The organism is Sphingomonas sp. F9_3S_D5_B_2 (genome assembly GCF_054263715.1).
In genome coordinates this window covers 1124556-1177947 of sequence record NZ_JBSZFB010000001.1, presented here as the reverse complement: position 1 = coordinate 1177947, position 53392 = coordinate 1124556, and the positions used below count along the sequence as shown (strand labels likewise).

Sequence of the window (53392 nt, the reverse complement as noted above, 5' to 3'; positions counted from 1 at the left end):
GCGGACGCAACGCAACCGACAAACCCTGCTCTCAACCGTGGCGGGCGGAGGCTGCGTTAGCAGTTCGGTGGGTCCAAGTCGCGCATCCGTGATTGTCCGTTTTCGACCCATGCCTGCCGTTGGCGAGCTAAAGTCTGCTTTCGACCCATTGCCGACATTGCCGACCACACAATACAATTTCGGCATGAGCCGATTAGGAAGTTGTCACTGCGGAGAGGTCCGGATCGAGGTGCCAAGTGATCCGGAGTGGGTCGCCGACTGCAAGCGATGGGCTTCGAGGGAACGATCCGGCTCTCCGCAAGGCGTATGCAAGTCTGCTCATCGATGAGGTGATCGTCGAGGCTCACCAGGTGCAGATCCGAGGATCCCGCAAAGCTCTAGAGCGTGCGGCGATTGACAGTCCAGCGATCGCTCGCGGCAAGCTGCCCAGCTTTGCACGGGAGTGGCGCACCCGACAGGATTCGAACCTGTGGCCTCTGCCTTCGGAGGGCAGCGCTCTATCCAGCTGAGCTACGGGTGCGTGCCGGCGCTCGTTAGCGGGAGGCGGGATTAGCGGCAAGCGGGCGCGAGTATCCCGGCGAGCTGCTTGTGGAGTTCGGACCGGATCGAGCCGACCACCATCCCGACATGCCCGGCGGCGATCGTCCGGGCCTCTCCGGCCGGTGCGGTCTGTGGAGGCGCGATAACGTCGCGGCCCGCGAGCAGGTGGACGGCAGGAACGGAAAGGCGATCGCTGATGATGCGGCCTGCAACCGACCACTCGCTGCGGCCAGGGCCGTCCGTGGCGAACATGCCTTCGAGCAGCTCGACGGCAGCAGGGTAGGGCAGGGGCTCACCAGCGTTCGCCCAGTCCTCGAGCGCGACGAAGCGGCGCGCCTTTGGACTTCCGGCGTCCAGGCGTCCGAACTCGGCGAACTTGGTAACCGTGCGCTCGGGGTCGAGCGACCAGAAGGCGCCTTGCAAGACCTCCATCGGCAACGCGCCGAGGCTTTCTGCCGCCCCGCGGGAGCTTGCCCAGATCTCGCCCAGGCAATCGCGGGAGCGCTGCGGGTAGCGGCTGAAATGCCAGGGTGCGGCAAGCGTGACGACCTGCTCGCACGGAGCGAGATTGGCGGCGGCGATCGCCATCGTGCCGCCGAGGCAATAGCCGACGAGCGCCGCAGGCTCTCCCACCGCGGCAAGCAGCGGCAGGAGCACTTGCTCGACATGAGCGCCGATGTTGAGGTCGCGCCGTTCGGCCGCTTCGCCCCAGTCGAGCAGGAGGACGCGGTGGCCCATTCCCCCGATCGCGCTCGCAAGCGACACGTCCTCGTCGAGGTCGAGGATCTGCGGCGGGTTGATCAGCGACGGGATGAGCACGGTGAGCGGCCCCTCGCCGCCATGATCGCGCAGTGTCGCGCCGCGAACGCGCGCTACCTCCGGCCTCGGCGGCGGCGTATCGGCGCGTTCCGCTTCGGCATAGGCGCGCAAGCCCGCGAGCGCGTCACTCGCGACGTTCGGTTCCTTTTCCGAGACACGGCGTACCAATTCGAGAAACAGCGGGAGTGGGCGGGGCGCGTGCCGTCCTGCGCGTTCATGTTGCAGCGCACTATCAACCGGTAGTAAGCCGTCTGCTGCGTACTGGGAGCGGTTCATGTCCAAATCCACGGCCAAGGTGACAATCAAGAAGTACGCGAACCGGCGGCTCTATGACACCGAAAGCTCGGCTTACATTACCTTGGACCGGCTTGCGCAGATGGTTCGTGAAGGTCGTGAATTCGAAGTGGTCGACGCCAAGAGCGGGGAAGACATCACGCGGCAGGTGCTGACGCAGATCATCGTCGACGAGGAAGCGAGGGGCGGCACGACGATGCTGCCGATTAATTTCCTCAAGCAGCTGATCGGCCTCTACGGCAACTCGATGCAGACCTTCGTGCCGCAATATCTCGAGGCCGCAATGGAGGCGTTCCAGCGCAACCAGACGGCGGCGCGCGACGCGTTCGGTGGGACGATCCTCACGGATCTCGCCAAAAAGAACATGGAGATGTTCCAGGGTGCGAGCCGTGCGTTCACCGGCAAGGCGACGACCGCTGCGAGTGGCAAGAGTGAAGCGGATCCGGGCGGCACCGACGTCGACGATCTTCGCGCCGAGCTTGCAGCGTTGCAGGCCAAAGTCGACAAGCTGAGCCGCTAAGCCCTCATGTTCTGCAGGATTGCAGCGGCACTGGCCGCGTTTTCGTTCGCTGCTCCGGTCGTCGCCCAGACCCCAATCGATCTGGCCGGGGCAACACCGCTACCGGGCCGGTGGACGAGCAGCGTCACTGCCGACGGAAGTGAAGCGACATTCGTCGACTCGGCAGGACGACCGCAGTTGACCCTTCACTGCAGACGCGCGGCGCGGACCGTGACAATCGCGCGGCCGGCAGGCGCTCCTGCGGCCTCGTTGATGGTCTGGACCAGCGCGACCGCCCGCAATCTGCCGTCGTCGTTCAACCCGGCAACGGGCCGCGTCAACGCGCAGATCAGCGCTTACGACAGCATCCTCGACGCGCTCGCCTTCAGCCGCGGACGGGTTGCGGTTGCGCTCGGCTCCTTGCCTGCGCTGGTCGCGCCGGCCTGGCCGGAAATCGCGCATCTGGTGGAGGATTGCCGCGCCTGATCTCGGCACGAAGCAATGAAGATTGCCGAATCTTCACCCCATTACAAGTCTTGCATGAACCCCCTGAAAGACTCATCATCGCCCCAGCTTCAACGCAGCGAAAGGAGGTGATCCGATGTCTCATGGTTCAGCACAGAGGTCGGAGAGGGGTGTTCTGAAAGCTTAGCTGGACGAACGGCCGTCACTTCCGGCCGCTGACCATGTCGAAGGGCACCGTCGCTTGACTGCGGCGGTGCCCTTTACATTTGTGCAAAATGGCCCGCTTCCGCCATCATTTGGGAACCGTTACGGCCGTTGATTGTCTTTCTGTCGCACAGGAGGGATTCACGATGGCGAAATCTGCAAGCAAAGGTTCTTCCGGGAAGCGTTCTTCCGGCTCATCGTCGAGCGGCAGCGACAGCACCGTCGACAAGCTCGCCAAGGCAGCGATGAGCAAGGAAATGCTCGCCGCCGGCCTGGCCGCGGCGGCGGCGGCAATCAGCGCGAGCCCCAGCGCACGGCGCAAGATTCGCGACGCAGGCCTCGACGCGGCGGACACCGCTTCGCAAGCTGCGACCAGCATGATGTCGAGCGCAACCAAGCTCGGCAGCATCATCGCCGAAGCGGTTGCCGATGCAGCGCAGCGCGTGATGTCCGGCAAATGGCCGACCGAAGAAGCATCTTCGTCCGGTTCCGGATCGTCGAGCAACTCGGGCGGCCGTAGCTCCAGCGCCGCGGGCTCTCGCGCGAAATCGAGCACGTCACGTTCGAGCGGCACGCGCGCCAGCAGCGCCAAGTCCAGCGCATCACCGTCGACCGGGTCGACCGGTTCGGGCCGCAGCTCAGCGGGTGCGGCCAAGAGCACTGGCGCGAAGGCAACGCGCGCCAAGTCCGCAGGCACGGGTACCCGCGCGACGCGGTCTGCAGCTGCCGGCACTGCCTCGCGGTCCGGCGCCGGGCGCTCGGCAGGGACCCGCTCGCGGAGCACTTCGACCACTCGTCGTGGTGGCCGGCCCAAGGGCGGCGGCTCGTCGGGCGGCGGCTCCGGCGGCGAGGGCGGCAGCCAGAGCTGAGCGTTTCCGGCGCTAAGCGGCCTTGTCTTCGAACTGCAGGCGCGCGAGCCGGGCGTAGAGCCCGCCGCGCGCCGTCAGTGTCGCGTGGGTGCCTTCCTCGACGATGCACCCCTGGTCCATCACCACGATCCGGTCGGCCGCACGAACCGTCGCCAGCCGGTGCGCAATGACGATCGTCGTTCTGTCCTCCATCAGGCGATCGAGCGCATCCTGCACGAGCCGCTCGCTCTCGGCATCCAGCGCCGAGGTCGCCTCGTCGAGCAATAGCAGCGGCGCGTCGCGGAGCAGCGCGCGGGCAATGGCCAGCCGCTGACGCTGGCCGCCCGAGAGCCGGGCGCCGCCTTCGCCCATGAAAGTGTCGAGGCCGTCGGGAAGCGCGCGCAGGAACTCCTCGGCGTTCGCCTGGCGCGCAGCGTGCCAGAGCTGCTCATCGTCCGCGCTCCAATTGCCGTAGCGCAGATTGTCGCGGGCGCTAGCAGCGAACAGCACCGTCTCCTGCGGGACCATCGCGATGCGCTGGCGGACGTCGGCAGGGTCTGCATCCCTGAGGTCGACGCCATCGAGCAGGACATGTCCCTGCTGCGGGTCGTAAAAGCGCTCGGCGAGCTGGAAGAGGGTGGTCTTTCCTGCCCCCGACGGTCCAACCACCGCCAGCCGCTCGCGCGGCCGCACGGCCAGGCTGAACCCGTTGAGCGCCGATGTCTCACGCCGGGTCGGGTACTGAAAGGTGACCCGTTCGAAGGTCAGTTCGCCGCGTGCGGGCTCCGGTAGACGCGTCGGCTGCGCGGGAGTGCGGATGTCAGGCTCGGCATCGAGCAACTCCGACAGGCGCTCCGAGGCGCCGGCAGCGCGCAGGAGGTCGCCGTAGACTTCCGAAAGGGCGCCGAATGCTCCGGCAAGCAGCGCGCCGTACAGGACAAACGCGGCGATGGTGCCGCCGCTGATGCGTCCGGTGGCAACGCCGATCGCGCCCTGCCAGATCACCATCGTGATCGCGCCGAAGATCATGAAGATGACGATCGCCGTCATCAGCGCGCGCAAGAAAATGCGGCGTTTGGCAGTCGCGAAGACGCGCTCGACGGCGTCGGCAAAGCGGGAGGCCTCGCGGCTCTGCTGGTTGAAGGCATGGACGATCTTGATCGCGCCAAGCACTTCGCTGGTGACCGTGCCGACGCTGGCGATCCGGTCCTGGCTGGTCGTTGAGATCGCGCGCACGCGCCGCCCGAGGATGCTGATCGGGAGGACGACCAGAAGGGCGCCGACGAGGATCTGAAGCGCAAGCTTTGGCGCAAGTGCAACCAGGATGACGAGGCAGCCGATCCCCATCACGATGTTGCGCAGCGCGACGGATACCGTGGTTCCGACGACCTGCTCGATGATCGTCGTGTCGACCGTCAGCCGGGACGTGATCTCCGCCGGGCGGTTCTCCTCGAAAAAGCCTGGCGAGAGCCGCAGCAGGTTGCGGTGCACGGCAAGGCGGATGTCAGCGACGGTGCGCTCACCGAGCCACGAGACGAAGAAGTAGCGGGTGGCGGTGGCAAGAGCCATGACTCCGACCAGGAGCAGCAGATACTCGAACCAGCGAGCGATATCGCGCGTGCTTCCCGCGCCCTGCGCAAACCCTTTGTCGATGATCAGCTTGAACGCGTAGGGCACCGCGGAGGTCGCGGCCGCCGCCAGCAGCAGGGCCACGGATGCGGCAGCGATGTGCAGTGGATAAGCGGAAGCGAAGCTCCAGATCATCCGCAGGCTGCGGAGGGAGCGGCCCTTAGGGCGATTGGGGGCGGAGGCCATTCCGGCTCCCTAACAGTGTGCCCTTCGCGCCTCAATTGCGCACTGCAGCGGTTGCGGCGCAGCATTACCTTGCCAGTGGAGCAAACCGGGGCCACATCGCGTTGGACGGAGAGGCCGCCAGACGAGGTTGAATGCTTTACGACGCCTATGAAATGCAGCGCTCGTTTCTTGCGGGAGCGAGCAAGCTTGCAGGACTAGGCGCCGGATGGCTCCACAACCCTGCCAATCCTTTCGCCTACAGCTCCATGGGGCCGGTGGTCGCCGCCGGGCTCGAAGTGTTCGCCCATGCCTCCGCCCCGCGCGGCAAGCCGGAGTTCGGGTTTACCTCGACCACCGTCGCCGGCAAGCGGGTCGCGGTCAGCGAGGAAATCCTCGTTCGCAAGCCGTTCGGCCAGCTCAAGCACTTCGTACGCGAAGGTGTCGAGACTGGTCCCAGGCTGCTGATCGTCGCACCGATGTCGGGCCACTATGCGACCCTTCTGCGCGGCACGGTCGAGCGGATGCTCCCCGGCTTCGACGTCTACATCACAGATTGGCGCGACGCCAAGCTGGTGCCCCTGTCCGATGGCAGCTTCGATCTCGACGACTACATCGATTACCTGATCGAGTTCATGGAAGCGATCGGCGAGCGCACGGGTGACCGACCGAACGTCCTCGCCGTCTGTCAGCCTTCGGTTCCCGCATTCGCGGCTACCGCGCTGATGAACCAGCACAAGAACCGCTGGCGTCCGCGGACGCTCACGATGATGGGCGGGCCGGTCGACACGCGTGAGGCGCCGACCGCGGTGAACACGCTGGCGACGCAGCGTCCGTTCAGCTGGTTCGAGCACAACGTCGTAGCCACCGTCCCGATGATCTACCCCGGCGCCGGGCGGAAGGTTTACCCCGGCTTCCTGCAGCTTGCCGGCTTCATGACCATGAACCTCGGCTCGCACCTCGTCAGCCACTGGGAGATGTTCAAGCATCTCGTCGTGGGCGACGACGAGAGCGCGGAGCCGACGCAGCAATTCTACGGTGAATACCGCGCGGTCTGTGACATGACGGCCGAATTCTACCTGCAGACGGTCGACGTCGTGTTCCAGCGGCACCTGCTGCCCAAGGGCGAGCTCCGCCACCGGGGGCGCCTCGTTGATCCGGCCGCGATCCGCGACACGGCGCTCCTGGCGATCGAGGGCGAGCGCGACGACATCTCCGGCATCGGCCAGACCCGGGCTGCGCTCGACATCGCAACCAAGCTGCCAAAGGCGAAGAAGCAGTACTTCCTCGCCCGCGACGTCGGTCATTATGGCATCTTCAACGGCCGCAAGTGGCGCGAGCGGATTGCTCCTGTCGTCGAGGACTTCATCGCTGCAAATTCCGGCCGGCCTAAGTCCTTGAAACGCCACTAGAACGTCCCATCTTCCTGCCAGTCGAAAACAACTGAAAGGAGGTGGTCTGATGTCTCATTGTCATACGCCGTGTGCGGCCAACGAAGTGAGCGCAGCCTCCACTGGAGTCCGCGTCTAACGTCAGGCCGCATCCGGCACGACAATGGAAAGGCCGTTCGGGAAACCGGGCGGCCTTTCACATATTCGCAGCTGTCGATTTCTCATCCTGGGTGCCGCCGAGCATCGTGAACGCGACCGCGCCGGCCAGCACCACAACTCCCGCCGAGACAAACATCGCCGCGTGAAAGGCCGGAAACAGCGCCGCCCCACTCAGCCCGAGAACCGAGCCAAGAAGCGCCGTGGCTATCAGTCCGCCGAGCCGCGCCACGGCGCTGTTGAGGCCCGATGCCATGGCGACATGCCGTTCCTCGACCGACCCGAGCACGGCAGACGTCAAAGGAGCCACGGCGATGGTCATGCCGACCGACATGACCACGATCGCAGGGAACGCACTCAACCAATAGCTGCTGTCTGGCGTCAGCAGGCGCAACAGGACCAGCCCGACGGCAATGACCAATGGTCCGGCGGTCAGCGGAAGCCGAGGCCCGAGCCGCGCGGCGAGGCTCCCCATGATCGGCGACGCGAAGGTCATGATGATCGGCAATGGCAGCAGTGCGAGACCGGCCTGCACAGGCGAATAGCCGCCGGATGCGATCAGCACGAAGGGCACCAGCAATATCGCAGCGCCGAAAGCACCGTAGAGCAGGAAGGTGAGCAGGTTCAGTCCCGAGAAGCGGCGACTGCGGAACATACCCAGCGGCAGCATTGCGCGCTGGCTTCGGCGATGCTCGACGACGATGAAGGCCGCGAGCAGCAGCACGCCCGCTCCGAGTGCAATTGCGGCGTCACTCGTAAAGCGCGAGAGTGCCGACCACAGGGTCAGCGCGTAGGTGACGCCGCCCAGCCCCGCCGTGACGAGCAGCGCGCCCGCATAGTCGGTTCGTCCCGCGCCCGCCTCCCGGCTTTCTCCGACGAACCGGAGCGCCAGCAGGATCGCTCCGAGCGCGAGCGGCAGGTTGATGTAGAAGATGGCGGGCCACCCGGCGTTGTCGACCAGCCAGCCGCCCAGAAGCGGAGCGAACGCCGCAGTCGCCGCTCCGGCTGAGGCCCAGATCCCGACGGCCCGGCCGCGCTTCTCGCCCGAGAAGGCCGCGTTGAGCAGGGCGAGGCTGTTCGGAAGCAGCAGCGCCGCCCCGATGCCCTGGAGCGCGCGGGCTGCCAGCAGGAGCGGCAATCCGGACGCAAGTGCGCACAGAAGGGACGCAACCGCAAACAGGCTCGTGCCGACCACCAGCAGGCGCCTGCGCCCGAAGTGGTCGCCCAACGCTCCGCCGAGAAGCAGCAGCGCCGACAAAGGAAGCAGGTAGGCGTTGACGACCCACTGCACGTCCTGCGCACCAGCTCCGAAGCTGGCGCGGATCGCTGGCAATGCGACGTTGAGGACCGAGCCGTCGACGAAGGACAGGCTCGACGCCAGGATGCACGCGACGAGCGTCCAGTTCGGACTTGCCCCAGGCTTACTCCGATCGGGTTCGGGTGGCTTCAATCGACCCGTTGAGCGATCGCGGCTTCAACCATCTTGCTCCACACTTCGGCGTCGCCGGCGGCCGCCATCGCCTCGTCGGGTTCGCGCGCGGTGTGCAGGACTGCCAGCGCCTGGTTGAGATGCTCGTGCCAGACGAGATCCACTTTCTCACCGGCCGACGGGTCGCTGCCCTCGGCATTGCTGCTGTGCGCGGCGCCGGCGAGAACTCGGGCAATGCGTTCGACGAGCGGGCGATTGGATTCGGGCATTTGGTTTATCCTCCCTTTGTCCGCATCTAACCCGTCTGCTGCCGTTTGGGTTCAAGCATGCGGTCCTAAGCGGTCTTTGGACAACTCGCCATGCGTTCGAGGGTCCGCTGGACGAGCGGATGAACCTGCGCCGGGCTCAATGCAGCCAACTGTTTCAAGCTGTGAGTGCGCGCTGTTTCCTTCACGACCAGCAGTCCGACATAATATCCGAAACGCTGCGGCAGGTCGGCCGATACTGCACTGCCGCCGCCCATGAACAAGGGCGCATAGTCCTTGGCGCTGGTCCCCTCCAGCCGCTGCCGAACTGCGCAGATCGCTTCCTGCCGGTGGGCATCCACGGCTGGGCGAAGCGGACGCGGACTGGTCAGACCGAGGGCGTAGTCGTCCGCTCCGGGATTGAGCGTCGAGGCGACGTAGGTGGCCAGTCCCTCCTCCCACAGGTTGCACCACACGGGTTCGCATTCGGGAAAATGCCGGTGGTGCATCAGGTGGAATAACTCATGCTCGATAAACGGCTTGATCGGCTTGCCATCGTATATCCGGGCAATCACGTCGGCGCCGAACATCAGCCGATTTCCCTCGGGCAAATCGCGAGTGCCGCCATCGAACTCGCCGAAGCTGTTGACCAGATAGATCGGCGGGTAGCCGCGCATCGGGCCGAATACGGACTCGAACTGGCGCTTGGCCGGCGCGACCAAGGATTGGAACTGGCTGCTGGTGTGGAGAACGGCAGCGCGCTTGTTCGGGTAGTCCTTGAGTCCTGCAAGCAGCCACGCGCGATACTGCTCCGGCGTCTTGTAGTCCTTGACGCGATCGGCGGAGTAGAAGCCGGGGAGGACCTTTCCGAATTGCGTCTCGAACGCGTCGACGCGCTGCTCGTCGGGGAGCGTGCGCGTTGCCTCCCAGATCCGGTCGAAATCACGAGTGAGATCGACGAAACGCAACGGCGACCGGTCGGTCTTAGGAGCTGGCGCGGCGGCTATCAGCGATATCGCGAGTGCTGCAAGTGCGACAAGCTTCATGAGGCCCCCCTGATCTCTGTGTCAAAAAGCTACGGCTGCGGCCGTGGTGGTCGACCGCTTTTCGACAAGCGGCCGCTCAAAGCACCTCGAACAGGCCGGCCGCGCCCATGCCACCGCCGACGCACATGGTGACCACTACGTGGCGCACCCCGCGGCGCTTGCCCTCGATCAGCGCGTGGCCAACCAGCCGCGCTCCCGACATGCCGTACGGGTGCCCGACCGAAATGGCGCCGCCGTCGACGTTGAGCTTGTCGTCGGGGATGCCGAGCTTGTCCTTGCAGTAGAGCACCTGGACGGCGAAGGCTTCATTGAGCTCCCACAGGCCGATGTCGTCGACAGTCAGCCCGAACCGTTTGAGCAGCTTGGGAACGGCAAACACCGGGCCGATCCCCATCTCATCCGGCTCGGTGCCGGCGACTGCCATTCCGACGTAGCGGCCGAGCGGCTCCAGCCCGCGCTGGACGGCAAGCTCGCCACTCATGATCACGCAGGCTGATGCTCCGTCGCTGAGCTGGCTGGCGTTGCCGGCCGTGATCAGCCGGTCGGGCCCGCGGACGGGCTCGAGTTTCGCGAGCCCCTCCAGCGTGGTGTCGGGACGATTGCCTTCGTCCTTCTCGAGCGTGACCTCGCGCATCGACACTTCGCCGGTCGCCTTGTCCTTGACGGCCATCGTCGCAGTGACCGGAATGATCTCGTCGCCGAAGCGGCCCTCGGCCTGCGCGGCGGCGGTGCGCTGCTGCGACCGAAGAGCATATTCGTCGCAGCGTTCGCGGCTGATGCTGTAGCGCGAGCCGACCACTTCGGCGGTGTCGATCATCGGCATGTAGACGCCGTTGTGCATGCTCAGCAGCTCCGGGTCCGGCCCGAGCCGCATCTCGCCGGTCTGGACCAGGCTGATGCTCTCGACACCGCCTGCCACGACGACATCCATGCGGTCGACGATGACCTGCTTGGCGCCGGTCGCGATCGCCATCAGTCCGCTCGCGCACTGACGGTCGATCGACATTCCGGCGACCGTGACGGGTAGCCCCGCTCGCAACGCCGCAGTCCGGCCGATCGTAGTCTGTACGCCCTGCTGCAGCGCGGCACCCATGATGACGTCGTCGATCTCGGCCGGGTCGAGCTCCGCTCGCTCCACCACCTCCCGGATCGCGTGCGCGGCAAGCGTCGGGGAAGGCGTCGCATTGAAAGCCCCGCGATAGGCCTTGCCGATCGGCGTGCGGGCGGTCGAAACGATCACGGCGTCACGCATCAGCATCTCCTTGAACGAACATCAGGCACAGCCATTGCGCAGTCAGCGCCGGCTTCTCCTCACCCTCAATCTCGACCGTCACGGTGTGGCGCAACAGCAGCTGGCCGGGCGCTTTCTCCTCCGCCGAGTCAAGGCTGAAGCGCCCACGAACCCGCTTGCCGGAGCGCACCGGCGCAAGGAAGCGAACGCGTTCGAGGCCGTAGTTCACCGCCATCGACAGACCAGTCGGCAGCAGCATCGCCTCGGCGCCCATCCGTGTGAGCAGCGAGAGCGAGAGGAAGCCGTGAGCGATGGTGCCGCCGAACGGCGACGCGGCCGCTGCCGCCGGATCGATATGGATGAACTGGCGGTCTTCGGTGGCCTCGGCGAACGCGTCGATCCGCTCCTGGTCGACAGTGATCCAGCCCGAAACTCCGGTCTCGCTTCCAACGCGGCTGCGGATATCTACAAGGCCGGCCACCGGCATCAGCCTTTGCTGTCTCCATCCTGCACCTGCTCGCCGACGGCGACGACCGGCTGCACTTGCGGGTAGGGGAGGATCATCTTCCCGTCGGGGGCTGCAGTGAAGCTCGTCTGGGTTGGATAGGCGAACTCGAGCTCATGCTCGTTGAAAGCGCGCAGGATCGCCAGCGCGACCGCCGTTCGGTCCGCCGCGACCTTGTTGGCGTCCGTGCTCCGGCTGTCGAAGATCAGCTCGAAATCGATGCTGGAGGCTCCGAACCCGAGGATCGCGCAACGGACGAAGCTGCAGCCCTTGCGGGACTCGACCGCGCCTTTGGCGAGGGACGTCACTTTGTCGAGCTTGTCGGGCGCAGTCTGGTAGATGAGCCCGAACGGCAGGGACGAGCGCCTGGTGCGGCCGCCGGCGAAGTTGCGGATTTCCTGCTCGAGCAGCTTGGTGTTGGCCATTACAACTTGTTCGCCGTTGATCGAGCGCAGCCGCGTCGTCTTGAGGCCAATGCGGTCGACGGTGCCCGTGGTCTGCGCGAACTGGATAACGTCGCCGCGCCGGAACGGCTTGTCGAACAGGATGGAAAGGGCGGCGAACAGGTCCGCGAAGATGCCTTGGGCGGCGAGACCGATGGCAATGCCGCCAATGCCGAGGCCGGCAATCAGTGCAGTGACGTTGACCCCGAGATTGTCGAGGATGACGATGACAGCAATCGCAAACAGCGCCACGCTGACCAGAACGCGGATTACCGACAGCGCATTGCCGACCGCCGTCTCGGAAGGGTCTTCGCCTGCGCGTCGGCTGATGAGGCCGAGAACCAGCTCGCGCGCCCAGATCGCCCCCTGAAGCGCGAACGCGATGGTGAAGAGAATGCCGGCAAGTCGCTCCACCCGCAGCGGCACGGCAGCATAGGTGGCGACGATATCTAGCGCGGCTGCGAACATGAAGAGGACGGTCGTCTTCTCAAGCACGCGCCCGATGACCCCGCGCCACCGGCTGCACTCCGGGTCGCCCTCAACCAGCCAGGTGCCCGCCCGCCGCAGACCCAGCATGACGAGGACGATGACCGCCGCGACCGCGATCCCGATCGGAAGCTCGGCGGCGTTCGCCACGAACCAGTCGATCACCGACTGGATGCTCTCACGCCCGCTGGTGATCGCATTGGCCGGGTTCGCGTGGATTTGCATGAAGGGCTAATTGCCCGCGGCGAGCCTCCAATCAAGCCGCGGCTTCGCTCGCCTGGTCCTGTGCTGCGGCTTGCTGCCGGACTGCAGCAGCGCTGGCGGGCTGCTCTTCCTTGGTCGGACGGCGCCGGCGGGCGCGCTTGCCCCCACGGGCGAGAAATTCGAGCAAGGCCACTTCCGAACTCGACAGACGCTTGCGTCCGCGTGGCCGTTCCATGCCGTTCAGCGGGTCGCGGGAATCCTGTTTCACCGCCTCCAGAAGTCCGGGATGAACGTATGACTTCCGGCTGATCGCCGGGGTGTTGCCGAGCGCCTCGGCGACCGGCTCGACCACCGTCTTCACGGTGATGCGCGCGTTTTCCGCTTTTTTCAGCAGTTGCTCCAGCGCAATGACGCTCGCGCTCCACGTGCGGAAGTGCTTCGCCGTGAAGTCCCCCCCGGTCGCGTTCTTGATGTACTCGTTGACGTCCCCCGAAGAGATCGGCTTCGGCTCGCCGTCGCCGTTCACATACTGAAACAGCATCTGACCGGGCAGCTCCTGGCAGCGCTTGCAGATGCGCTTGAGGTTGCCGTCGCTGATGCTGACCTCGTGGACGATGCCGTGCTTGCCCGTGAAGCGCATGGTCATCTTGGCGCCCTTGCGGCGCAGGTGGCGAGTGCGCAGCGTCGTTGCGCCGAAGCTCTTGTTATCCCGGGCATATTGCTCGTTGCCGATGCGGATATGCTCGCTGTCGAGCAACCGCACGACCGCAGCAAGGACCGTGTCGCGGCCGAGGTTGCGGCGCTTGAGGTCCTGCTCCACTCGCCGCCGGAGGCGGGGGAGGGCTTTTCCGAATTCCAGCAGGCCCTCGTACTTCGCGGTATCGCGCTTCTGGCGGAAGTCGGGATGATAGCGGTATTGCTTGCGGCCCCGGGCATCGATCCCCGTAGCCTGCATGTGGCCGTTGGGATCGGCGCAGAACCACTCCTGCGTGTAGGCGGGCGGAAGGCCGATCGCGTTGAGCCGGTCGATCTCGTCGCGATCGGTGATGCGGTTGCCCTCGGAGTCGAAATAGCCCCAGCCAGTGCCCATCCGCTTGCGCGTGATCCCCGGCTCGTTGTCGCTGCTGTGCCTCAGCACGACGCGTTCTTCTTTTCTGCAGTCATCAGCAGGCTTAAGCGAGCGGCGGGAGGGCGGGTTCCTGCTGATTGAAGAGGAGATCGGCCATGCCGCGAATTTCGGAATCGAAAGTCCTGATCGTCGCCACGGACGGCTTCGAGGAATGGGAGCTGTTCGGCCCGCGTGAGATCCTGATGAAGGCGGGCGCCAAGGTCGTGCTTGCATCGCCCAAGCTCGACCCGATCCAGGCCACCGTCCACGACGATCCGGGCAAGACCATCCGTCCAGATCTCACCGTCGAGCAGGCCAGTGCCGACGACTTCGACGCACTCATCCTCCCCGGCGGCGTGCGAAACCCGGACCAGCTACGGATGAACCCGTCGGTCATCTCGCTCGTCCAGGCGTTTGGCCGAGCGGGGAAGCCGATCGCCGCGATTTGTCACGGACCGTGGCTGCTCGTCGAAGCGGACCTGGTGCGCGGCCGGCGGGTGACCAGTTGGCCATCAATTCGGACGGATCTGCGTAATGCGGGCGGCAATGTCGTTGACGAGGCTGCGGTCACCGACGGCAACATTGTCACCAGCCGCAATCCGCAGGATGTCGAGGCTTTCACCGACGCATTGAGCGCCCTCATCGACAGCGCGGTGGCCCGGACCACGGCCGAAGATCGCGTGCCGGCCTAACCGGCTGGAAAGATTTGCCTGCTAGGCCTGCGCTCATGAGCAGGACGCGCGCAGATCGAATCGAGCATTGGATGGACGCCGCTGCGGCGTTGCTATTCGCGTTGGCTGCTGCCGGTTGCTGCCGTATTCTGTCCGGAAGCACTGTCAAGGCGGCGATCGTCGCTCTCGCCGGACTTTGCGCCTGCTACCTGCTGCTGCGGCGGGTGCGGCCGGAGCAGCGCAAGTTCCAGGTCGCCGATTTCCCGGTCGGAATCGTACTTCGCACGGCAGTCGACGAGCTTCTGCTTACCGAAGAATATCGCTCGCCACCCACCTACCAGGTCCCGGCGCTCTACCACTCTCCCGCGCAGTACGAGACTCCAAAGACGGAGGCAGCTCGAAAGGTCGACGCGGCGCCAGCAATGGTTCCGGTCGCGGCCGAGGAACTGGTCCTGGACGACGTTCTTGCCGAGATGGGCGAGGATTCGCGCGTGGTGCGGCTGTTCGATCGGGCCGCAATGCCAACGCCTGGCGAATTGCAGGCCCGGATCGCCCGGCACATCGACAGCAGCGAGCAGCCAGGATTGCCCGACGCCTCGAACGCACTGCACGAAGCTCTGAACGAGCTTCGGCGCGCGCTCCGCTAGTCACTCCTCAACAGTAAGCGCTTCGATGCGAAGGGTGGTCGAGCCATCGCTCGCCGGCTGTGGGCCGTCATCGCACGTGATGTCGGCGACAATCTGCCCCGGGACCTTCAATTCGGCGTCGCGGAGGCCGGCGCTAATCTGCGCGGCGATGGTCATCGAATCTGGCCCGGCAATTCGCAGCTCCAGCTGGTGGCGTTCGCCGACGAAAGTCAGCGATTGAACGCGTTAATGACGATGGATCCGCGTCTTGTCCTGGAGCGCCTTTGTGCCGAGCGCGGCGAGGACTTCGCGAGCCTGTCGCGGATGCTCGGGCGCAATCCCGCTTACATCCAGCAATTCGTCCGCCGCGGCGTTCCCAAGCGATTGAAGGAAGAGGAGCGGCGCAAGCTCGCACGTTATTTCTCGATTACCGAAGCAGCACTTGGCGGACCCGAGGAGAGGCCGGATCCGATGGCCGGGCTCGTCAGCATCAGTCGCCATGCGGTGGCTGCCTCTGCCGGCCCCGGAGCATTGGTGAGCAACGAGGTCGGGCGGCCATACCTCGCGTTCGACGAACGATGGCTCAAGTCGTTGACCGCAACGCGCGCCGAACGGCTCTCCGTAGTTCGGGTCGAGGGCGACTCAATGGCGCCTACTCTCAATCCCGGGGACGACATCCTCATCGATCTCGACGACTGCGCCGAGCGCCTCCGCGACGGCATCTACGTGCTGCGTGCCGAGGACTCGCTGGTCGTGAAGCGGCTCGCCTTGAATCCGATTGCCCGCCGCGTGACGGTTCAGTCGGACAACCCCGCCTATGCCGACTGGCCGGATTGCGGGATGGAGACCATCAATTGCATCGGCCGAGTAATCTGGACAGGCCGGCGGATCGCCTGACCCTAGCGCCTGCGGTCGACCAGCCAGATCAGCAGAGCCAGAGCGGCCCCGATGCCGGTTCCGATCAGCACGCCCTTCATCGGGTTGGCTATGCTGAGTCCGAACACGAACCCGGCAAGGATGAAAATGGTGAGGAAGCATCCTCCCGCTTGCGTCGATCGCCTCGCCATGGGCGGCGCCATGGCAGAGTGCCCGCCAGTGCGGAAGGCACTGAATGATGGTCAACGCCGCGTTGATGATGGTTGTCGGCAATCCCGCAACGGCTGTTGGCCTAGGGCAGCGGGCATGGACAATCTCTTCATCCACGGCCGAGCAGCGCTTTCCGACGCCGCCGACCTCATGCAGCGGTTTGGAGACGATGCCGCGAGAGAAGCCGCGGCTCGCGCCCGGCGCTTTCGCGACGATGGGAACGTGGTGCGCTTCTGCCACTGGCGGCAGATCCAGCGCGTCATCGCTTCGCTCAGCAACCGGACGGTTCGCGGGACAGTCCACTAAAGCAGCGCGATTCCAGCAACATCGCGCCTGACCGGCAGGCGCAGCGCCTCTTGGCTTCATACTGGCGCCGTTCAGGGCCGCTGTCTAAGGCTAGGCCCGGATGAGTGGGTGGGATCGAGCGCGGACTTCCGCGCGGCTAATGTGCGCGGCGGCGCTTTGCGTCGTTCCGGCGGCGCAGGGGCTTGCCCAGGCTGCGCCGCCTCAGGCGCAGCCCGTTCCTTCTACCGAGCTCGACCCTTCCGCGCCGCTCGACCCCTTGCCGGACCTTGGCGTCGACTGGCCAGATCTCAATACGCGCGAACCTTCGCCCACGGCGCCAACGCCGGCCGACGAAAGCACTCAGGCCGCGTCGGCCAGGCGCTACAGCCTCACCATCGAAGGGCTCGCCAGCTTGCCGGCGGCCGAGGACCTGCTCGTCGCGTTCCACCAGCAGTCGGCACTTGCGGCCGACCGCAAGGATGCGGCGAACGCTGCCCAGATCGACCGCCGGTCACGAGCGGACGCAGACCTGCTAGAGCAACTGCTCCGTAGCCAGGGTTACTACGACGCCAATGTCGAGGCGCGCACCGCCCTCGCCGGTGGAATCGTCCAGGTCGTGCTCGAAGCCGTGGCCGGGGAGCAGTACCGGTTCGCATCCGTCGAGCTGCCCGGGATCGAAGCTGCGGGCCCCGAAGCGGAGCGCCTGCGCAACGCGTTCGGCGTGAAAGCGGGGGACCCGGTCGTCGCAACGGATGTGATTGCCGGCGGCGTCGCACTCAAGACGGCTCTCGGCCGCGAGGGGTTCGCCGGAGCTACGATCGGCGAGCAGGACATCGAAGTCGATCACGCGACGCACCTCGCCAGCCTCAGGTTGCCCGTGAACCCGGGGCCGGTCGCCCGCTTCGGCACGATCCGCGTCAGTGGCCGCCCGCCGTTTAGCGCCTCGCACATATGGACCATCGCCCGCTTCCATCGCGGCGAGCGGTTCGACCGCGCCATGCTCGACGATCTCAGGCGCGCGCTGATCGCGACGACGCTCGTTGCCGTCGCCGACATTACCGTCGTGCCAACCAATGGTGGCCAGGTCGTCGACCTCGACGTCCGCCTGCAGCCCGCGCCACGCCACACCATTGCTGGTGCTATCGGCTACGACACGGGGCAGGGCGCCCAGGTCGAGGCGAGCTGGCAGGACCGCAACTTCCTCAACCCCGAAGGTGCGCTGACGCTTCGCGGCGTGCTCGGCACCAGCGAGCAGCTTGCGGCGGTCGAGCTTCGGCGCAACAACTTCCGGCGCCGCGACCAGGTCCTGGACCTTCAGGCGCTCGCTTCGCACCAGAAGTACGACGCCTACGAAGCCCGCACCGTCCTGCTTTCCGGCGAGATTCAGCGGCAGAGCAACTTCATCTGGCAGAAGAAGTGGACGTGGACCTACGGGGCGGCCGTCCTTGCCACCGACGAGCACGGCGTCTTCGACTCCTCCGGCCTGAAGGACACCCGCACCTTCCTGATCGCCGCTCTTCCGCTCAGCCTCGGCTACGATGGCAGCGACAGCCTGCTCGACCCGACGCGCGGCTTTCGCCTCAGCGCGCGGATCAGCCCGGAAGGATCGCTGCACAGCGGTCATCTGACCTATGCCCGCACCCAGCTGGACGCGAGCGCCTATCGGCCGATCTCAGACAGTATCGTCGCCGCCGGCCGGATCCGGCTTGGGACGATCATCGGCGCCGGTGTCTACGATATGGCGCCGTCGCGCCGCTTCTACTCGGGAGGCGGCGGCTCCGTTCGCGGCTATGGATACCAGCAGCTTGGGCCGAAGGACGTGGACGGCGACCCGATCGGCGGACGCGGCCTCGCCGAGTTCGCGCTGGAGGCCCGCATCCGTCTCAAGCAGTTCGGCGGCAACCTCGGCGTCGTTCCGTTCATCGACGGGGGTTCCTTGAGCACCGGCATCCTGCCGGGCATTCACGACCTGCGCTTCGCAGCAGGGCTCGGTGCCCGCTATTATTCAAGCTTCGGTCCCATCCGCATCGACGTTGGCGTGCCGCTCAACCGGCAAAAGGGCGACGGTCCGGTCGCCGTCACCGTGTCGCTCGGGCAGGCATTCTAGCGCGTGGCCGACTCCGCAATCGAACTGCGGACACCTCCTTCCGGAGCGCGCCTGCGCTCGGACTGGGCGCGGCGCCTGCTCGACGAGCTGCTGGCGCTCTTCATCGCGCTGCTCATCATCTTCGCGGGCGCCTTGATCCTGCTTGATACGGCGCCGGGCCACCGCTTCATCATCGACCGCATCGGCAAGTTCGAGACGGCGTCCGGCCTGAAGATCCGGATCGGCCGCATTGACGGTTCGATTTTCGGCAAGTCACAGCTGCGCAACGTTGCGGTTGCCGACAACGGCGGCACCTTCCTGACTTCGCCCGAGATCGACCTCGACTGGACGCCCGGAGCCTGGCTCACGAACAAGCTCCACGTCGATAGCGTCACCGCGAACCGGGTGACGCTGGTCCGATTGCCCAAGCTGAAACCGTCGGCGAAGCCGGGCCCGATCCTGCCGGGGTTCGATATCCACATCGGCGAGCTCAGCATCCGGCAGCTGGATGTCGGACCACAGGTCGCCGGGCGCGCCTGGAGAGGTCGCGTCTCTGGCAAGGCGGACGTGCGGTCCGGCCGCGCACTGGTCGAGCTTGCGGCGATCCTCGACGCCGACGGCGACCGCATCAACTTGAAGCTCGACGCGGAGCCCGACCGCGACCGCTTCGATCTCGACGCCCGTGCAGTTTCGCCGGCGAACGGTGTCTTGCCGGCACTGGTGGGCACCCGCCGCGCCATCAACCTGGTCATCGGCGGCGACGGCAGCTGGAGCCACTGGCGCGGCAAGGCCGACCTCGACCTGTCCGGCCGCCCGACAGCACGCCTGGCGCTCGGCCTCGACAAGGGGCTCTACCGCATCGCGGGCCAGCTCAAACCGGCACAGTTCCTGACCGGCAGGCTGATGCGGCTCACTGCGCCGGTCGTGAACGTCCGCGGCTCCGCGACATTCGTCGACCGGGTCATCGATGGTCAGCTCGTGCTTGCCTCGCCGGCGCTGCGCTCGATCGCGAAGGGCGGCATCGACCTTGGCACACGCCGCTTCCGGCGCATGCGGATCGGCGTCGACCTGCTCAAGCCGCCGGCGCTTTTCCCGAATCTGACCGGCCGCAACGTTCGCCTGATCACCACGCTCGATGGCCCGTTCGGAACCGCCAACTACGCGTACCGGCTGACGTCGCCGGGGGTGAAGTTCGATGCGACGGGGTTCCTGGACGTGCGAGCCGAAGGGCGGGGGCGCCTCAGTCCATGGCCGATGCGGGTCCCGTTGCGGCTGCAGGCGCGGGGGATCACCGGTGTCGGCGATGTGGCCGGCGCAATCCTCGCCAACCCGAAGCTCGAAGGCTGGCTGACGATTACACCGAAGCTCGTTCGCGGGCAGGACCTCCGGCTGACGAGCGCCAAGCTGAATGGCAAGCTGTCGCTCCTCATCGATCTCGTCACGGGCCGCTTCGAAGTCCTGCTGTCGGGCGGGTTGACCCGCTATCAGATCCCGGGCCTCGGCATCGTCGACGTGCTCACCGACCTGCGCGTCGTGCCGGACCCGAGCGGACGCGGCTCGCGCATTCTCGGCACCGGCAAGGCCTGGGTGCGGCGGCTCGACAACGGCTTCTTCCGCGATCTGACCGGCGGATTGCCGCGCATCGAGACCAATCTCGAGCGCGGCCCGGATGGCGTGCTGCGCCTGACCAACCTGCAATTCTACTCGCCGAAGCTGCGGCTGTCCGGGTCGGGCCAGCGCCTGCAGGACGGGACCTTTCACATCGTCGCGTCAGGCCGCCAGGCCAAATACGGGCCGCTGAAGATGATCCTGGACGGCGATATCGCCCGTCCCCGCGTCGACTTGCTGCTCGACCGCCCCAATCAATCGCTGGGCATCACCGGGCTTCACCTGCTGCTCGCCCCCACCGCCGGCGGTTTCGACTATCGCGCCAGCGGCGGCTCGAAGCTGGGGCCGTTCACCAGCAACGGCCGGATCCTGATGCCGAGCGGCGGCGCGACGGAGATCGCCATCGCCGCCCTCGACGTGGGCGGTGCGCACGCGAGCGGCAGCCTTCGCTCCGACCCCGGCGGGTTCAACGGGCGCCTGACCCTCGCGAACGGCACGCTCGGCGGAACGCTCGACTTTGCGCCGTCAGGCGGAGCGCAGCGGATAGACGCGCACCTGACCGCCGCCGGCGCTCGCTTCCCGGGGCTCCTTGCAGTCCACAGCGGTCGCATCGACGGCACCATCATCCTCGCCGACGAGCGGACCACCATCGAGGGCGTCGTTGATGCACGCGGCGTGGAGGCGGGCGGTCTGACGCTGGCTCGCCTCACCGCCAATGCCAAGCTCGTCAACGGCTCGGGTCAGGTGCGCGCCGCCTTCGCCGGCAGCGGCGGCGCGGCCTTCGCCTTCTCGACACTCGCGGATGTCTCGCCCGACACCATCCGCCTAACGGGAAGCGGCCGGATCGAGAAGCAGCCGCTCGTCCTGCGGCAGGCTGCAGTACTGACTCGTTCCGGCGACGGGTGGGAGCTTGCGCCGACCAGCATCGGCTTCGGCGGCGGCAGCGCAATCGTGTCCGGCCGCAGCGGCTCGCGGCCCGAGGTGCATGCGCAACTCGCCGGCATGCCGCTCCAGCTGCTCGATCTCGTGTCACCCGGCCTTGGTCTCTCCGGCTCAGCCAATGGCCTCGTGGACTATGCGTGGAAGGGCAATCGCAACGGCCGCCTCAACCTGACCGTGCGCGGGCTTGGCCGCGCCGGGCTGGTGCTTGCTTCCAAGCCGATCGACCTTGGCATTGCCGCAGTGATCGACGGCAACAAGGCCGCATTGCGAGCCGTCGCAGCAAGCAACGGCGCGGTCATCGGCCGGGCACAGGCGCGTTTCGCTCCGATCGGCGGCGGCCCTCTAGCGGCGGAGTTGCTAAACGCGCCGCTGTTCGCGCAGCTTCGCTACGTCGGGCCGGCGGACACCTTGTGGCGCCTCTCAGGCTCCGAGATCCTCGACCTCTCCGGCCCGATCGCCATCGGCGCCGACATCGGCGGACGGTGGAGCAATCCCGTAATCCGCGGCTCTCTCAAAACGCAGAATGCGCGGCTCGAAAGCGCCGTAACCGGAATGGTGATCGACCAGCTCGCGACCCAGGCGCGCTTCTCCGGACCGCAGCTCGTCTTCTCCCAGCTCACCGGCCGCACGGAGGGCGGGGGCTCGATTACCGGCGGCGGCTCGGTGACCTTCTCCGGCGGGCGCACCGGCCTCAACCTCTCGTTCAACGCAAGCCAAGCCCTGCTGCTCAACCGTGACGACGTCGCGGCGCGGGTCACTGGGCCGTTGCGGATCCGCTCGGACGGGCAGGGCGGCACGATCTCGGGCAACCTCCACCTCGACAAGGGGCGCTTCCAGCTCGGTCGCGCGAGCAGCGCCGCCGCCGTTCCCCAGCTCCAGGTGCGCGAGCGAGGACGCGACCAGGACGACGTGATCTCGACCGTCGCACTCAACCCGTGGAAATTGGACGTGAGGCTCGCCGGCAGCAACCTCGGCGTTACGGGCTTGGGCATCAGCAGCGTCTGGCGCACCAACCTCGACATCGGCGGCGCCGTCGATGCGCCGCGCTTCACCGGCCGCGCGAACCTCGTGCGCGGCGACTATGATTTTGCCGGCCGCAACTTCAAGCTCGATCGCGGCGTCATCCGCTTCCAGGGCGAGAGCCCGCCCGACCCGCAGCTCGACATCCACGCGCAGGCGCAGATGCAGGGCATGGACGCCAGCGTCATCGTCGGCGGCACCGGCCTCAAGCCCGAGATCACGTTCGCAAGCTCGCCGCCGCTGCCGCAGGACGAGCTCCTGTCGCGCATCCTCTTCGGCACCTCGATCACCAACCTTTCGGCGCCTGAAGCACTGCAGCTCGCGTCTGCAGTTGCCGCGCTGCAGAGCGGTTCGGGCAGCCTCGATCCGATCAACGCGCTACGCCGCGCCGTCGGCCTCGACCGGCTGCGGATTGTCCCGGCCGACATTGCCACCGGCCAGAAGACGGCGATCGGCGCCGGCAAATACGTAACTCGCAAATTGTTCGTGGAAGTCGTGACCGACGGCCAGGGCTATTCCGCGACGCGCGTCGAATATCAGATCACCCGCTGGCTCTCGATCCTGTCGACGATCTCGACGGTGGGCCGATCGAGCGCCGGCGTCCGCGTCAGCAAGGATTATTGAGTTTTGGCGCGTCTGGGGGAGCGTCCGGGTCTGTGAGCCGCGAACGTCGCTGAAGCCATGACCAGCACCGCCAACTTCGTTTCCCTCGAAACTGTGCTAAGCGGATGAAGCCTCCGGATGAACCACGTCATTCGCGCTGGATAGCGCTGTCCTACACGCCGAAAGCTGTGCTTCATCGCTCCGCCCGTCCTGGCGCAGGAGACGCGTCCATAGCGAGCCGGCCGCGATTTTCTCCGTGGGGAAGCAGGATCGCAGTTGCGCGATCTATGCTCGTCAGTGCGAACATTGGGAACATTCGCTCCGCACTCCCCCGGTTGCCCGCTGCCGTACCTGTTCGCTAGGCTCCGATCAGCGACGGGGGATCAGCGCGATGAAGAACTGGAATTACAGGAAGACCGTCGTTGCGCGGCACGAGATGCCCGAGGAGCACCGCCTCAAGCAGTCGCTGTCCTGGCCGCACCTCGTGGCGCTCGGCGTTGGGGCGATCGTCGGGACCGGCATACTCACGCTGATCGGCGTCGGTGCAGGGAAGGCAGGTCCAGCCGTCATCCTGTCATTCGCCATCGCCGGCGTGATCTGCGCCTGCGCGGCGCTCGCCTATGCCGAGGTCGCGACCATGATCCCGGCGTCCGGGTCGGCCTACACCTACTCCTATGTCGTGTTCGGAGAGATGATCGCCTGGATGATCGGGGTCGCGCTGATCCTCGAATATACCCTGGTCGTCAGCGCCGTCGCGGTCGGCTGGTCCGGCTACGCTGCCGGGTTCCTGCAATCTATCGGCCTCGGCCTTCCGGACGCGTTGATCGAGGGGCCGGAGCTCGGCGGGGTCATCAACGTGCCTGCGATCTTCATCATCGTCGTGGTCGCCGGTTTGCTGATGGCCGGAACGCGCGAGAGCGCGACCCTCAACGCCATTCTCGTCCTCATCAAGATGGCGGCGCTGGCGCTGTTCGTGGCCGTAGCGCTGCCCGTGTTCGACCCGTCGCACTTCCATCCGTTCATGCCGCTTGGCTTCCCCCGCACCGGCCCGCCCGGCAGCGAGGTCGGAGTGATGGCCGGTGCCGCAATCATCTTCTTCGCATTCTACGGTTTCGATGCGATCGCCACCGCTGCCGAGGAAGCGAAGAACCCGAGCCGCGACCTGGCGATCGGCATCGTCGGCTCGATGATCGTGTGCGTTCTCATCTATATGGCCGTTGCCGCGGCAGCGATCGGCGCCGTCGCCTACACCGGTTTCGCGGACAGCCCCGAGCCGCTGGCGCTGATCCTGCGCCAAATCCACCAGACCTGGGCCGCGCGCGTGCTTGGCGCTTCGGCGGTGATCGCGCTTCCCACCGTCATCCTCGCATTCTTCTATGGGCAAAGCCGCATTTTCTTCACCGTCGCCCGCGACGGGCTGCTGCCCCGCAGCCTGGCGCGCGTGTCGAGCCGCGGAACGCCAGTGCGGATCACCATTTTCACGGCGATCGTGACCTCTATCTTCGCGGGCCTGGTTCCACTCACGGCGATCGCCGCATTGGCCAATGCGGGGACTCTCGCGGCGTTCATCGCAGTGTGTGCCGCAATGCTCGTGCTGCGCCGGCGCGAACCGGACCGGGAGCGGCGCTTCCGCGCTCCCGCCGCCACAGTGGTCGGCGTCGCTGGCATCCTCGGCTGCATTTACCTGTTCATCAGCCTGCCGAACCGCACTCAGATCTTCTTCTTCGTCGCCCAGGCGATCGGTATTGCGCTCTACTTCGTCTACGGCAGCCGCGCCGCCGACCGCGCGAGGTCTGCACCGGGTGGCTGACGCAGCCGCCCACCACAGCCGGCTCCGCAACATCCTCGGCGGCTCGGCGGGCAATCTCGTCGAGTGGTTCGACTGGTACGTCTATTCCGCGTTCGCGCTCTACTTCGCGAGCGCCTTTTTCCCGAAGGGTGATCCGACCGCGCAGCTTCTGAATACGGCGGCGATCTTCGCGGTCGGCTTCGTGATGCGGCCGATCGGCGCCTGGATCATGGGCATCTACGCCGACCACCGCGGCCGCAAGGCGGGGCTTACGCTGTCGGTCACCCTGATGTGCTTCGGATCGCTGATGATTGCGCTGGCGCCGTCCTATGCCAGCGCCGGACTGCTTTCGCCCGCGATCCTGCTGCTCGCGCGCATCATCCAGGGGCTCAGCCTCGGCGGTGAGTACGGCTCGAGCGCCACCTACCTCAGCGAGATCGCCGACCGCGAGCGGCGGGGATTCTGGTCGAGCTTTCAGTACGTGACGATCATCGGCGGCCAGCTGATCGCATTGGCGCTGCTCGTCGTGCTTCAGGCGAGCCTCGGCGACGCGGCGATGCAGGCGTGGGGCTGGCGCATTGGCTTTGCGGCCGGCGCAGTGCTCGCCGTCATCGTCTTCTTTATCCGCCGCCGCCTCGACGAGACCTTGAGCTACACGAAAGCGGCTGCCCGTCCGGACCGAATGCGTTCGACCATCGGCAACCTGGTCGTGCACCACCGCCGCGAGGCGCTGCTGGTGATGGCCCTGACCGCGGGCGGGACCGGCGCGTTCTACGCCTACACGATCTACCTGCAGAAGTTCCTGGCCAACACCAGCGGCTTCGATCGCGTCACCGCGTCACGCATCATGACTGTCGCGCTCACCGTCATGCTGTTTCTGCAGCCGCTCGCCGGACGCCTTTCCGACCGCATCGGCCGCAAGCCGATCATGATCGCCTTCGGCATCGGGGGAACGCTGCTGACGTACCCGATCTTCGTCGCACTCGAGCACACGCATGGCTCAGTCGCGGCGTTCCTGCTGGTGATGGCATCGCTGGTGATCGTCACCGGCTACACTTCGATCAACGCCATCGTGAAGGCGGAGATGTTTCCCGCCGAGATCCGCGCGCTCGGCGTTGCCTTGCCTTACGCCGTTGCGAACGCCGTGTTCGGCGGCACTGCGGAATATGTTGCGCTTTGGCTTAAAGGCGTGGGCCACGAGCGGTGGTTCTATGTCTATATCGCGGGGCTCTGCGCACTGTCGCTGATCGCCTACATCCGTATGCGCGAGACCAGGACCACGAGCCTCATCGCCGAGCACTAAGCGAGCGCGATCATTGGATTCATTGCTAAACGTGAACTTTTGAGTAACCATTCCGCCGTACCTCCAATTGGACCTGCCGACGAGCTTGCGAGCGTCAGGCACCGACTGGCGGAACTGGGGGAATACAGGTGGGGAAATCGTCGAACAGCGCCGTCGTGCGGACCGCTTCGCGTGTCGCGGAGCGCAGCAAGCGTGAGCCCGCGGCAACGCCTCTCGTCTCCGCGCTAATTCCCTGCCTCAACGAACAAGCGACGATCGGTATCTGCATCCGGAAGGTGCTCGGCGCCTTCGCCAGGCGCGGCATCGTCGGCGAGGTCGTCGTCGGCGACAACGGCTCGACCGACCGCTCGGTCGAAATCGCCAAAGCACTCGGTGCTCGCGTGGTTCACCAGCCGGTGCGCGGCTATGGAGCGGCAATCAGCGCTGCCGCCGCCGCTGCGGGTGGCAAGTATTTCATCATGGCCGATGGCGATGACTCCTACGACTGGGGCGAGATCGACGCCTTCATCGACGCGCTCGAGGGCGGCGCCGAGCTGGTCATGGGCAATCGCTTCGCCGGTGGCATCGAGCCGGGCGCCATGCCGCCGCTTCACCGCTACCTCGGCAATCCGGTGCTCTCCGCCGTGGCCCGCTGGCTGCACCGCTCGCCAATCCGCGACTTCCACTGCGGCATGCGCGGCTTCACGCGCGAAGCCTTCCAGCGGCTAGGCGCGCGCTCGCCGGGCATGGAGTTCGCGTCGGAGATGGTGATCAACGCTCACCGTGCCGGGCTCGACATCCGCGAAGTCCCGATCAAGCTTTATCCCGACAAGCGCGGCCGTCCGCCGCACTTGCGCTCGTTCCGCGACGGCTGGCGGCATCTGCGGCTGATCATCGCCTATGCGCCGGACACGCTGTACCTGATCCCCGGCCTCGTCCTGCTGACGCTCGGCGTGCTCGGTCTCGCCGCTCTGGCGCGCGGACCGATCCTGGCCGGCAACCACTATTTCGGCATCCACTTCGTGGCGCTGTCGTCGATGGCGACGTTGATCGGCCTCTGCGCTATCCTCCTCGGAATGCTCGCGAAGGTCGCGATCGCCATCTACCAGCCGATCGAGCGAGGCCGCGTCGTTCCGTGGCTGAAGCGCGGACGCCCGCTGGAATGGCTGGTACTGGGTGGAAGCATCCTGGCGGCCGGCGGACTCGCTTCGGACGCGCTGCTTGCGTTCAAGTGGATATTCAAGGGCGGCCCGATGGAGCAATCCGTTCACCTGGTCTTCGCCACGACGACCGCGACGGTCGCCGGCGTGATGATGGTCCTGTCCGGCTTCGTCCTGAAGCTGCTGCTGGATAATCTGGACGAGCGGCACGGCTCCTGAAGCCAGATGACTGCTCACCAGACGTTTCCGTCGACGCGACCTGGCGCTGACCGTGCCTCGTGGAAGCGCCAGACCGCGCTGACGGGCCTGCTCCTGCTCGCGATCACGGTCATCCTGTCGCGCAGCCACGTTTACTTCTTCCCGATCCACCAGGTGCAGTCGCAGGACGCGCTGCCGCTGTTCGTCCTGTCCCTTTCGCTAGTCGTCAGCGCCTTCTGGTCGCCGGCTTGGCATCTGCCGTCGCGTCTGCCGAAGGCACGCTGGCTGCTGGCATTTGCGTTCGTTCTTGCCGGGTTGCTCGCATTCGCAAGCTACGCGCTGATGGGCAGCTTCCCGCTGTCGATCGATGAGCGGATGGTCCTGTTCGACATGGCCGTTTACGATCGTCTGCATCTCGCGTCGCCGGTGGCAGCGGCCTGGGTGCCGTACGTCAGCGCCTTGGTGCCGGCGCCTCTCCTCAACCAGAACATGCCGACCGGCCTCGTTTCCTCCTATCTGCCCATGAACGCACTGCTGCGGCTCGCTTTCTCGAAGCTGGCCGACCCCGCCCTGTTCAACCCGCTCCTGGCCGTAGCCGGCGGAGTGGCATTGCTCGACGTTGCACGTGGGACCTTTGGCCGTGACAACCGAGCATGCTGGGTCGTGCTGCTCGTCTACGCGCTGTCCGCACAGATGCTCGTCAACACGATGACGGTCTATTCGATGACCGGCCACATGGCGTTGAACCTGATCTGGCTTGCGGCATTCCTCCGCGGCGGCCGGCTCGGGCACTCGATCGCCATCCTGAGCGCCTTCGCAGCGACGGGGCTCCACCAGATCGCGTTCCACCCATTCTTCGCCGCGCCATTCCTGCTCTGGCGGTTCCAGCACGGGGAGCGGAAGCTCGCGCTGCTTTACGCCGCCGCTTACGCAGCGATCATCCTGTGGTGGGCCGTCTTCCCCGCACTTGCGGCTCCCGAGGTTGCAAGTGCCGTGCAGCAAGCGCCCAGCACGAGCCTGATGGCACGCGTCACGACCGCTTTCGCCGAGCGGCGGGGTGACACGGGCATCACCATGTTCCTCAATCTTGTCCGCTTCGTCGCCTGGCAAAACCTGGCGCTGATCCCGCTGCTTTCCGCAGCAATCCCGCTGGCGATCCGGGGTCGCGGGCTCCCCGCTGCCTTGCTGCTCGGCATTTGCCTGTGGCTCGCCTTCATTACCGTCGTCATCCCGTTTCAGGGTCACGGCTGGGGCTTTCGCTACCTTCACCCGTACCTGGGGAGCTTCGCTCTGCTTGCCGGCTACGGCTACGAGGAGCTTCGTGCCGTCACTGGACGACGCGCCGACGGTCTAGTGCTCGCATTGAGCGGAGTGACAGCGGTCGTCACCATCCCGCTGTTGCTCGCCGCCACTTACCGCTTTGTTCAGCCCTATGTTGCCCTTGAACGGCTGGTCGCGGCGCAGCAGGCCCCGATGGTGCTGATCGATACCACGCCCCGGCCGACCATGGACGGCCGTTGGGCAGGTAACGCGATCGAGACCGTCCGCAATTTGCCGGACTTGAGCAATCGGCCGCTGCGGATTTCCAGTATCAACATCAACTCTGACCTCCTCGTCCGGCTATGCGGCAGAGGCAGGATCGCGCTGATCACCCGCGCCGACCAGCACAGCGTCAGTTTCGCTTCCAACGGCGCTCCGGACAGTCCCTCTTTCGACAAGCTTGTGCGCAATGTTCACGAAAAAGTGCCCAATTGCCTGGTATCCGCTGCAGGTGTGGGCAAATGAGCGGGGGTTCAGGATCGATGTGGCTCCTTGACGAGCTGGAGGGCCGGCATGCTCGATGAGGCACCCGTGCAGCCGGATCGCGCGGATCGCTCGCCGATGGCTGTGACGGCCACGCCCTATTTGTCGGTGGTGATGCCTGTTCACGATGGCGAGGATTGGATCGGCGCCACTCTCGAGTCCCTGGCTGCCGAACCGACCGAGGGCATCGAGATCGTCGTGATCGACAGCAGCGAGGGACCGGCAACTGCTGCGATGATCGATGAATATTCCGATCGGCTGCCGGTGCGTATCATCGAGCGGCGCGACCTCGACCGTTGGCAGACCAAAACCAACTTCGGCGTGGAGCAGGCGAGGGCCGCGCACGTCTGCATGCTCCACCAGGACGATGTGTGGCTGCCCGGGCGGATCGCGGCCGTGCAGCGGTGGATCGCCAAGGCGCCGGACGCTGCACTTCACCTCGCCCCGACGATGATCATTGACCGCCGCGGCCGTGCACTCGGCCGATGGAGCTGCCCGCTGCCGGCCGAGCGCATGCTCGAGACGACGCTCGTCATGGAGCGGCTACTGGTGCAGAATTTCATCTCGGTGCTTGCTCCGGTATTCCGCAAAGATGCGTGGCTCGCGGCGGGCGGCGTCGACACCGACCTCTGGTACACCGCCGATTGGGATCTCTGGCTGAAGCTCGCCGGTACCGGCGCTGTCATGTACCACCGCGAGGTGACGACCGGTTTCCGCGTCCACGGCAGCTCGCTGACCGTCACTGGCTCGCGCAATCCCGAAGACTTCCGATCGCAGATGCGCACGGTGCTCGAACGGCACCTCGATCAGCTTCCGTCAGCCATGCGCGGTCGCGTCGAAGCGGCAGCCCGGGCGTCGATCGGCGTCAATGTGTCGCTCGCGACTGCCGCCGGTGGCGACTGGAAGGCGGTTGCGGCCGCTGCGTCGCAAGTGCTCGCGCTCCGTCCGTCCGGCATTGTGCGTCTGCTCAGGGACTCCCGCCTCGTCGAGCGCATCCTGCCGCGCCTCCGCGCCAAGCTTAGCGGTGCATTTTAGCAGTGGTCCGAACCGCTCCCACTGGCAACGAGCGGCCCCTCGTGGAGAGGGGGTGGCGCTATGCGTTGATCGGATTGTTCTGCGCCGTCACCAATTACGCGATCATGCTCGGCGTCGACGCGGCGGGCGGGCATTACCTGATTGCGATGTTGGCGGGGTTCCTCGTTGCCATACCTCTAGGATTCCTCCTGCACAGCCGGTTTACGTTCGCCGAGCCGCTTCGCTGGAGGTCTTTCGCTCGCTTCTTTCTGGCTGCGACATCCGCTTACCCGCTCACGGTCGTCGTGATGGTGCTGTTGTGCTCTGGATTTCGACTCAGCGTCGCGATTGCAACGCCAATAGCCACAGCGGTCCTGTTTTTATGGAACTTCGCGACTGCGCATTGGGCAATATTGCCCCGGTTCGATTTACGCGCCGCGCTCGCAGGGCTTCCGGCGAAGACGGATGCCGCACAAACTGGCCGCGGCGCGGAGGAATAAGTGGCCACCCCCGGTCAGATTGCGCGTAGGTTGCTCGGTCCATACTTCAGGCCGGTCGGGGACGCTTATCGGCGCGTCTTCGTCGATCTTGCGAAGATCGCTGAGGCCCTGAACGCCGCCATCCCACAGGGCGCGCGGATTCTCGACATTGGTGGAGGTGATGGCGCCTTGATCGACAGGGTTCTGGATCGACGTCCTGACCTGACGGTCACGATGTGCGACGTGGCTCCCATAATCGGTTCGTTCCTCAGCGACGCAAACCGGTCCAGGGTGACCCTTTTTCCTGCGACAGACTTCACGGAGATCGATGGCGATTTCGACTTCGTCATGATCACCGATGTGATGCATCACGTTGCTGTTGAGCATCGCGAGCCGTTCTTTGCGGCTCTAGCACAGAGCTGCCAACGATGGGGGTGCAGGACGCTCTTCTTCAAGGATGTCGAACCGGGGAGCTTTCGTGCGACGCTCTCGCTGCTCGCGGACTTGTACATTACCGGCGACAAGCATGTCGTGCTCTTCTCACGAGCTGAGTTTTACAGCATGTCGGAGCGCTACTTCCCCATTGCGGAGCGGGTGTCGGCCATGCCGGACTCCCCGAATTACTGCGAAACGCTGAGTTGGTGATGGGGCCGCGTCGGTTGATCGGAATGCTTGTCGCGTGCCGTCACTTGGCTTCGCGCCGCGCCACTCACAGAAGCTGACCTTGTATCTAGATTCCTCATCGAAGTGGAGGCGTTTGCGCGCATGAGCGACGTTGTGACGAAAGCAAGTTTTGAGGGTGCACTTTCGCAGATGGACGCTGCGATGCGAACCGCGCCCGAGGTCGTTCGCCCATCGAAGTTCTGGCAGGAACTCAATCGCAAGCACGGCGAGCGACTCTCGTCCTCCGGTATCGGCAACTTCAAGCGCACGCTGGCAAAGGACTATTTCACGTGGATGCGCGTACTGCCTTGGGACTCGCAGATCAGGTTCCTGATCTCGCAGTTAGGCCCTCTCGCCACCTTCGAAGCGATCATCGGTACATTCTCCCCCCTCAAGCACAGGCATATTCCGCTGGTGGAAGGTCTGGCGCTGAATTTCCTGACGCGTCTCATCTGGGCCTACGCCGAGAAGATGGCCCCGGAACAGATTTCGAGCCTTTCAGAGCCTGACGTGGGTACCCCCCCCAACATCAGGAAGGGTGGGAGGCTCATCTCGCAGGACCTTGCCAACTCGGTGCTGGAATTCCAGTCATTTGCCAGCGTGGCGACCGGCACCGTGTGCGAACTGGGCGGCGGCTACGGTCGCAATGCATTCGTCACCGCGTCGCTGGCGCCCATCTCGAAGTACATAATGGCGGACATCTCGCCGGCTCTCGGCGTGTCGCAGGAGTATCTCGGCGCCGTGTTCCCGAACAAACGCCACTTCCGCTTTCGCGATTTTGCGAGCTTCGAGGAAATCAGAGATGAGTTCGAGGCCGCCGACATGGTGTTCCTTCTGCCCCACCAACTTGCTCTTCTCCCTGACAGTTCGGTCAATCTATTCGTGAATATCTCTTCGCTGCACGAAATGCGGCTGGACCAGATCCGGCATTATCTTTCCGAAATCAGGCGGCTCGTTCAGCCGGGAGGCCACTTTTACCTGAAGGCTTGGAAAGTCTCGAAGAACCCGGTTGAGAATATCGAAATCAGGGAAGAAGATTATCCGCTTGATGGCTGGACGGAGACGTATCGACGAACCCCAGCGGTACAGACCCGCTTCTTCGAAACTCTCCTGCTAAGGTCCGCCTGAGCGAATGGGGCTGGTGACCTGGTGATGGCAATGCAAACAGCGGCTGGAGGACGGGCCGCTCCGTCGCCGCGCGATCCACGCCCCTACTTACCTGCGGTGCTCGGCGGCCTGATTGCCCTGAAGATCGCGCTGCTGTTCGCGTTGGCGGTGCATGGCCGGTTCGTCATGGACGAGTTCGCGCAATTGGGTTGGGCGAAATACCTCGGTCACGGGCTGTTCGATACCATCTGGCCTGCGAAGGCCGTCGGCTACGCCATCTTCTACAAGCTGGCCCATCTGATCGGGTGGAACGCGGTCTCCATTCTCGTCGCGGGGCGCGTAGAGACAGCGCTGCTCGGATGCGCGACCATTGCGCTCACCTATTCCTGCGCGCGGGCACTTGGGCAGGACCGGGTGAGGGCGCTTGCGATCGTCCTTGTCCTGCTGTGCTTCTCGAATTTCCTCGAGCGCATCTACCGTACGATCGCGGAGCCGGTCGCCTTGTTCTTCGCCGTCGCCGCCCTTGCGCTGGTGCTCCGGGGAAGCGCCGATCGACCGATGCGGCTCGTCGCCGCGGGCGTTCTCAGCGGCTTATCGTTCCTGTGCACGCAGAAGGCGCTCTACTTCGACGTCGCGCTCGGGATCGCACTCGTCGGAGACGCGGCACTGCGGCGCCAGTGCGGGGGTGCAGTCGCGCGCGGCGCGTGGCTGGTGGCCGGCTGGGTGCTGCCCATCATCGCCTATTGCTTCGTGTTCGGCGGCGCCCACCCGGGCGCCGTCGCCGAAAACGTTTTCATTGGCCCCACGATCATCGCTGGCCGCGGCGGCGCGGATTACGGCGGCTTGCGCCATTATGTTCTGGCCAGCCTTCAGCAGAATGCGCTGATCTATCTGTTCTGCCTGGCCGGAATGGCCCTGCGGCTCCGGCACCTGAGGCAGCTGGGCGAACAGGAGCGGATCGCGCTTATCTTCACTATCGTCATCACGCTGCTCGTCTACAGCCACGACCAGCCCTGGCCTTACGTGTTCATTATGGCGCAGCCGTTCATGGCGCTGTGGGCGATTGCTCCGATCGATCATCTCGCCAGGAACCCGCGCTTCTCCCGTATCGCGGTCATCGTCCTTGCGGTGGGCATCGCATTCAGCTTCGCGCGCAGCATCGTCTACCTCCGGCTCGGCAACACGACGCAGCTCGCGCTCGTTGCCCGTGCGGAATCGCTGCTTGGTCCCGACGACATCTACTTCGACGGCATTGCGATGCTTCCGAACCGGCGGGAGCCTTCGACGCTGTGGATCGACCGGCACTACATACTGATGACGTTGCGGGAAGGGCGCGCTTCCGAAGCTTACCAACTGCTCGCGCACTCCAGCCCGAAGCTCATCCTGTGGTCGTACCGGATGGACGCGATCGAACCCGTCGTCGGGCCGCTGATTCGCAACGACTATGTCCAGGTCGCGCCCAACATCCGCATGGTCGGGCGTGAACTGAAGCGTTCAACCGCGGCAAGGTTCAACGTCCGTATTCCCGGCGCCTACGCGCTTTACAATCGGGCGGGACAACCGGTTGGCGGGACCATTGCCGTGAATGGCCACGCATCGACTGCGCCGATCCGCATGCCGCGCGGCAGCTACGACATCACGCTGCTCAGTGGACCTGAGAGCGCACTCCTGCTGCCGCTCGGCGATTATGCAGGGAAGCTGGCGACTGGCCGCGACGACGCGCAGTTGTTCGCGCACATCTACGACTGACCCCCGCACCGCCGGCGCGAGGGTCGCTCGCGATCAGCTCGAATAATACATGTCGAATTCGACGGGGCTCGGCGTCGTTTCCCAACGCATCACTTCTTCCCACTTGAGCTCGATGTAGCTGTCGATCTGGTCCTCGCTGAACACGTCGCCGCGCGTCAGGAACGCGCGATCGTTCTGCAGGGAGACCAGGGCCTCGCGCAGGGATCCGCACACGGTCGGGACGCTGACCAGCTCCTGCGGCGGCAGGTCGTAGAGGTTCTTGTCCATCGGATCGCCGGGATGGATGCGGTTCTGGATGCCATCGAGGCCGGCCATCATGATCGCCGCATAGGCGAGGTACGGATTGGCCATCGCGTCCGGGAATCGGAACTCGACGCGCTTCGCCTTCTCGCCCGCGCCGTAGGGAATGCGGCACGAGGCGGAGCGGTTGCGGCTCGAGTAGGCCAGGAGGACCGGCGCTTCGAAGCCCGGCACGAGGCGCTTGTAGCTGTTGGTCGTCGGGTTGGTGAAGGCGTTGAGCGCGCGGGCATGCTTGATGACGCCGCCGATGAAATAGAGCGCCGTCTCGCTGAGGCCGGCATAGCCGTTACCGGCGAACAGCGGCTTGCCGCCCTTCCAGATCGACACGTGGGTGTGCATGCCGCTGCCGTTATCCTTGGCGATTGGCTTGGGCATGAAGGTCGCGGTCTTGCCGTAGGCGTGGGCGACCATGTGCACGACATACTTGTAGATCTGCATGCGATCGGCGGTCTCGACCAGAGTGCCGTAGGTCAGGCCCAGCTCGTGCTGGGCGGCGGCGACTTCGTGGTGGTGCTTGTCCATCGGCAGGCCCATCTCGATCATCGTCGAGACCATCTCGCCCCGGATATCCATGGCGCTGTCGACCGGAGCGACCGGGAAGTAGCCGCCCTTGGCGCGTGGCCGGTGGGCAAGGTTGCCGCCCTCATACTCGCGGCCCGTGTTGGTCGGCAGCTCGATGTCGTCGATGCGGTAGCCGCTGGCGGCATAGCCGTCCTCGAAACGGACATCGTCGAACATGAAGAACTCGGCTTCCGGACCGACGTAGACCGTGTCGCCGACGCCGGTCGCCTTCAGATAGGCTTCGGCGCGGGTAGCGGTGGATCGCGGGTCGCGGCCGTAGAGCTCGCCGGTGGCCGGCTCGACGACGTTGCAGAACAGAACCAGCATCGGCGTCGCGCTGAACGGGTCGGCATAGACCGCATCGAGGTCCGGCTTCAGGATCATATCGGACTCATTGATCGCCTTCCAGCCGGCAATGGAGCTTCCGTCGAACATGAAGCCGTCGGTCAGCTGGTCCTCGTCGATGAGGCCCGACGCCATGGTCAGGTGCTGCCACTTGCCCTTCGGGTCGGTAAATCGAAGATCGATCCACTCGATCTCCTCGTCCTTGATGCGCGAAAGGATGGTTCCTGCGTCGGTCGCCATGATCTTGAGTTCCCCGGCCTGAATCGTTGCTGCCCGAATGGATCCCCCGCCGGCTCAGCGGCCAGGTCGATGAAACGTGATTCGAGCTTGAGGCCCCAGATTCCCCACGTGGCGCCGAGAGTCAGGCCCGCGGCGAATATTTCACCGGGTCTGAGTGTTCGCCGAACGAGGCGCGGCACAGACGCTCAGAGCTCCCGCTGCGGACGCCTTAAGCAGGTCGCGCTCGGAGCCGGTGTGCTCGAGCCAGGAGCGCCAGCTATCCGGTGGCAGGACGATGATCTGGCGGTGGTGGTAGGGGGCAACGTCGTCGCCAGGCTCCCCCGTCAGCAGAGTGAAGGCTTCACCAACCTGCGGACTTGTGCGCACCAGCCCGGCGATTGCCACGAGAGGGTGATGACTCGGACTGAATAGCCAGCGATCCTTCGTCTTCTGCTTCGGGTCCTCGGGCTTGGTGAACTCGTAGAACCCGTCGGCGAGCGCGAGGCAGCGCCCTGACGGGAACCTCCGGCCTTCGGAGCGGAAGTTGTACACCGGCTTCCCGTTTGGACCAGGCCAGCTCCAGCGGCGGACGACCAGCTCGAACGTGCCCGGTTGGCTGCCCGCACGGACGATCGGCGCCGGATCGGTGATGCAGACGTCCCGCGGCGACAGATTAGGGATGCCGTCGGGAAAGCTCAGGGGCATTTGCAGGTCGCGGAAAATCGCCGCGATCTCGTCTACCGACTTCGACTGGGTGTAGAGATTGCACATTGCGACAGCTCCGGCGGCGCACCTGGGCGCCACATCCGGCTGCCTGCGACAGCGAAAGATGTAAATGGGCGGTTCACTGCAATTCCCGCATCCTGAGTGCAGCTATCGATCAAGGAATTGAATTCTATGAAGAAGTTGACCATCGCGGTTGCGCTCGGCGCCACCATCGTCGGCACGCAGGCCCTGGCGCAGCAGGCTCAGATTCCGCCCGCGGCGCCTGTCGCGCAGGGGTCCGGCAGCCACATGCACGCCGACCGCACGCGCCAGCAGGCGCAACAGATGGCCAGCACGATGTTCCAGCGCTTCGACTTGAACGGCGATGGCGTCCTCACGCGTGACGAGGCGCAGCAGGCGCTGAGCCAGTCCACGGCTGCCCGCGGCGGCGAGGCTGGCGAAGGCGAGCGGGGCGGTGGCCGTGCCCAGCGCATGCTCGCGCGCATGTTCGGCGACTCCGCATCCGTGACCCTGGCGCAATTCGAAAATCAGGCGCTCGCCCGCTTCGACCGCGAAGACATCGACCGGAACGGTGTCGTCACCAGCGCCGAGCGCCAGCAGGCCCGCGCCAACCGCGGCCAGTAATCTCCTGCAGCGGCGTGCTTAGTAGGCACGCCGCTGTGCGGACAGCAGCATTCTGAGCAGCATCGCGACGGGGCGGGGAACGCCAACCTTGCCCTCGAGCCACAGGCTTACGGCCGAGCGGGAGACGCCGATCGCCTGGGCAAGGTCGTTCTGGGTGCGATAGCCGAGGCTGCGCATCGCACCGCGCAGCTCGTCCGGCGACATCGAAGCGAGCATTTCACGGTCTTCGGCCATCTAGATGGCGTCGTCCCCCCGGTCGCCGGTCCGAATGCGGATCGCCTGCTCGACATTGGTGACGAAGATCTTCCCGTCCCCGATGCGGCCGGTGCGCGCGGCGTTCTCGATTGCCTCGACGACATTCTCAACGAGCGAGTCCTCGATCACGACCTCGACCTTCACCTTGGGCAGGAAGTCGATGACATATTCGGCGCCCCGATAGAGTTCTGTGTGGCCCTTCTGGCGACCGAAACCCTTGACCTCGGCAACCGTGATCCCGCTGACGCCCACGTCGTGGAGCGCATCCTTCACGTCGTCCAGCTTGAACGGCTTGATGATGGCTTCAACCTTTTTCACTTCATGTCCCCTGCAGGTCTCGCACCATCGTATCGCGACCTCCCGCGGCCCGCCAGCGTCTCGTGTCGCGACGCCGATCGGCGCGATAGCGACTTCTCTCGACCCGCCGGACGGCGTAGGGACCCCGACCCATGATCGAACGCGCCATCATCCTCAGCGCCGGCCAGGGCTCCCGCCTCCTGCCGCTCACCGCCGAGCGTCCCAAATGCCTCATCGACTTCTCCGGCCAGACCCTGCTCGCCTGGCAGGTGCAGATGCTGTTCGAAAGCGGCGTGACCCGCATCGACGTGGTCACCGGTTTCATGACCGGCATGGTGGAGGAGGAGCTTGTTCGGCTCGCCCGGCCGGGTTTGACCCTGCGCGCCGTCTTCAACCCGTTCTACAAGGTCGCCGACAACCTCGGCTCCTGCTGGATCGCGCGTGGGGCGATGAATGGAGACTTCCTGATCCTCAACGGCGACACGCTCGTCTCACGGGAGATCGTTCAGCGGGTTCTCGCCGGGGGCGCCGACTGGCCGATTGCGGTAACCGTGGATGCGAAGCCCGTCTACGACAGCGACGATATGAAGGTGACCCGCATCGGCGACCGACTCGCCGCCATCGGCAAGACGCTCTCCGCGGAGCAGGCGAATGCCGAATCAATCGGATTCCTGGCGTTCCGCGGGGAGGGCGTCGCGCTCTTTCGCGACACTGTCGACGCGTTCATGCGAACGCCGGCGGGTGTCGAGAACTGGTATCTGAAGATCATCGACTCCCTCGCGCCGACAGGAAAGGTCGGCACTATCTCCATCGAGGGCCTCGAATGGGCCGAGGTGGATTTCCTCAGCGACATCGAGGCGGGGTCGAAGCTAACGGCCCGCTGGCGCGGCTAGTTCGGCCAGGCCGCCTTCAGCCAGGCGGCGAGGTCGGCGATCTGCGCGGCATCGAGCGTCACCCCTGAGCCGAGGTCCGGCGTCTTCGGCCAGCCTTGGTCCGGCAACGCAAGGCCCCCGCGCTGCCGCGCACCTTCATAGCGGGGGATCACGTGGAAGTGGACGTGCGGGTCCACCATCATCAGCATCAGGTAATTGATGCGGTCGTAGCCGACGAGCGTCTGAAGAACGGCTTCGATGTCCCGCGAGGCAACTGCCAGTTCGGTATGGGCAGCCTCGGGCAAGTCGCCGAACGCCGTCGCATCCGACTTCGCGGCCAGCACCAGGGATCCCAGGGTGGGCTGGGCAGGTCGCACCAGCACCACCCAGTGCGCATAATCCCGCACCAGCGTCGCGGGGTGACCGAATTTGCGGATCGTCTCGTTCACGGCTGCGTCTCCATCCAGGTCGTGATCGGTCCCGAACGCGCGCTCGTGACCAGCGCCTGCACCAGCTGAACGCAATGGACGAGCAGCGACAGCACCGTCCACCAGGCCACCACGATCAACCCCAGATCCGGGCGGCCGCCGGCTAGTGAGACGAACAGGATTAGCATGTTCGGATTGCGCCGCGCGGTGATCAGCCGGAAGTTCGTGTCGAACCTGCGCCAGACGTGGATGTGGAACCCGAAGCGGCGGACGAAGAAACCTTCGATCAGCCGCTGCACGACGTAGCTGACGACGATGGCGACCATGACCCAGGTCAGCGTCTCTCCTCGCAGCGGGTGGGGTGTGAACGCCGTTCCGACCCCCCACGCGATCCACCAGAAGGGCGGGTGAACGATGTCGATGCCGTGGTCGAAAATGTTGCCCCACCACGAGGAGGTGACAGTGCAGCGCGCCAGCTTCCCGTCGACGGTGTCGAGCACCATGAACACGAAGCCGCAGGCCAGCCCGGTCCAGTACCAGCCGAAGGCGAACAGCACGGTTGCCACGACGCACAAGGTCGCGCCGATCCCTGTCACCATGTTCGGCGTCATGCCCGCCCGTGCTGCCAGCTGGGTCAGCGCCAGCGCCATCTCGGGCCACAGGTATTTGGTCAGGATGTCGGTGACGCCCTTGTAGGCGCCATAATAGCTTAGCCGCTCGATGTCGGCGGAGTTGGACCGTCTGAGCGGCTCCACGAACGGGCACTCACGCTTGCGCAGCTTGCGATTGTAGAGCGTCGGTCGGTCATCGTAGTTGATAGCCGTCAGGCCGGGCGCGGTAAGCGCCTGGTCCGGCTCAACCCCGGCAGGAAGGTTCGCCAGGACCGGACGCCCGCTGACGACGAGCACGGAGCCGGGCTGTGTCGCGATGTGCTGGAACCAGGCAGGATCGAACGCATAGCCGGCGTCCGCCCACAGCGTCGGCAGCGACACATCGCGTGCTCCGGTTCCGGGCTCAAGTCCTGCAGCCTGCGCAAGGCGGCGGATACGCTCGCTGTTGGTTAGCCCCCAGAGCCGCACTCCAGTCTCGTTGCCGATCTCGACGTTCATCGATCCGGTCAATGTGGGCTTCCTGGATGTCCGCCCGGTCCCAGTACCTGCGGCAAGGGGCTGCGCTAGCTACGCGTAGGGTGGCTTGTCGAGCCCGGCGGGGCTCTTCGTGAAGATCTCGCAGCCGGTTTGGGTGATGCCGATCGAATGCTCGAACTGCGCCGAAAGCGATCGGTCGCGCGTGACCGCCGTCCAGCCGTCGTCGAGCACCTTCACGTCCGGCCGGCCGAGATTGATCATCGGCTCGACCGTGAAGATCATGCCCGGCCGAAGCTCCGGCCCGGTACCCGGGCGGCCGGCGTGGATCACCTCGGGGCTGTCGTGGAACACCTGGCCGACACCATGGCCGCAGAAGTCGCGGACGACGCTGTAGCGCTGCGCTTCGGCATGGCGCTGGATGGCATTGGCAATGTCGCCGAGGCGATTGCCCGGCCGCGCCTGCTCGATCCCGAGCAACAGGCATTCGTGCGTCACGTCGACGAGCTTGCGCGCGCGGAGCGGGACGTTGCCCGCGAAGTACATGCGGCTCGTGTCGCCGTGCCAGCCGTCGACGATCGGCGTCACGTCGATGTTGACGATGTCGCCGTCCTTCAGCGTCTTCTCGCTCGGGATGCCATGGCACACGACGTGGTTGATCGAGATGCAGCAGCTCTTCGTGTAGCCGCGATAGCCCAGCGTTGCCGGCACTCCGCCGCCGTCGAGCGTCATCCGGTAAACGATGTCGTCCAGCTCTTGAGTCGTGACGCCCGGCACCACGTGGGGCGCCAGAGCGTCGAGGATCTCGGCCGCGAGCCGGCCGGCGCGGCGCATCCCTTCGAAGCCTTCCGGGCCGTACAGCTTGATCACGCCATTACGGGCTTCGACCCGGTCTTCGGCGGCAACGGTGATGTATTGAGTCATCGCGGTTACATAGGCACGGGGGTTGCGGAAGTCGATTGGGAGAAGGCCGGTTGGGCGATCAGTCGAGGCAATGGACGGCCGCATTGGCGGTGATCGGTGACGAGATCCTGTCCGGCCGGACGCAGGACAAGAATGTCGCCCAGCTCGCCACCTGGCTGAACGACGAGGGCATCCGCCTGGCGGAAGTGCGGATCGTGCCCGACGACAGCGTCCGCATCGGCGACGCAGTGAACGCGCTCCGCGTTGCCCACGACTATCTTTTCACCACCGGCGGGATCGGCCCTACGCACGACGACATCACGATCGACGCCATCGCCGCGGCCGTCGGCGTCCCCGTGGTCATCGATCCGCACGCGCGGCAGATCCTCGAAGACTATTACCGCGACCGGCCCGGCGGCCTGACCGAGCCTCGGCTGCGGATGGCGCGGGTGCCCGAGGGCGCCGAACTGCTGCCCAATCCCAGCTCCGGAGCGCCCGGCGTGAAGTGGGGCAACATCTACATCCTCGCCGGCGTGCCGCACATCGCTGCAAGCATGCTCCAGGCGCTTACCGGCAAGCTGGAGGGCGGCAGGCCGGTCGTCTCAGTCACGATCGGCGCGCACGTTGCCGAAAGCGATGTCGCGCAACTTCTGAGGACGCTCGAGGAAGCTACGCCCGGCGTTTCGATCGGCAGCTACCCCTTCTCGAAGGATGGGCGCTCCGGCGCCAACTTCGTCATCCGCTCGGAGGATGAGGCGCTCGCGCAGGCCACCGGGAACGAGTTGGCGGCGCGGCTGCGCGAGGCCGGACACGAGCCGGTGGACGGCGGCATCTGACAATCGCAACCGTGCTGGCCAGCGGCGCGGCCCCCGGCTGTCATCAAACCGTAACTCGAACGTCACTGCGGTGTAGCAGAGCTACGTTATTGGCGAGTCGTGGGGAGCGAAGAGGCTGCCGACACGGACTCACATGGCGCGGGCGCACAGCTTTCGCCGAATTGCGCCGCAGCTCTCGGGCGAGCAGCGGCTGGGGAAGGCAAAACCATGACGTTCAATGTTCTCGGCACTGCTGTTGCGGATCGCTGCTCCGGGGTTCACTTGCGCCAGTCCAGGGGCAATGGGCTGGGGAGAAACGCGATGCGGCGGACCCTTTTGGCTCTTCTGTTCGGCGCGGCTGCAGCGCAGCCGGCGCTGGCGGCGACCGAAGATCGGCAGATCTGGACGACCGCGTCCGCCTCGTTCAAGCTTTCCGACCGTTGGCGCCTGTCCCAGGAACTGGTCGGCCGCTTCAGTGACAACCGCAACGGCCTCTACGAAATCGAGTCCAACACCCTCATCGGCTACCGCCTGAACAAGGTGGTGACCGTCTGGGCCGGCTACACCCACGATCCGCAATATTCGGCCGGTGATTTCACGGTGCTCGAGCATCGCGCACGCGAGCAGGTGACTTTCGACAATCTCGGTCAGCTCGGCCCGGGCAAGATCAACGCTCGGCTGAGGGTGGAACAGCGCTGGCGTGAAGGCGTCGACGGCACCGGCTGGAGGGCGCGGCCGTTCATCCGATATTCGATCCCGCTGAAGGGCAAGACCGCGCTCAACCTCAGCAATGAGACGTTCGTCAATTTGAACACCACGACTTTCCAGAAGAAGCCGGGTGTCGACCGCATGCGCAACCTGATCGCAGTGGCGACGCCGCTCGCGAAGAACCTCACCGTGGAACTCGGTTATCTCAACCAGTACGGGTTCGTGCGCGGCGGGCCGAACACGATGGACCACGTTGCCCACATTGCGGTGAGTTTCAGTCGCTGACGATACCGCCACGGCGGCCCACGGTAGCGAGCCGCGTGGTGATTCCGCCGTGGCGCGGCTCGCCTGATCGGATAGATAGTCGACGTGCCGCCAGACACGCCCGCCATTCGCGCCCTAGTCGACGCGCTCGAAGAGCCGGCCCTGATCGTCGAAGGCCTGACGATCAGCTTCGCGAACGATGCTGCCAAGGCCGTACTCGGGCAGGGGATCGAGGATCGGGACGTCCGGCTGGCCATTCGGCATCCGGACGCGCTTGAACATATCCTCACGGGACGTTCCGGCGAGATCGAAGTGACGGGGATCGGCGCGGTCGGGCGGCCCTGGCGCGTGCTGGTGCGCGGATTGGGCCGTGGCACCTCATTCGTCCGCATCATTGATCGGGCGGCGGTCGTTTCCGCCGAGAAGATGCGCGTCGACTTCGTCGCCAACGCCAGTCACGAGCTTCGGACCCCTCTCTCGACGGTCATCGGCTATGCCGAAACGCTGACCGACGGTGCTGCCCTCGAAGAGGACGTGCGTCACAAGTTCGCCGCCACGATTCTCGACGAAGCAACGAGGATGCTCCGGATCATCGAGGATTTGATGAGCCTCTCGCGCATCCAGGCCGACCGTTTCGTCGAGCCCAATGAAGCGGTGGATATCGACGAGGTAGTGCGCATGGCCGTGGGCAATGCGGCGCAGCTTGGCCTGGCGAGCAAGTGCACCTTCAATCTGGATCTGCCGGGGCCGCTGCCGACCGTCAGGGGCGACGGTGGCCAGCTGCTGCAGGTTTTCGACAACCTGCTCAGCAATGCCGTGCGATATGGCTGCCATGAATCGAACTCCAGCGTCGATGTGGCGGCGTCCGTACGGGCAGGGTGGGTCACCGTGACGGTTACGGATCATGGACCCGGAATTCCGCGCGAGCACGTGCCCCGGCTCACCGAACGCTTCTACCGGGTGAACGAGGCTCGCAGCCGGAGCTCGGGCGGTACCGGGCTGGGGCTCGCGATCGTCAAGCACATCGTCGAACGGCACCGCGGCGCACTCGAGATCAGGAGCGAGCTCGGTACCGGCACGAGTGTGTCCGTAAGGCTGCCGATCGCCCGCTGAGGGCTGTCATCGTCGCGTAACAAAACTGACGCAGCGCCGTAACGGCGCGCCGTTAGACGGGCAGCAGGACGCGACGACAAGGAACCGTCATGAAGAAGATGTACATTGCACTGCCCGCAGCCGCGGTACTCGCTGCCTGCGGCTCGAACTTGTCCGGTGGCTCGGCTTCCGCCAGCGACATCCGTGTGGTCGGCTCATCGACGGTTTATCCTTTCACGAAGGCCGCGGCCGAAGAGTTCATGCGCGCGAATCCAGGCCTCGGGGTGACGGTGGAATCGACCGGCACTGGCGCCGGCATGAAGCTGTTCTGCGCTGGCGTCGGAAGGCAGTATCCCGACATCGAGGACGCATCGCGCCAGATAAAGAAGAGCGAATATGAGGCCTGCGCCAAGGCAGGCGCCAAGAACGTCATCGAGGTCCCGATCGGCATCGACGGTCTGACCATCATCGAGGCGAACGGAGCGCCGGCGTTGAACCTGACGCAGGCGGATATCTACAAGGCTCTCGCCGCCAATCCGTTCGGCAAGGGCCCCAACAAGGCGCAGACGTGGAAGGACGTGAATCCTTCCCTTCCCGCGCTCAAGATCCGCGTTCTCGGCCCGCCGCCGACCTCCGGCACCCGTGACAGCCTGGCCGATCTCTACCTGACGAAGGGTTGTGACACCGACCCGGCCATGAAGGCGCTCGCCAAGAGCAACGAGGACCAGCACAAGCAGATCTGCACCAAGATCCGCGAGGACGGCGCCTACGTCGAGGCTGGCGAAAACGACAATCTGCTCGTCCAGAAGGTTGCCGCCGACCCCGGCACGCTCGGCATTCTCGGCTATTCCTACCTGGAGCAGAATGCCGACAAGATCCGCCCGGTTCAGATCGCCGGCATTTCGCCGACGGAAACGACGATCGCCGACCTCAGCTACCCTGGCGCGCGCAAGCTCTACATCTACGTGAAGGGCGAGCACATCCAGGCCAAGCCCAAGCTCCGCGACTTCGTCCGCAGCTACGCCAAGCTCTGGAGCAAGGGCGGCGTGCTCGAGCGTCGCGGGCTGGTCCCGTTCAGCGGCGCTGACGTGACTGCAGCAGCCCAACAGGCATCAGACCTGAAGCCGCTCGATCCGGCGACACTGAAGTAAACCAAAGCCAGGTGGGCAACTGAGATGCAGCTCGGGTTCGTAGCCGCTGCGATTCTGGTCATCGCAGCCATAGCCGGATGGCTGGCGTACGCGCGTGCGCGGGCGCTTCGTGCAGGCGGGCAGCTCCACTCGCTGCCGGTCTATCACGGCGTGCAGGCGGCGTTGCTTGCGGGGATACCGGCACTTCTCCTGGTTGCGGCCTGGGCGCCGATCCAGTCGCGTCTGGTCGATAACACCGTCCTTTCGAGTCCGGAGGGACGGGCGCTTCCGGCGTTCGACATGGAGCGCCAGGCAATCATGGCCGAAGCGCGCCAGATCGCCAGCGGCGAGTTGGCTAATGGCTATAACGGGCAGTCGAAGACCCTCGCGCCGCGGGTGCACGCAGCAGAGACCCGCTACGTCATGCTGGGCGGTGCGATCGCACTGGCGGTTGCACTGGCCGCTGCAGCCCTGGCGTTGCGGCGGACCGCGCCAACGTTCCGCGCTCGGGTCGCCGTCGAGCGGTGGCTGATGATTGCGCTCTTTGCAGCTTCGATGATTGCCGTCCTGACGACGCTCGGGATCCTCCTCTCGCTGATGTTCGAGAGCTTGAGGTTCTTCCGCCTCTATCCGCCTGCCGGCTTCTTCTTCGGCCTGGAATGGAGTCCCCAGACTGCCATCAGGGCAGACCAGGCCGGATCGTCCGGCGCTTTCGGATCGGTGCCGCTAATGTGGGGCACCTTCTTCATCGGTGCCGTCATTTCGATGCTCGTCGCGGTTCCACTCGGCTTGATGAGCGCGATCTACCTTACGCAGTACGCCCCGGCGCGTGTGCGCTCCTGGTTGAAGCCGATCCTGGAGATCTTGGCCGGCGTTCCGACCGTGGTCTACGGCTACTTCGCCGCGCTTACCGTCGCGCCCTTCATCCGCGACGTCGGCGTATCGCTCGGCATTCAGTCGGCAAGCAGCGAAAGTGCACTCGCGGCGGGCCTGGTGATGGGCATCATGATCATCCCCTTCATCAGCTCCATGGCCGACGACTCCATCGCCGCCGTTCCTCAAGCAATGCGCGACGGCAGCCTGGCGATGGGTGCCACCAAGTCCGAGACGATCCGCAGGGTGCTTCTTCCGGCAGCACTGCCCGGAGTCATGGGCGGAGTCCTGCTCGCCGTTAGCCGCGCCATCGGCGAGACGATGATCGTCGCGATGGCCGCCGGACTAGCCGCCAACCTGACGGCCAACCCCTTCGCAAGCGTGACCACTGTCACCGTGCAGATCCTGCAGCTGCTCACCGGCGACCAGGAATTCGACAGTGCAAAGACGCTCGCCGCCTTCGCGCTCGGGCTCGCGCTATTCCTGATCACGCTGGTCCTCAACTTGATCGCCCTGCAGGTGGTCCGCCGTTATCGAGAACAATATGAGTAGCGCCTCAGTCCGATCGCGGTGGGCTGACGACGCCATGCAGCGCCGCGTCCGCCGTCGCTATGCCAGCGAACGCCGGTTCCGCGCACTCGGGCTTGCCGCGGTCGGAGTGTCGGTGCTGTTCCTGGCGGTACTGCTCTACACGATGGCGGCTCGCGGTCTCGGCGGCTTCATCCACTACGAGGCCGCATTGCCGATCAATTTCGCCCGGACCGACCTGTTTCTCGACCCCGCAACGCCGCGCGGGCCCGATGCCGCACAGGCCCTCGCCTCGGCCGACCTGGCGGGCACAATCTCAAAGGCAGCCACTCAGGCGTTCGGCCCCGGCGCCGGGCAGATGTTCGCCGACGGGGCTGCCGATGACCTCGCCCGCGCCATCGGCCGCCATCCCGATATGCTCGGCCGGCAAGCCACCGTCTGGCTGCCCGTTTCGAGCGCACTCGACGTCACCGCAAAGCACGGCGGTGACACCGCAAGCGAGCGCCTCGTACACCAGCTTCGTGAGCGAAACGCACTGAAGGCGTCTTTCAACCCCAACTTCCTGACCGGTTCGGATTCGAGTGATCCCTCTTCGGCCGGAGTCTCGGGAGCGCTCAAGGGCAGCTTCCTGACGATGCTGGTGACGATGCTCCTGGCCTTTCCCGTCGGCGTGCTCGCCGCGCTATATCTCGAGGAATTCGCTCCGCAGAACCGGTGGACGGACATGATCGAGGTCTCGATCAACAACCTGGCGGCCGTGCCCTCGATCATCTTCGGTCTTCTCGGTCTCGCCGTGTTCCTCAACGTCATGAACCTGCCCCGCTCGGCGCCGCTGGTGGGCGGGATGACCCTCGCGCTCATGACCATGCCGGTCATCGTCATCGCCGCCCGCAATGCCGTGAAGTCGGTGCCGCCGTCGATCAGGGATGCCGCGCTTGGCGTCGGTGCATCCCCGATGCAGGTGACGATCCATCACGTCCTTCCGCTCGCGCTGCCGGGCATCCTGACCGGCACGATCATCGGCATGGCTCGCGCGCTTGGCGAGACCGCGCCGTTGCTGATGATTGGCATGCGCGCCTTCATCGCGGCTCCTCCCGGCGGGATCTCTCAGCCGGCGACCGTGCTTCCGGTGCAGATTTTCCTCTGGTCCGACGAGGTCGACCGTGGCTTCGTCGAAAAGACCAGCGCGGCGATCATCGTCCTCCTGGTCTTCATGCTCCTGATGAACGGCGTCGCCATCTACTTCCGCAACCGCTTCGAGCGCCGCTGGTGAACTGATGAAAGAAAAGACGCCAATCACAGCAACGACACCGGTGCCGACGCCGTCCGCGGCGATTGCCGCCGAGGCGCATCGGCAAGGCGCGTCGACGGTCGAGCCCGCGCGCGTGCCGGAGCCGAGTGCGCTCGACGCCGAAACGCGCCCGGCGATTCCCGCAACGACGGTCCACGCCATGCACGGAGCATCGAAGCTCAATCCCGAGGACTCGGGACCCGATCCGGTCGGGCCGCCCAAGATGTCGGCGAACTCCGTCAGCGTTTTTTACGGCGACAAGCAGGCGCTGAGGGACGTGTCGATCAACATTCGCGAGGACCGCGTCACGGCGTTCATCGGACCGTCGGGCTGCGGCAAGTCGACCTTCCTGCGCTGCCTGAACCGGATGAACGACACGATCCGGTCGGCGCGCGTGCTCGGGCGGATCGAGCTGGACGGTGAGGACATCTCGACCTCCGGCATGGACGTCGAGCAGCTGCGCGCCCGCGTCGGCATGGTCTTCCAGAAGCCGAACCCGTTCCCCAAGTCGATCTTCGAGAACATCGCTTACGGACCCAGAATCCACGGTCTCGCCCGGTCGAAGCTTCAGCTGGAAGAAATTGTGGAAAAATCGCTGAAGCGCGCCGGCCTGTGGGACGAGGTCAAGGATCGCTTGCAGGAAAGCGGCACCGCACTTTCCGGCGGCCAGCAGCAACGGCTCTGCATCGCGCGCGCCATCGCCGTCGACCCTGAAGTGATCCTGATGGACGAGCCCTGCTCGGCGCTCGACCCGATCGCGACGGCCAAGATCGAGGAGCTGATCCACGAGCTGCGCGGCCGCTATGCCATCGCAATCGTCACGCATAACATGCAGCAGGCCGCGCGCGTGTCGCAGCGGACCGCATTCTTCCACCTCGGCGAGCTGGTCGAATACGGCAAGACATCCGAGATGTTCACCAACCCGCGTGAACGCCGCACTCAAGACTATATCACGGGCCGCTACGGCTGATGGAGACAGACATGCCACAGGCTAGCGGACACACACTCAAGGCCTTCGACGAGGATATCGAGCGGCTCCGCGCGCTCATCAGCCAGATGGGCGGCTTGGCCGAGTACGCCATCGGCGAAGCGATGCGCTGCCTCATTCAGCGCGACATCGAAGGGGCCGAGCGCGTGGTCCAGAACGACAAGAAGCTCGATGCGCTGGAAGTGGAGACCGAGCGTCGTGCGGTGCAGCTGATCGCCTTGCGCGCGCCCATGGCCGCCGACCTGCGCGATGTCGTTGCAGCGCTGAAGATCTCCGGCGTCGTCGAGCGCATTGGCGATTACGCGAAGAATATCGCCAAGCGCGTCATCCTGATCGACAACGCGGGCAAGATCGAGCCCATCTCGCTGCTCCCGGAGATGGCGCGGATCGCCACCGAGATGGTGCACGACGTGCTCGACGCCTTTGTCGAGCGGGATGCCGAGGCTGCGTTGCTGGTCTGCCAACGCGACGCAGCGGTCGACAATTTCTACGACTCCATCTTCCGCACGTTGCTGACTCACATGATGGAAAATCCGCACAACATCGGCCAGGCCGCCCACCTTCTGTTCGTCGCCAAGAACGTCGAACGGGTCGGGGACCACGCCACCAACATCGCCGAAATGGTCTATTACGCCGCGACAGGTCAGCACATGTCCGATCGAACGAAGGGGGGATCCTGACGTGTCTAAGAATGGCCTGAAGCGACTGCTGGTCGTCGAGGACGACAAGCCCATCGCGGACCTGCTGAAGCATCACTTCACCGCGGCCGGATACACCGTGACCGCGACGGCAGACGGTGACGAGGCGCTGATCCTCATCCAGGAAATCAAACCGGACCTCGTAATCCTGGACTGGATGATCGAGGGGACTAGCGGCATTGAAGTATGCCGCCGCGTCCGGCGCTCTCCCGCGACGGCCAAGCTTCCGATCATCATGGTCACCGCGCGCGGCCACGAAGAGGACCGGGTGAGGGGCCTCGACACCGGCGCGGACGACTTCGTCACGAAGCCCTTCAGTCCCAAGGAGCTTGTTTCACGGGCGAACGCGCTGTTGCGGCGATCGAAGCCCGATCTGCTTGCCCAGCATCTGGGTTATGCCGGGATCGAGATGGATACCGCTGCGCACCGCGTGCGTCGCAACGGCAAGCTCATCGATCTCGGGCCGACCGAATACCGCCTCCTCTACCACTTCCTGCGCAACCCCGAGCGGGTCTTCTCGCGCCAGCAGCTCCTCGACGCGGTGTGGCCGCACAACGAGGAGATCGAGCAGCGGACGGTGGACGTCCTCGTCCGCCGCCTTCGTCTGGCGCTTGGAGAGCAGTCCACCGTTCTCCGCACCGTGAGAGCCGAGGGTTACTCCCTGGATGCGGCTTCCGCCTCCGAGTGACGACGCCGGGGTCACGGGATTCATCGCCTCGTCACCCGTCTGAAATCGGCCGCGACCGACAGGAGAGAAGCGCTGCAAAAGCCGCCCCAACTCTCGCGGCGCACCGTGTCCACCAGCAGATGGCCCAGGCTGCAGTGGTTTACGCCCTTGGCTCGACCGATCCGCTGACGTCGATGCGGATCTGCGGCGCGCTTTAGATCCGCTCGGCCCCTCCGGCAGCGTTGTCCTGGGCTGGAGCGGGTAGCGGGAATCGAACCCGCGCGTTCAGCTTGGGAAGCTGACAGGCTACCATTACATCATACCCGCGAAGCGCTGCGCCGTCAGTTAAGTCGCCGGCCCAAGGGCGTCAACGCGGCGAGTCAGCCGACTTCGTTGAGATATTCGAACAGGTGGTGGGTCTCGTAGAGGCCAGCCTTGAGGAACGGGCTGCCGGCCACGAAGGCTTCGGCGGCCTGCCGATTGTCGACGTCGAAAATCATCATCATCCCTGCACGGTGCCCGGCCTCGTCGCGAAGCGGCCCAACGGACGCGATGCGGATGTACGGCTGCTGCAGGTACTCCGTGGTCTGCCACAGCACTTCCTGGTTTGCGTCAGTTCCGGCCTTCAGGAACCCGAGCCATACGAATTGCATTAGCCGCTCCTCCGCTACCGGTCACAAGCAACAGTATGCCTTCGCGTGCAACCCCGAGGCGGTGGAATCTTCTGGAAGCAGGAACTCAGTCGCTGCTCGTGGGTTGCTTAAGATAAGTAGGCTTATTATATCGGTCTCCAATGGAAACTCTCCCCCTCGAGATTGGCGAAACCGCCCACGCATTGCGCAAGTCGTTCGATCGCCGCGCCTCGGCGCTCGGCGCCACGCGTGCGCAGTGGAAGGTGATGATCAAGCTGAGCCGCAAGCCCGGCCTCCGGCAAGTCGAGCTTGCCGACATGCTCGAGGTGGAGCCGATCACCTTGTGCCGAATCATCGACCGGCTCGAGGAAGCGAAACTCGTGGAGCGCAGCCGCGATCCGGATGACCGCCGCGCCTGGCGCCTTCACGTCACCGCACAGGCACAGCCGCTTATCGAGAAACTTCAGGCGCTTGGAGCCGAGCTTGCAGGCGAGGCGTTTGCGGGGATCGATCCCGTGGATGTCGAGACCACTCGCAAGGTCCTTGCGCGCGTACGTGAGAACGTGGGGCGAAGTACCCCGACCAACAGGGCAGCGAACAATGAATAAGATTTCCACTGACAAGATGACCGGGACCGAGGTCGAGACCGAAGAGACGGTGGTCGAGACCACTGCGCCTCGCAAGCGGTGGCTCCGCACCATCCTGCTGCTGATCGTCCCGGCTCTGCTGATCCTCGGTGGTGCCTATTATTACATGACGAGTGGCGGCAGCGTCTCGACGGATGACGCGCAGGTGAAGCAGGACATCGTCTCGGTCAGCCCGCAGGTCGCCGGGCCGGTGATCGAGAAGTTCGTCCGCAACGGCGCGCAGGTGAAGAAGGGGCAGCTGCTGTTCCGCATCGACCCGGCGCCCTACCGCGTTGCGCTCGAGCAGGCGCAGGCCCAGCTTGCGGCGGCCCACCTGCAGACCGCTCAGCTGCGCACGCAGGCGGCGGGAACGGGTGCCGACATCACCGGCGCCCAGGCCAACCTCCGCATCAAGCAGAATGCGCTCGGCCGGCAGTCGGCACTGCTGCGGCAGGGCTTCACGACCCGCGCCGACTATGAGGACGCGCTCAACGAAGTTCGGACCGCACAGACGCAGCTTGCGGATGCACAGGCTCGCTCCGCCAACGCCGCGGCCGCGATTGCCCCAGGCGAGCAGCCCTCGATCGCCCAGGCGCAGGCCGCCGTCGACAAGGCCAAGCTGGACCTTGAGCGGACGGAGATTCGTGCTCCGATGGACGGCATCGTCGAGAATGCCGACAATCTGCAGATCGGGCAGATGGCGGTGACCGGCGTCGGCGTCGTCTCCATCGTGCACAGCCGTGCGTCCTGGGTTGAAGCCAACTTCAAGGAGAAGGACGTCGGCCGCATGGTGCCGGGGCAGCGGGCGACGATCACCGTCGATGCCTACCCTGGGCAGAAGTTCGAAGCATACGTGCAGAGCATCGGCGCAGGCACAGGCGGCGAGTTCTCGTTGCTTCCGGCGCAGAATGCGAACGGCAACTGGGTGAAGGTGACCCAGCGCGTGCCGGTGCGGATCGCCTTCAAGGGCACGCCTGCGAAGCCGATGATTGCCGGACTGTCCGTCAACGCCACCGTCTACTTCGACACCAGCAAGAAGTAGTCCGAGACGCCCGTGGCCGGAGAATCGGCGAGCATCGCAACACACGCGTTGCCGACGGGGCAGCGGCTCATCGTGACGGTCGGCGTCATGATGGCCGTGCTCCTGCAGGTGCTGGACACGACGATCGCGAACGTCGCGTTGCCGCACATGCAGGCGAGCCTCAGCGCTACGCAGGACACGATCAACTGGGTACTGACGAGCTACATCGTCGCGTCGGCGATCGCGCTGCCGATCAGCGGCTGGCTTGCCGACCGCGTCGGACGCAAGCGTCTGCTGCTGATCTCGGTCGTCGTGTTCACCGTCGCCTCGGTCCTGTGCGCGACCGCCACCTCGCTTCCCGAGATGGTTCTGTTCCGTGCACTCCAGGGCGTCGGCGGCGCCTTCATTGTCCCACTTGCCCAGGCCACCTTGTTCGACATCAATCCGCGCGAAAAGCATGGCCAGGCGATGGCCCTGTTCGGCGGCGGCGTCATGATCGGGCCAATCCTCGGGCCGGTCCTCGGCGGCTGGCTCACGGACAATTACAACTGGCGGTGGGTGTTCCTCGTCAACCTGCCCGTCGGGGTCCTTTGCATCCTGCTGATGGCGCGGTTCATGCCCAAGACCGCGACGAACGAGCGCAAGTTCGACATGTTCGGCTTCGCGCTGCTCGCAATCGCGCTCGGCGCGCTGCAGTTCTGCCTCGACCGCGGCGAGCAGAAGGACTGGTTCGCCAGTTGGGAGATCATCACTGAGGCGGGCTTGGCGATCGGCGCCGCCTGGATGTTCGTCGTCCACATGACCACGACGAAGAACCCGCTCTTCGACAGGGCCATGTTCCTCGACCGCAATTTCGCGACCAGCCTGCTGTTCATGGCAGTCACCGGAGTCCTGCTGCTCGCCGGTCTCGCGCTTCTGCCGCCGCTTTTGCAGAACATGTACGGCTATTCGGTGCTCCAGTCGGGCTTCCTCACAGCGCCGCGCGGTTTCGGGACCTTGTTCTCGATGCTCATCGCGGGCCGGGTCACAGGCAAAATCGACGCTCGCCTGCTGGTGGGATTGGGCGTCATCCTGATGGGCGTCTCACTCTACATGATGACTGGCTTCGCGATCGACCAGCCGTCACGCCCGGTGATTGTCAGCGGTGTAGTCCAGGGTCTTGGTCTCGGCCTGATCTTCGTGCCCTTGCAGACGCTCGCCTTCGAGACCCTGTCGGCACGGCTGCGGACGACGGGAGCGGCGCTGCTCAACCTGTCGCGTAACATCGGCGGATCGATTGGCATCTCGGTGGTGAGCACGCAGCTCGTCCGGATGACACAGGTCAGCCACGCCGACCTCGCCGCCAACATCACCCAGCAGACCATTCCGACGGCCGACCCGACCCTGCTGCAGACTGCTGCCCCGGTCGCCGGGCCCGCGGCACTGGCGATGATCAATGGCGAGATCACCAAGCAGGCGCTGTTCATCGCCTATCTCGACGACTTCAAACTGATGATGATCATCACCTTCGCTGTGCTGCCGCTGCTGTTCTTCATGCGCAGGGGTCAGCAGGTAGGCGGCGGCGGACCG

52 protein-coding genes and 2 tRNA genes (1 of these 54 running past the window's edge) are annotated in these 53392 nt (G+C 65.4%); 32 read left to right on the top strand and 22 right to left on the bottom strand.

All coding sequences use genetic code 11. The features are described from left to right. Positions 1-443: 443 nt before the first annotated feature. Together ACUXST_RS05790 and ACUXST_RS05785 are read right to left on the bottom strand one after the other, a co-directional pair. Positions 444-520, bottom strand: a tRNA-Arg gene (locus ACUXST_RS05790). 29 nt (positions 521-549) lie between these two features. After that, positions 550-1527 (bottom strand): alpha/beta hydrolase, encoded by a 978-nt coding sequence (locus tag ACUXST_RS05785; RefSeq protein WP_458388977.1) that lies wholly within the window; start codon positions 1525-1527, stop codon positions 550-552. A 106-nt stretch (positions 1528-1633) separates the two neighbouring features. On the opposite strand from ACUXST_RS05785, the gene phaR reads away from it, so the two are divergent. Together phaR and ACUXST_RS05775 are read left to right on the top strand one after the other, a co-directional pair. Then, entirely contained in the window at positions 1634-2173 is a 540-nt protein-coding gene (phaR, locus tag ACUXST_RS05780) for a polyhydroxyalkanoate synthesis repressor PhaR (RefSeq protein WP_458388976.1), read from the top strand. 6 nt (positions 2174-2179) lie between these two features. Then, entirely contained in the window at positions 2180-2638 is a 459-nt protein-coding gene (locus ACUXST_RS05775; RefSeq protein WP_458388975.1) for a hypothetical protein, read from the top strand. 271 nt (positions 2639-2909) lie between these two features. On the opposite strand, the gene ACUXST_RS05770 is transcribed toward ACUXST_RS05775, so the two are convergent. Continuing rightward, a complete protein-coding gene (locus ACUXST_RS05770; protein ID WP_458388974.1) occupies positions 2910-3506 on the bottom strand; it encodes a hypothetical protein in 597 nt (198 codons plus the stop codon). A gap of 196 nt (positions 3507-3702) precedes the next feature. Continuing rightward, positions 3703-5484, bottom strand: coding sequence for an ABC transporter transmembrane domain-containing protein (locus ACUXST_RS05765; RefSeq protein ID WP_458388973.1), 1782 nt, complete (start codon positions 5482-5484; stop codon positions 3703-3705). Between the two features lie 131 nt (positions 5485-5615). Between ACUXST_RS05765 and ACUXST_RS05760 the strand changes: the two genes are divergently transcribed. Beyond that, positions 5616-6872, top strand: a complete 1257-nt coding sequence (locus ACUXST_RS05760) for a polyhydroxyalkanoate depolymerase (RefSeq protein ID WP_458388972.1) — start codon at positions 5616-5618, stop codon at positions 6870-6872. 175 nt (positions 6873-7047) lie between these two features. Here the strand turns inward: ACUXST_RS05760 and ACUXST_RS05755 are convergent, their stop codons facing one another. The 7 genes from ACUXST_RS05755 to ACUXST_RS05725 form a co-directional block, all read right to left on the bottom strand. Further along, the gene (locus tag ACUXST_RS05755) at positions 7048-8457 is read right to left on the bottom strand and encodes a DHA2 family efflux MFS transporter permease subunit (RefSeq protein ID WP_458388971.1); all 1410 of its coding nucleotides are present in this window, start codon (positions 8455-8457) and stop codon (positions 7048-7050) included. Then, the gene (locus tag ACUXST_RS05750) at positions 8454-8705 is read right to left on the bottom strand and encodes a hypothetical protein (RefSeq protein ID WP_458388970.1); all 252 of its coding nucleotides are present in this window, start codon (positions 8703-8705) and stop codon (positions 8454-8456) included. Before ACUXST_RS05750 ends, ACUXST_RS05755 begins: the two co-directional genes overlap by 4 nt. Before the next feature lie 65 nt (positions 8706-8770). Next, complete coding sequence (locus tag ACUXST_RS05745) at positions 8771-9727, bottom strand: hypothetical protein (RefSeq protein WP_458388969.1); 957 nt, start codon at positions 9725-9727, stop codon at positions 8771-8773. 76 nt (positions 9728-9803) lie between these two features. Then, a complete protein-coding gene (locus ACUXST_RS05740) occupies positions 9804-10979 on the bottom strand; it encodes an acetyl-CoA C-acyltransferase (RefSeq protein ID WP_458388968.1) in 1176 nt (391 codons plus the stop codon). Continuing rightward, a complete protein-coding gene (locus tag ACUXST_RS05735; protein ID WP_458388967.1) occupies positions 10972-11445 on the bottom strand; it encodes a MaoC family dehydratase in 474 nt (157 codons plus the stop codon). The genes ACUXST_RS05740 and ACUXST_RS05735 overlap by 8 nt, the downstream gene beginning before the upstream one ends. Continuing rightward, positions 11445-12617: a mechanosensitive ion channel family protein gene (locus ACUXST_RS05730; RefSeq protein WP_458388966.1), complete on the bottom strand. Its 1173-nt coding sequence runs from the start codon at positions 12615-12617 to the stop codon at positions 11445-11447. The genes ACUXST_RS05735 and ACUXST_RS05730 overlap by 1 nt, the downstream gene beginning before the upstream one ends. Before the next feature lie 31 nt (positions 12618-12648). Then, positions 12649-13686 carry a DNA topoisomerase IB gene (locus ACUXST_RS05725; RefSeq protein ID WP_458389024.1) on the bottom strand — a complete coding sequence of 346 codons (1038 nt, stop codon included), beginning with the start codon at positions 13684-13686 and terminating at the stop codon, positions 12649-12651. A gap of 134 nt (positions 13687-13820) precedes the next feature. On the opposite strand from ACUXST_RS05725, the gene ACUXST_RS05720 reads away from it, so the two are divergent. Next, complete coding sequence (locus ACUXST_RS05720; protein WP_458388965.1) at positions 13821-14396, top strand: DJ-1/PfpI/YhbO family deglycase/protease; 576 nt, start codon at positions 13821-13823, stop codon at positions 14394-14396. Between the two features lie 35 nt (positions 14397-14431). Next, positions 14432-15022 carry a hypothetical protein gene (locus ACUXST_RS05715; protein ID WP_458388964.1) on the top strand — a complete coding sequence of 197 codons (591 nt, stop codon included), beginning with the start codon at positions 14432-14434 and terminating at the stop codon, positions 15020-15022. Here the strand turns inward: ACUXST_RS05715 and ACUXST_RS05710 are convergent, their stop codons facing one another. After that, on the bottom strand, positions 15023-15178 hold the full coding sequence (locus ACUXST_RS05710; RefSeq protein WP_458388963.1) for a hypothetical protein: 156 nt from the start codon (positions 15176-15178) through the stop codon (positions 15023-15025). A gap of 72 nt (positions 15179-15250) precedes the next feature. On the opposite strand from ACUXST_RS05710, the gene ACUXST_RS05705 reads away from it, so the two are divergent. Continuing rightward, positions 15251-15898 (top strand): S24 family peptidase, encoded by a 648-nt coding sequence (locus tag ACUXST_RS05705; RefSeq protein ID WP_458388962.1) that lies wholly within the window; start codon positions 15251-15253, stop codon positions 15896-15898. Between the two features lie 2 nt (positions 15899-15900). Here the strand turns inward: ACUXST_RS05705 and ACUXST_RS05700 are convergent, their stop codons facing one another. Further along, entirely contained in the window at positions 15901-16068 is a 168-nt protein-coding gene (locus tag ACUXST_RS05700; protein ID WP_458388961.1) for a hypothetical protein, read from the bottom strand. Between the two features lie 115 nt (positions 16069-16183). On the opposite strand from ACUXST_RS05700, the gene ACUXST_RS05695 reads away from it, so the two are divergent. From ACUXST_RS05695 to ACUXST_RS05640, 12 genes are all read left to right on the top strand, one after another. Then, entirely contained in the window at positions 16184-16393 is a 210-nt protein-coding gene (locus ACUXST_RS05695) for a hypothetical protein (RefSeq protein ID WP_458388960.1), read from the top strand. A 100-nt stretch (positions 16394-16493) separates the two neighbouring features. After that, positions 16494-18479: an autotransporter assembly complex protein TamA gene (locus ACUXST_RS05690; RefSeq protein ID WP_458388959.1), complete on the top strand. Its 1986-nt coding sequence runs from the start codon at positions 16494-16496 to the stop codon at positions 18477-18479. Between the two features lie 3 nt (positions 18480-18482). Then, positions 18483-22652, top strand: coding sequence for a translocation/assembly module TamB domain-containing protein (locus ACUXST_RS05685; RefSeq protein WP_458388958.1), 4170 nt, complete (start codon positions 18483-18485; stop codon positions 22650-22652). 370 nt (positions 22653-23022) lie between these two features. Next, the gene (locus ACUXST_RS05680; RefSeq protein WP_458388957.1) at positions 23023-24441 is read left to right on the top strand and encodes an amino acid permease; all 1419 of its coding nucleotides are present in this window, start codon (positions 23023-23025) and stop codon (positions 24439-24441) included. Next, entirely contained in the window at positions 24434-25723 is a 1290-nt protein-coding gene (locus ACUXST_RS05675) for an MFS transporter (RefSeq protein WP_458388956.1), read from the top strand. Before ACUXST_RS05680 ends, ACUXST_RS05675 begins: the two co-directional genes overlap by 8 nt. Before the next feature lie 128 nt (positions 25724-25851). Next, complete coding sequence (locus ACUXST_RS05670) at positions 25852-27081, top strand: glycosyltransferase family 2 protein (RefSeq protein ID WP_458388955.1); 1230 nt, start codon at positions 25852-25854, stop codon at positions 27079-27081. Between the two features lie 6 nt (positions 27082-27087). Further along, positions 27088-28845: a hypothetical protein gene (locus tag ACUXST_RS05665; RefSeq protein WP_458388954.1), complete on the top strand. Its 1758-nt coding sequence runs from the start codon at positions 27088-27090 to the stop codon at positions 28843-28845. A gap of 48 nt (positions 28846-28893) precedes the next feature. Beyond that, positions 28894-29898 (top strand): glycosyltransferase family 2 protein, encoded by a 1005-nt coding sequence (locus ACUXST_RS05660; RefSeq protein ID WP_458388953.1) that lies wholly within the window; start codon positions 28894-28896, stop codon positions 29896-29898. Positions 29899-29963: 65 nt separating this feature from the next. Beyond that, positions 29964-30377: a GtrA family protein gene (locus ACUXST_RS05655; RefSeq protein ID WP_458388952.1), complete on the top strand. Its 414-nt coding sequence runs from the start codon at positions 29964-29966 to the stop codon at positions 30375-30377. Continuing rightward, entirely contained in the window at positions 30378-31001 is a 624-nt protein-coding gene (locus tag ACUXST_RS05650; RefSeq protein ID WP_458388951.1) for a class I SAM-dependent methyltransferase, read from the top strand. 120 nt (positions 31002-31121) lie between these two features. Further along, entirely contained in the window at positions 31122-32147 is a 1026-nt protein-coding gene (locus ACUXST_RS05645) for a putative sugar O-methyltransferase (RefSeq protein ID WP_458388950.1), read from the top strand. Between the two features lie 24 nt (positions 32148-32171). Next, positions 32172-33875 (top strand): DUF7056 domain-containing protein, encoded by a 1704-nt coding sequence (locus ACUXST_RS05640; protein WP_458388949.1) that lies wholly within the window; start codon positions 32172-32174, stop codon positions 33873-33875. Positions 33876-33908: 33 nt separating this feature from the next. Here ACUXST_RS05640 and glnA read toward each other — a convergent pair whose 3' ends face one another. Next, the gene (gene glnA, locus ACUXST_RS05635; protein WP_458388948.1) at positions 33909-35321 is read right to left on the bottom strand and encodes a type I glutamate--ammonia ligase; all 1413 of its coding nucleotides are present in this window, start codon (positions 35319-35321) and stop codon (positions 33909-33911) included. 141 nt (positions 35322-35462) lie between these two features. Beyond that, positions 35463-36071, bottom strand: a complete 609-nt coding sequence (locus ACUXST_RS05630; RefSeq protein WP_458388947.1) for an SOS response-associated peptidase — start codon at positions 36069-36071, stop codon at positions 35463-35465. Between the two features lie 126 nt (positions 36072-36197). Here ACUXST_RS05630 and ACUXST_RS05625 point away from each other — a divergent pair, with 126 nt between their 5' ends. Further along, complete coding sequence (locus ACUXST_RS05625) at positions 36198-36650, top strand: hypothetical protein (RefSeq protein WP_458388946.1); 453 nt, start codon at positions 36198-36200, stop codon at positions 36648-36650. An 18-nt stretch (positions 36651-36668) separates the two neighbouring features. Here the strand turns inward: ACUXST_RS05625 and ACUXST_RS05620 are convergent, their stop codons facing one another. Together ACUXST_RS05620 and ACUXST_RS05615 are read right to left on the bottom strand one after the other, a co-directional pair. Continuing rightward, positions 36669-36884, bottom strand: a complete 216-nt coding sequence (locus tag ACUXST_RS05620; protein WP_458388945.1) for a helix-turn-helix domain-containing protein — start codon at positions 36882-36884, stop codon at positions 36669-36671. Further along, entirely contained in the window at positions 36885-37223 is a 339-nt protein-coding gene (locus ACUXST_RS05615) for a P-II family nitrogen regulator (RefSeq protein WP_458388944.1), read from the bottom strand. A gap of 131 nt (positions 37224-37354) precedes the next feature. On the opposite strand from ACUXST_RS05615, the gene ACUXST_RS05610 reads away from it, so the two are divergent. Next, positions 37355-38095, top strand: coding sequence for a phosphocholine cytidylyltransferase family protein (locus ACUXST_RS05610; protein ID WP_458388943.1), 741 nt, complete (start codon positions 37355-37357; stop codon positions 38093-38095). Here the strand turns inward: ACUXST_RS05610 and ACUXST_RS05605 are convergent. From ACUXST_RS05605 to map, 3 genes are all read right to left on the bottom strand, one after another. Then, the gene (locus ACUXST_RS05605) at positions 38092-38523 is read right to left on the bottom strand and encodes an HIT family protein (protein ID WP_458388942.1); all 432 of its coding nucleotides are present in this window, start codon (positions 38521-38523) and stop codon (positions 38092-38094) included. The two genes, ACUXST_RS05610 and ACUXST_RS05605, sit on opposite strands and share 4 nt — an antisense overlap. Beyond that, the gene (locus ACUXST_RS05600; protein ID WP_458389023.1) at positions 38520-39611 is read right to left on the bottom strand and encodes a CDP-alcohol phosphatidyltransferase family protein; all 1092 of its coding nucleotides are present in this window, start codon (positions 39609-39611) and stop codon (positions 38520-38522) included. Before ACUXST_RS05600 ends, ACUXST_RS05605 begins: the two co-directional genes overlap by 4 nt. Positions 39612-39680: 69 nt before the next feature. After that, entirely contained in the window at positions 39681-40511 is an 831-nt protein-coding gene (gene map, locus ACUXST_RS05595) for a type I methionyl aminopeptidase (RefSeq protein ID WP_458388941.1), read from the bottom strand. An 83-nt stretch (positions 40512-40594) separates the two neighbouring features. Here map and ACUXST_RS05590 point away from each other — a divergent pair, with 83 nt between their 5' ends. From ACUXST_RS05590 to phoB, 9 genes are all read left to right on the top strand, one after another. After that, positions 40595-41326 (top strand): competence/damage-inducible protein A, encoded by a 732-nt coding sequence (locus tag ACUXST_RS05590; RefSeq protein ID WP_458388940.1) that lies wholly within the window; start codon positions 40595-40597, stop codon positions 41324-41326. Between the two features lie 300 nt (positions 41327-41626). Further along, positions 41627-42298, top strand: coding sequence for a DUF2490 domain-containing protein (locus ACUXST_RS05585; RefSeq protein WP_458388939.1), 672 nt, complete (start codon positions 41627-41629; stop codon positions 42296-42298). A gap of 84 nt (positions 42299-42382) precedes the next feature. Then, positions 42383-43390 carry a sensor histidine kinase gene (locus ACUXST_RS05580; RefSeq protein ID WP_458388938.1) on the top strand — a complete coding sequence of 336 codons (1008 nt, stop codon included), beginning with the start codon at positions 42383-42385 and terminating at the stop codon, positions 43388-43390. 89 nt (positions 43391-43479) lie between these two features. Continuing rightward, complete coding sequence (locus tag ACUXST_RS05575) at positions 43480-44520, top strand: substrate-binding domain-containing protein (protein WP_458388937.1); 1041 nt, start codon at positions 43480-43482, stop codon at positions 44518-44520. Positions 44521-44544: 24 nt separating this feature from the next. Then, on the top strand, positions 44545-45924 hold the full coding sequence (gene pstC / locus ACUXST_RS05570; RefSeq protein WP_458388936.1) for a phosphate ABC transporter permease subunit PstC: 1380 nt from the start codon (positions 44545-44547) through the stop codon (positions 45922-45924). Next, complete coding sequence (gene pstA / locus ACUXST_RS05565; RefSeq protein WP_458388935.1) at positions 45917-47173, top strand: phosphate ABC transporter permease PstA; 1257 nt, start codon at positions 45917-45919, stop codon at positions 47171-47173. The genes pstC and pstA overlap by 8 nt, the downstream gene beginning before the upstream one ends. A 178-nt stretch (positions 47174-47351) precedes the next feature. Next, positions 47352-48161, top strand: a complete 810-nt coding sequence (pstB, locus tag ACUXST_RS05560) for a phosphate ABC transporter ATP-binding protein PstB (protein ID WP_458389022.1) — start codon at positions 47352-47354, stop codon at positions 48159-48161. Positions 48162-48172: 11 nt separating this feature from the next. Continuing rightward, positions 48173-48859 (top strand): phosphate signaling complex protein PhoU, encoded by a 687-nt coding sequence (gene phoU, locus ACUXST_RS05555; protein WP_458388934.1) that lies wholly within the window; start codon positions 48173-48175, stop codon positions 48857-48859. A 1-nt stretch (position 48860) separates the two neighbouring features. Continuing rightward, positions 48861-49565 (top strand): phosphate regulon transcriptional regulator PhoB, encoded by a 705-nt coding sequence (gene phoB / locus ACUXST_RS05550; protein WP_458388933.1) that lies wholly within the window; start codon positions 48861-48863, stop codon positions 49563-49565. A gap of 232 nt (positions 49566-49797) precedes the next feature. Here the strand turns inward: phoB and ACUXST_RS05545 are convergent. Together ACUXST_RS05545 and ACUXST_RS05540 are read right to left on the bottom strand one after the other, a co-directional pair. After that, positions 49798-49871: transfer RNA gene (locus tag ACUXST_RS05545), tRNA-Gly, on the bottom strand. 53 nt (positions 49872-49924) lie between these two features. Beyond that, the gene (locus tag ACUXST_RS05540; protein WP_458388932.1) at positions 49925-50197 is read right to left on the bottom strand and encodes a YciI family protein; all 273 of its coding nucleotides are present in this window, start codon (positions 50195-50197) and stop codon (positions 49925-49927) included. A 140-nt stretch (positions 50198-50337) separates the two neighbouring features. On the opposite strand from ACUXST_RS05540, the gene ACUXST_RS05535 reads away from it, so the two are divergent. The 3 genes in view from ACUXST_RS05535 to ACUXST_RS05525 are tightly spaced (at most 12 nt apart) and all read left to right on the top strand, a layout consistent with a single transcriptional unit that may run on beyond the window. Then, complete coding sequence (locus ACUXST_RS05535; RefSeq protein ID WP_458388931.1) at positions 50338-50784, top strand: MarR family winged helix-turn-helix transcriptional regulator; 447 nt, start codon at positions 50338-50340, stop codon at positions 50782-50784. Next, positions 50777-51844 (top strand): HlyD family secretion protein, encoded by a 1068-nt coding sequence (locus ACUXST_RS05530; RefSeq protein ID WP_458388930.1) that lies wholly within the window; start codon positions 50777-50779, stop codon positions 51842-51844. The genes ACUXST_RS05535 and ACUXST_RS05530 overlap by 8 nt, the downstream gene beginning before the upstream one ends. A gap of 12 nt (positions 51845-51856) precedes the next feature. Further along, positions 51857-53392, top strand: the 5' portion of a protein-coding gene (locus tag ACUXST_RS05525; RefSeq protein WP_458388929.1) for a DHA2 family efflux MFS transporter permease subunit. It continues 18 nt past the right edge of the window; only the first 1536 of its 1554 coding nucleotides appear in the window; its start codon is at positions 51857-51859; its stop codon lies beyond the right edge, outside the window.

Excerpts from the sequence above, each read along its gene's own strand:
- ACUXST_RS05690 (WP_458388959.1), top strand. The coding sequence starts at position 16,494 with ATGAGTGGGTGGGATCGAGCGCGGACTTCCGCGCGGCTAATGTGCGCG.
- ACUXST_RS05540 (WP_458388932.1), bottom strand. The coding sequence starts at position 50,197 with ATGCAATTCGTATGGCTCGGGTTCCTGAAGGCCGGAACTGACGCAAAC.
- ACUXST_RS05575 (WP_458388937.1), top strand. The coding sequence starts at position 43,480 with ATGAAGAAGATGTACATTGCACTGCCCGCAGCCGCGGTACTCGCTGCC.
- ACUXST_RS05665 (WP_458388954.1), top strand. The coding sequence starts at position 27,088 with ATGACTGCTCACCAGACGTTTCCGTCGACGCGACCTGGCGCTGACCGT.
- phoU (WP_458388934.1), top strand. The coding sequence starts at position 48,173 with ATGCCACAGGCTAGCGGACACACACTCAAGGCCTTCGACGAGGATATC.
- ACUXST_RS05680 (WP_458388957.1), top strand. The coding sequence starts at position 23,023 with ATGAAGAACTGGAATTACAGGAAGACCGTCGTTGCGCGGCACGAGATG.
- ACUXST_RS05745 (WP_458388969.1), bottom strand. The coding sequence starts at position 9,727 with ATGAAGCTTGTCGCACTTGCAGCACTCGCGATATCGCTGATAGCCGCC.
- ACUXST_RS05705 (WP_458388962.1), top strand. The coding sequence starts at position 15,251 with ATGACGATGGATCCGCGTCTTGTCCTGGAGCGCCTTTGTGCCGAGCGC.
- pstB (WP_458389022.1), top strand. The coding sequence starts at position 47,352 with ATGCACGGAGCATCGAAGCTCAATCCCGAGGACTCGGGACCCGATCCG.
- ACUXST_RS05725 (WP_458389024.1), bottom strand. The coding sequence starts at position 13,686 with ATGGGCACTGGCTGGGGCTATTTCGACTCCGAGGGCAACCGCATCACC.
- phaR (WP_458388976.1), top strand. The coding sequence starts at position 1,634 with ATGTCCAAATCCACGGCCAAGGTGACAATCAAGAAGTACGCGAACCGG.
- pstC (WP_458388936.1), top strand. The coding sequence starts at position 44,545 with ATGCAGCTCGGGTTCGTAGCCGCTGCGATTCTGGTCATCGCAGCCATA.
- map (WP_458388941.1), bottom strand. The coding sequence starts at position 40,511 with ATGACTCAATACATCACCGTTGCCGCCGAAGACCGGGTCGAAGCCCGT.
- glnA (WP_458388948.1), bottom strand. The coding sequence starts at position 35,321 with ATGGCGACCGACGCAGGAACCATCCTTTCGCGCATCAAGGACGAGGAG.
- ACUXST_RS05695 (WP_458388960.1), top strand. The coding sequence starts at position 16,184 with ATGGACAATCTCTTCATCCACGGCCGAGCAGCGCTTTCCGACGCCGCC.
- ACUXST_RS05765 (WP_458388973.1), bottom strand. The coding sequence starts at position 5,484 with ATGGCCTCCGCCCCCAATCGCCCTAAGGGCCGCTCCCTCCGCAGCCTG.
- ACUXST_RS05600 (WP_458389023.1), bottom strand. The coding sequence starts at position 39,611 with ATGAACGTCGAGATCGGCAACGAGACTGGAGTGCGGCTCTGGGGGCTA.
- ACUXST_RS05530 (WP_458388930.1), top strand. The coding sequence starts at position 50,777 with ATGAATAAGATTTCCACTGACAAGATGACCGGGACCGAGGTCGAGACC.
- ACUXST_RS05730 (WP_458388966.1), bottom strand. The coding sequence starts at position 12,617 with ATGCAAATCCACGCGAACCCGGCCAATGCGATCACCAGCGGGCGTGAG.
- ACUXST_RS05775 (WP_458388975.1), top strand. The coding sequence starts at position 2,180 with ATGTTCTGCAGGATTGCAGCGGCACTGGCCGCGTTTTCGTTCGCTGCT.
- ACUXST_RS05735 (WP_458388967.1), bottom strand. The coding sequence starts at position 11,445 with ATGCCGGTGGCCGGCCTTGTAGATATCCGCAGCCGCGTTGGAAGCGAG.
- ACUXST_RS05720 (WP_458388965.1), top strand. The coding sequence starts at position 13,821 with ATGCCGCGAATTTCGGAATCGAAAGTCCTGATCGTCGCCACGGACGGC.
- pstA (WP_458388935.1), top strand. The coding sequence starts at position 45,917 with ATGAGTAGCGCCTCAGTCCGATCGCGGTGGGCTGACGACGCCATGCAG.
- ACUXST_RS05660 (WP_458388953.1), top strand. The coding sequence starts at position 28,894 with ATGCTCGATGAGGCACCCGTGCAGCCGGATCGCGCGGATCGCTCGCCG.
- ACUXST_RS05625 (WP_458388946.1), top strand. The coding sequence starts at position 36,198 with ATGAAGAAGTTGACCATCGCGGTTGCGCTCGGCGCCACCATCGTCGGC.
- ACUXST_RS05630 (WP_458388947.1), bottom strand. The coding sequence starts at position 36,071 with ATGTGCAATCTCTACACCCAGTCGAAGTCGGTAGACGAGATCGCGGCG.
- ACUXST_RS05640 (WP_458388949.1), top strand. The coding sequence starts at position 32,172 with ATGGCAATGCAAACAGCGGCTGGAGGACGGGCCGCTCCGTCGCCGCGC.
- ACUXST_RS05715 (WP_458388964.1), top strand. The coding sequence starts at position 14,432 with ATGAGCAGGACGCGCGCAGATCGAATCGAGCATTGGATGGACGCCGCT.
- ACUXST_RS05740 (WP_458388968.1), bottom strand. The coding sequence starts at position 10,979 with ATGCGTGACGCCGTGATCGTTTCGACCGCCCGCACGCCGATCGGCAAG.
- ACUXST_RS05700 (WP_458388961.1), bottom strand. The coding sequence starts at position 16,068 with ATGGCGAGGCGATCGACGCAAGCGGGAGGATGCTTCCTCACCATTTTC.
- ACUXST_RS05620 (WP_458388945.1), bottom strand. The coding sequence starts at position 36,884 with ATGGCCGAAGACCGTGAAATGCTCGCTTCGATGTCGCCGGACGAGCTG.
- ACUXST_RS05760 (WP_458388972.1), top strand. The coding sequence starts at position 5,616 with ATGCTTTACGACGCCTATGAAATGCAGCGCTCGTTTCTTGCGGGAGCG.
- ACUXST_RS05750 (WP_458388970.1), bottom strand. The coding sequence starts at position 8,705 with ATGCCCGAATCCAATCGCCCGCTCGTCGAACGCATTGCCCGAGTTCTC.
- ACUXST_RS05710 (WP_458388963.1), bottom strand. The coding sequence starts at position 15,178 with ATGACCATCGCCGCGCAGATTAGCGCCGGCCTCCGCGACGCCGAATTG.
- ACUXST_RS05610 (WP_458388943.1), top strand. The coding sequence starts at position 37,355 with ATGATCGAACGCGCCATCATCCTCAGCGCCGGCCAGGGCTCCCGCCTC.
- ACUXST_RS05645 (WP_458388950.1), top strand. The coding sequence starts at position 31,122 with ATGAGCGACGTTGTGACGAAAGCAAGTTTTGAGGGTGCACTTTCGCAG.
- ACUXST_RS05535 (WP_458388931.1), top strand. The coding sequence starts at position 50,338 with ATGGAAACTCTCCCCCTCGAGATTGGCGAAACCGCCCACGCATTGCGC.
- ACUXST_RS05585 (WP_458388939.1), top strand. The coding sequence starts at position 41,627 with ATGCGGCGGACCCTTTTGGCTCTTCTGTTCGGCGCGGCTGCAGCGCAG.